General features: G+C 62.1%; 52 protein-coding genes and 2 pseudogenes (2 of these 54 cut by a window edge). 14 read left to right on the top strand and 40 right to left on the bottom strand.

Annotation, left to right across the window (positions count from 1 at the left end; genetic code table 11):
• The 3 genes in view from X773_RS48495 to X773_RS48485 are tightly spaced (at most 54 nt apart) and all read right to left on the bottom strand, a layout consistent with a single transcriptional unit that may run on beyond the window.
• A protein-coding gene (locus X773_RS48495) for an aromatic/alkene monooxygenase hydroxylase subunit beta (RefSeq protein WP_023675588.1) crosses the window boundary here: on the bottom strand, positions 1–16 show its 5' portion. 1,043 nt of this gene lie to the left of the window's left edge; the window shows 16 of its 1,059 coding nt (coding positions 1–16); its start codon is at positions 14–16; its stop codon lies off the left edge, out of view.
• Positions 17–63: 47 nt separating this feature from the next.
• Positions 64–1,125, bottom strand: a complete 1,062-nt coding sequence (locus tag X773_RS48490) for a 2Fe-2S iron-sulfur cluster binding domain-containing protein (RefSeq protein ID WP_023675587.1) — start codon at positions 1,123–1,125, stop codon at positions 64–66.
• Between the two features lie 54 nt (positions 1,126–1,179).
• Complete coding sequence (locus X773_RS48485; protein ID WP_023675586.1) at positions 1,180–2,847, bottom strand: aromatic/alkene/methane monooxygenase hydroxylase/oxygenase subunit alpha; 1,668 nt, start codon at positions 2,845–2,847, stop codon at positions 1,180–1,182.
• 556 nt (positions 2,848–3,403) lie between these two features.
• Between X773_RS48485 and X773_RS48480 the strand changes: the two genes are divergently transcribed.
• The 4 genes from X773_RS48480 to X773_RS77280 are packed head-to-tail and all read left to right on the top strand — an operon-like array spanning position 3,404 to position 5,543.
• The gene (locus X773_RS48480) at positions 3,404–3,877 is read left to right on the top strand and encodes a hypothetical protein (RefSeq protein WP_023675585.1); all 474 of its coding nucleotides are present in this window, start codon (positions 3,404–3,406) and stop codon (positions 3,875–3,877) included.
• The gene (locus X773_RS48475; RefSeq protein ID WP_023675584.1) at positions 3,874–4,197 is read left to right on the top strand and encodes a hypothetical protein; all 324 of its coding nucleotides are present in this window, start codon (positions 3,874–3,876) and stop codon (positions 4,195–4,197) included. The genes X773_RS48480 and X773_RS48475 overlap by 4 nt, the downstream gene beginning before the upstream one ends.
• Positions 4,198–4,209: 12 nt before the next feature.
• Positions 4,210–5,337 carry a hypothetical protein gene (locus X773_RS48470; RefSeq protein ID WP_023675583.1) on the top strand — a complete coding sequence of 376 codons (1,128 nt, stop codon included), beginning with the start codon at positions 4,210–4,212 and terminating at the stop codon, positions 5,335–5,337.
• A 32-nt stretch (positions 5,338–5,369) separates the two neighbouring features.
• Positions 5,370–5,543 (top strand): hypothetical protein, encoded by a 174-nt coding sequence (locus tag X773_RS77280; RefSeq protein ID WP_023675582.1) that lies wholly within the window; start codon positions 5,370–5,372, stop codon positions 5,541–5,543.
• 388 nt (positions 5,544–5,931) lie between these two features.
• Here the strand turns inward: X773_RS77280 and X773_RS48460 are convergent, their stop codons facing one another.
• Positions 5,932–6,585 (bottom strand): hypothetical protein, encoded by a 654-nt coding sequence (locus X773_RS48460; protein ID WP_023675581.1) that lies wholly within the window; start codon positions 6,583–6,585, stop codon positions 5,932–5,934.
• 148 nt (positions 6,586–6,733) lie between these two features.
• Here X773_RS48460 and X773_RS74305 point away from each other — a divergent pair, with 148 nt between their 5' ends.
• Positions 6,734–6,964, top strand: a complete 231-nt coding sequence (locus tag X773_RS74305) for a helix-turn-helix transcriptional regulator (RefSeq protein ID WP_348625921.1) — start codon at positions 6,734–6,736, stop codon at positions 6,962–6,964.
• 259 nt (positions 6,965–7,223) lie between these two features.
• On the opposite strand, the gene X773_RS77970 is transcribed toward X773_RS74305, so the two are convergent.
• Positions 7,224–8,216 carry a DUF3363 domain-containing protein gene (locus X773_RS77970; RefSeq protein ID WP_280952082.1) on the bottom strand — a complete coding sequence of 331 codons (993 nt, stop codon included), beginning with the start codon at positions 8,214–8,216 and terminating at the stop codon, positions 7,224–7,226.
• Positions 8,152–8,436: a DUF3363 domain-containing protein gene (locus tag X773_RS78965; protein ID WP_280952087.1), complete on the bottom strand. Its 285-nt coding sequence runs from the start codon at positions 8,434–8,436 to the stop codon at positions 8,152–8,154. Before X773_RS78965 ends, X773_RS77970 begins: the two co-directional genes overlap by 65 nt.
• 196 nt (positions 8,437–8,632) lie before the next feature.
• Here X773_RS78965 and X773_RS78960 point away from each other — a divergent pair, with 196 nt between their 5' ends.
• Together X773_RS78960 and X773_RS78955 are read left to right on the top strand one after the other, a co-directional pair.
• Positions 8,633–8,851 (top strand): hypothetical protein, encoded by a 219-nt coding sequence (locus tag X773_RS78960; protein WP_280952080.1) that lies wholly within the window; start codon positions 8,633–8,635, stop codon positions 8,849–8,851.
• Between the two features lie 9 nt (positions 8,852–8,860).
• Positions 8,861–9,553: a hypothetical protein gene (locus X773_RS78955; protein ID WP_280952078.1), complete on the top strand. Its 693-nt coding sequence runs from the start codon at positions 8,861–8,863 to the stop codon at positions 9,551–9,553.
• Positions 9,554–10,047: 494 nt separating this feature from the next.
• Here the strand turns inward: X773_RS78955 and X773_RS48450 are convergent, their stop codons facing one another.
• The 5 genes and pseudogenes from X773_RS48450 to X773_RS48430 form a co-directional block, all read right to left on the bottom strand.
• Positions 10,048–11,130, bottom strand: coding sequence for an IS110 family transposase (locus X773_RS48450; RefSeq protein ID WP_023675580.1), 1,083 nt, complete (start codon positions 11,128–11,130; stop codon positions 10,048–10,050).
• A gap of 509 nt (positions 11,131–11,639) precedes the next feature.
• Positions 11,640–12,727, bottom strand: a pseudogene (locus tag X773_RS48445) (IS110 family transposase).
• Positions 12,728–13,193: 466 nt separating this feature from the next.
• Positions 13,194–14,275: pseudogene (locus X773_RS48440) on the bottom strand (IS110 family transposase).
• A gap of 1,221 nt (positions 14,276–15,496) precedes the next feature.
• Positions 15,497–16,702, bottom strand: a complete 1,206-nt coding sequence (locus X773_RS48435) for a PAN/Apple domain-containing protein (RefSeq protein WP_023675575.1) — start codon at positions 16,700–16,702, stop codon at positions 15,497–15,499.
• Positions 16,686–18,260 (bottom strand): hypothetical protein, encoded by a 1,575-nt coding sequence (locus X773_RS48430; RefSeq protein WP_023675574.1) that lies wholly within the window; start codon positions 18,258–18,260, stop codon positions 16,686–16,688. The genes X773_RS48435 and X773_RS48430 overlap by 17 nt, the downstream gene beginning before the upstream one ends.
• Before the next feature lie 507 nt (positions 18,261–18,767).
• Between X773_RS48430 and X773_RS73590 the strand changes: the two genes are divergently transcribed.
• From X773_RS73590 to tcmP, 3 genes are all read left to right on the top strand, one after another.
• Entirely contained in the window at positions 18,768–19,031 is a 264-nt protein-coding gene (locus X773_RS73590) for a hypothetical protein (RefSeq protein ID WP_156937303.1), read from the top strand.
• Between the two features lie 169 nt (positions 19,032–19,200).
• Positions 19,201–19,944, top strand: a complete 744-nt coding sequence (locus X773_RS0137415) for a thermonuclease family protein (RefSeq protein WP_023675572.1) — start codon at positions 19,201–19,203, stop codon at positions 19,942–19,944.
• Between the two features lie 829 nt (positions 19,945–20,773).
• The gene (gene tcmP / locus X773_RS48425; RefSeq protein WP_023675570.1) at positions 20,774–21,697 is read left to right on the top strand and encodes a three-Cys-motif partner protein TcmP; all 924 of its coding nucleotides are present in this window, start codon (positions 20,774–20,776) and stop codon (positions 21,695–21,697) included.
• Here the strand turns inward: tcmP and X773_RS48420 are convergent.
• The 12 genes from X773_RS48420 to X773_RS48365 all read right to left on the bottom strand — a co-directional run bounded on the left by X773_RS48420 (position 21,654) and on the right by X773_RS48365 (position 34,388).
• Complete coding sequence (locus X773_RS48420; protein WP_023675569.1) at positions 21,654–22,406, bottom strand: DUF5131 family protein; 753 nt, start codon at positions 22,404–22,406, stop codon at positions 21,654–21,656. The genes tcmP and X773_RS48420 overlap by 44 nt on opposite strands.
• A gap of 260 nt (positions 22,407–22,666) precedes the next feature.
• Positions 22,667–22,951, bottom strand: coding sequence for a muconolactone Delta-isomerase family protein (locus tag X773_RS48415; RefSeq protein WP_023675568.1), 285 nt, complete (start codon positions 22,949–22,951; stop codon positions 22,667–22,669).
• Between the two features lie 19 nt (positions 22,952–22,970).
• The gene (locus X773_RS48410) at positions 22,971–24,584 is read right to left on the bottom strand and encodes a GMC family oxidoreductase N-terminal domain-containing protein (RefSeq protein WP_023675567.1); all 1,614 of its coding nucleotides are present in this window, start codon (positions 24,582–24,584) and stop codon (positions 22,971–22,973) included.
• A gap of 68 nt (positions 24,585–24,652) precedes the next feature.
• Positions 24,653–25,429, bottom strand: a complete 777-nt coding sequence (locus tag X773_RS48405; protein WP_023675566.1) for an enoyl-CoA hydratase-related protein — start codon at positions 25,427–25,429, stop codon at positions 24,653–24,655.
• Positions 25,430–25,432: 3 nt separating this feature from the next.
• Positions 25,433–26,395, bottom strand: coding sequence for a dihydrodipicolinate synthase family protein (locus X773_RS48400; protein WP_023675565.1), 963 nt, complete (start codon positions 26,393–26,395; stop codon positions 25,433–25,435).
• 71 nt (positions 26,396–26,466) lie between these two features.
• On the bottom strand, positions 26,467–27,414 hold the full coding sequence (locus X773_RS48395; RefSeq protein ID WP_023675564.1) for a substrate-binding domain-containing protein: 948 nt from the start codon (positions 27,412–27,414) through the stop codon (positions 26,467–26,469).
• A gap of 82 nt (positions 27,415–27,496) precedes the next feature.
• Positions 27,497–28,480, bottom strand: a complete 984-nt coding sequence (locus X773_RS48390) for an ABC transporter permease (RefSeq protein WP_245274643.1) — start codon at positions 28,478–28,480, stop codon at positions 27,497–27,499.
• A gap of 1 nt (position 28,481) precedes the next feature.
• Positions 28,482–29,324, bottom strand: a complete 843-nt coding sequence (locus X773_RS48385) for a Cof-type HAD-IIB family hydrolase (protein WP_023675562.1) — start codon at positions 29,322–29,324, stop codon at positions 28,482–28,484.
• A gap of 8 nt (positions 29,325–29,332) precedes the next feature.
• Positions 29,333–30,802, bottom strand: coding sequence for an aldehyde dehydrogenase family protein (locus tag X773_RS48380; RefSeq protein ID WP_023675561.1), 1,470 nt, complete (start codon positions 30,800–30,802; stop codon positions 29,333–29,335).
• An 8-nt stretch (positions 30,803–30,810) separates the two neighbouring features.
• On the bottom strand, positions 30,811–32,307 hold the full coding sequence (locus X773_RS48375) for a sugar ABC transporter ATP-binding protein (RefSeq protein ID WP_245274642.1): 1,497 nt from the start codon (positions 32,305–32,307) through the stop codon (positions 30,811–30,813).
• Positions 32,308–32,349: 42 nt separating this feature from the next.
• Positions 32,350–33,168: a 3-ketoacyl-ACP reductase gene (locus tag X773_RS48370; RefSeq protein WP_023675559.1), complete on the bottom strand. Its 819-nt coding sequence runs from the start codon at positions 33,166–33,168 to the stop codon at positions 32,350–32,352.
• Entirely contained in the window at positions 33,168–34,388 is a 1,221-nt protein-coding gene (locus tag X773_RS48365; RefSeq protein ID WP_023675558.1) for a CaiB/BaiF CoA-transferase family protein, read from the bottom strand. The genes X773_RS48370 and X773_RS48365 overlap by 1 nt, the downstream gene beginning before the upstream one ends.
• A 178-nt stretch (positions 34,389–34,566) precedes the next feature.
• Between X773_RS48365 and X773_RS48360 the strand changes: the two genes are divergently transcribed.
• Complete coding sequence (locus X773_RS48360) at positions 34,567–35,589, top strand: LacI family DNA-binding transcriptional regulator (RefSeq protein ID WP_023675557.1); 1,023 nt, start codon at positions 34,567–34,569, stop codon at positions 35,587–35,589.
• 468 nt (positions 35,590–36,057) lie between these two features.
• Here X773_RS48360 and X773_RS48355 read toward each other — a convergent pair whose 3' ends face one another.
• The 5 genes from X773_RS48355 to X773_RS48335 all read right to left on the bottom strand — a co-directional run bounded on the left by X773_RS48355 (position 36,058) and on the right by X773_RS48335 (position 41,432).
• Positions 36,058–36,741 (bottom strand): SGNH/GDSL hydrolase family protein, encoded by a 684-nt coding sequence (locus X773_RS48355; RefSeq protein ID WP_023675556.1) that lies wholly within the window; start codon positions 36,739–36,741, stop codon positions 36,058–36,060.
• Positions 36,742–36,831: 90 nt separating this feature from the next.
• A complete protein-coding gene (locus X773_RS48350; protein WP_023675555.1) occupies positions 36,832–37,785 on the bottom strand; it encodes an ABC transporter permease in 954 nt (317 codons plus the stop codon).
• 3 nt (positions 37,786–37,788) lie between these two features.
• Positions 37,789–38,751 carry an ABC transporter permease gene (locus X773_RS48345; protein WP_023675554.1) on the bottom strand — a complete coding sequence of 321 codons (963 nt, stop codon included), beginning with the start codon at positions 38,749–38,751 and terminating at the stop codon, positions 37,789–37,791.
• An 8-nt stretch (positions 38,752–38,759) separates the two neighbouring features.
• Positions 38,760–40,271, bottom strand: coding sequence for a sugar ABC transporter ATP-binding protein (locus tag X773_RS48340; protein ID WP_023675553.1), 1,512 nt, complete (start codon positions 40,269–40,271; stop codon positions 38,760–38,762).
• 81 nt (positions 40,272–40,352) lie between these two features.
• A complete protein-coding gene (locus X773_RS48335; protein ID WP_023675552.1) occupies positions 40,353–41,432 on the bottom strand; it encodes a substrate-binding domain-containing protein in 1,080 nt (359 codons plus the stop codon).
• Between the two features lie 322 nt (positions 41,433–41,754).
• Here X773_RS48335 and X773_RS48330 point away from each other — a divergent pair, with 322 nt between their 5' ends.
• On the top strand, positions 41,755–42,405 hold the full coding sequence (locus X773_RS48330; protein WP_023675551.1) for an SGNH/GDSL hydrolase family protein: 651 nt from the start codon (positions 41,755–41,757) through the stop codon (positions 42,403–42,405).
• 57 nt (positions 42,406–42,462) lie between these two features.
• The gene (locus X773_RS48325) at positions 42,463–43,557 is read left to right on the top strand and encodes an ROK family transcriptional regulator (protein ID WP_023675550.1); all 1,095 of its coding nucleotides are present in this window, start codon (positions 42,463–42,465) and stop codon (positions 43,555–43,557) included.
• Positions 43,558–43,713: 156 nt separating this feature from the next.
• Here the strand turns inward: X773_RS48325 and X773_RS48320 are convergent, their stop codons facing one another.
• Complete coding sequence (locus tag X773_RS48320) at positions 43,714–44,274, bottom strand: LysR substrate-binding domain-containing protein (RefSeq protein ID WP_198023537.1); 561 nt, start codon at positions 44,272–44,274, stop codon at positions 43,714–43,716.
• Between X773_RS48320 and X773_RS77275 the strand changes: the two genes are divergently transcribed.
• Positions 44,164–44,946 (top strand): hypothetical protein, encoded by a 783-nt coding sequence (locus X773_RS77275; RefSeq protein WP_198023543.1) that lies wholly within the window; start codon positions 44,164–44,166, stop codon positions 44,944–44,946. The two genes, X773_RS48320 and X773_RS77275, sit on opposite strands and share 111 nt — an antisense overlap.
• On the opposite strand, the gene X773_RS48310 is transcribed toward X773_RS77275, so the two are convergent.
• The 11 genes from X773_RS48310 to X773_RS48260 all read right to left on the bottom strand — a co-directional run.
• A complete protein-coding gene (locus X773_RS48310; RefSeq protein ID WP_023675546.1) occupies positions 44,859–45,740 on the bottom strand; it encodes an SMP-30/gluconolactonase/LRE family protein in 882 nt (293 codons plus the stop codon). The two genes, X773_RS77275 and X773_RS48310, sit on opposite strands and share 88 nt — an antisense overlap.
• A 2-nt stretch (positions 45,741–45,742) precedes the next feature.
• Positions 45,743–46,711: an ABC transporter permease gene (locus tag X773_RS48305; RefSeq protein WP_023675545.1), complete on the bottom strand. Its 969-nt coding sequence runs from the start codon at positions 46,709–46,711 to the stop codon at positions 45,743–45,745.
• Positions 46,708–47,685 carry an ABC transporter permease gene (locus X773_RS48300; protein WP_245274641.1) on the bottom strand — a complete coding sequence of 326 codons (978 nt, stop codon included), beginning with the start codon at positions 47,683–47,685 and terminating at the stop codon, positions 46,708–46,710. Before X773_RS48300 ends, X773_RS48305 begins: the two co-directional genes overlap by 4 nt.
• A 57-nt stretch (positions 47,686–47,742) precedes the next feature.
• Positions 47,743–49,245 (bottom strand): sugar ABC transporter ATP-binding protein, encoded by a 1,503-nt coding sequence (locus X773_RS48295; RefSeq protein ID WP_031211418.1) that lies wholly within the window; start codon positions 49,243–49,245, stop codon positions 47,743–47,745.
• A gap of 67 nt (positions 49,246–49,312) precedes the next feature.
• Positions 49,313–50,380 (bottom strand): substrate-binding domain-containing protein, encoded by a 1,068-nt coding sequence (locus tag X773_RS48290; protein ID WP_023675542.1) that lies wholly within the window; start codon positions 50,378–50,380, stop codon positions 49,313–49,315.
• A gap of 166 nt (positions 50,381–50,546) precedes the next feature.
• Complete coding sequence (locus X773_RS48285; protein ID WP_023675541.1) at positions 50,547–51,611, bottom strand: sugar ABC transporter substrate-binding protein; 1,065 nt, start codon at positions 51,609–51,611, stop codon at positions 50,547–50,549.
• 316 nt (positions 51,612–51,927) lie between these two features.
• Entirely contained in the window at positions 51,928–52,698 is a 771-nt protein-coding gene (locus X773_RS48280; protein ID WP_023675540.1) for a GntR family transcriptional regulator, read from the bottom strand.
• A gap of 139 nt (positions 52,699–52,837) precedes the next feature.
• The gene (locus X773_RS48275) at positions 52,838–53,554 is read right to left on the bottom strand and encodes an E3 binding domain-containing protein (protein ID WP_023675539.1); all 717 of its coding nucleotides are present in this window, start codon (positions 53,552–53,554) and stop codon (positions 52,838–52,840) included.
• Positions 53,551–54,561 carry a C-terminal binding protein gene (locus tag X773_RS48270; RefSeq protein WP_023675538.1) on the bottom strand — a complete coding sequence of 337 codons (1,011 nt, stop codon included), beginning with the start codon at positions 54,559–54,561 and terminating at the stop codon, positions 53,551–53,553. Before X773_RS48270 ends, X773_RS48275 begins: the two co-directional genes overlap by 4 nt.
• 33 nt (positions 54,562–54,594) lie before the next feature.
• Positions 54,595–56,994, bottom strand: coding sequence for a thiamine pyrophosphate-dependent enzyme (locus tag X773_RS48265; protein WP_031211417.1), 2,400 nt, complete (start codon positions 56,992–56,994; stop codon positions 54,595–54,597).
• A gap of 131 nt (positions 56,995–57,125) precedes the next feature.
• Positions 57,126–57,671, bottom strand: the end of a protein-coding gene (locus tag X773_RS48260) for a mandelate racemase/muconate lactonizing enzyme family protein (RefSeq protein ID WP_023675536.1). 675 nt of this gene lie beyond the right edge of the window; only the last 546 of its 1,221 coding nucleotides appear in the window; its start codon lies beyond the right edge, outside the window; its stop codon occupies positions 57,126–57,128.

The following is a 57,671-nucleotide window of genomic DNA, read 5'->3' as shown; positions in this document are numbered from 1 at the left end:
TCGAGGTTGCAGGCATAGTCTCTCTCCCTTGTTGCAGTTGTGGTTGGCTTGGCGCGGCCGCCCTCAATGGGCCGGCGTTGCACCCGCCGATGTGGTGAATTTGTCGAAGAATATCCGCTCGGTTTCGAAGCCGTTCATGAACAGCACCGGCTGCAGCGCATCGATCATCGGCGGCGGGCCACAGGCATGGACATCGCCCTGCCCGTCGACCGCCAGTTGCTTGAGCACGGCGTCGACACTCTGGTGCACGAAGCCACGTTCGCCCTGCCATTCGGCGTCGTCATTCGCGTGCGACAGCACGGGAATGAAGGTGACGTCGGAATGTTTGCCGACCAGCTCGGCGATCCTGTCGAGATAGAACAGGTCATTGCGGGTGCGGGCGCCGTAGAAGAAATAGACCGGACGCTTCTCGCCGCTCTTCAAATGGTCATTGAGGATCGACCAGATCGGCGACATGCCCGAGCCGGCGCCGACCAGGATCAGGGGTCCTTGCCGTTCGTCGCGGCGGAAACAGGTTCCGTAGGGTCCGACGACGGTGACTTCGGCTCCGGCTTCGATGCCTCCGGAATCGAGTTCTCCGGAAAACTTTCCCTCAGGGTATTTTTTGATGATGAAGGAGAGTTTTTCGGTTTGGTCCGGCGTATTTGCCATGGAGAACGAGCGCGTAATCGTCTCCCCTTTTTGCGTGGTAACCGTGATGTCGACATATTGCCCCGCCCAGAACTTCATTGGGGAGCCGAGCTCGATCTCGATGCCGCGAATGTCGTGGGTCAGGTGCTCGATGCGAGCAATCCGGCCCTTGTACGTCTTCACGGCGATCGCTTTCGCCAAAATCTCCTCGTCGTAGTTGAGAAGCTCGACTTCCAGGTCGGAGAAGGCGATGCAGCGGCACAACAGGACGTGCCCGCTCTCCTTCTCCATGTCGTTCAGCGCGAAGGTCGAGTATTTCAGCATGTCGACTTCGCCTTCGAGCAACACGCTTTTGCAGGCCGAACATTGCCCTTCCTTGCAGCCGTGCGGCAGCGCAATGCCCTGGCGGAAGGCGGCGTTGAGCACCGTTTCGCCATGCTCGACGTCGAATTCGACGCCAACCGGGCTGAGCCTGACCGTGTGGGTTTCCGACATACGGACCTCCAGTGAAAGGAAGGGGCGGGACCAACCCGCCCCCCTTTGGCCTGATCAGTTGCAGGGGGTGATGGTGAAGCCCTTGGCGTATTCCGCCAGGTGCTTCTCGCGGTCCGCGGGCGACATGGCACGCAGCGCGTTGAGCGGCGATCCGAGCTTGTTGCCGCGCACATCGTCGAGCGTCCACATCTCCTTGTCGTCGAAGCGCAGATGCGGCTGCGGAACCAGCGTCTTGCCGTCGGAACGGACGAAGTTCAGGTCCTTGATCGCATCGGCCAGATCCCAGCCGTCATAGAGCGTCTCCCACTCGCGCTTGCCGCTGAAGCGGCCCATCGCCGGCGTCGGACGGCCCTGATACTCGTCGGCGAAGGCGACCGTTGCGGTCCACTTGTCGAGCTCATGGGCGAAGGTGTGCAGCTGGCCGTCGATCTCGCCGACCACCATGTCCTCGCGGATCAGGCAAGGGACGAGGCAGGACCAGCAGCGGTGCGGGTAGACGTAGCCGACGTCGCTGTTGAACAGCAGCACCTTCTCGCCCTTGTGGCTGAGCTTGGCGTACCATTTCCAGAAGTCGCCGAACTCGGCGTACCAGCCTGGATACTTATGCTCGAACCACTCGAAGTCCTTGTCGGTCTGGGCTTCGATGCGCCAGAAATTGACCGGCCAGCCGACCGCGAAGAACTGTCCTACCTTGTGAACATAGTTCTTCTTGGTGATGCGTTCCCAGGCCGCCTGGACGTCGTCGTGATGGACCTTGATGCCGTATTTCTCGAGCGGCAGCATGTAGGTGCGATAATAGTCCTCATAGATCCAGCGGTGCCACATTTCCGCGTAGGATTCCTTGTTCTTGTCGCGGTTGGTGGTGCCGTATTCGATGAAGGTGCCGATTGCCGCATCGACGATGGCATGGTTCTGCCAGAAGGCGTAACGCAGGTCGCGCTCCAGCAAGAGGTGGTTTTCCGGCTCCTTGAGTGCTGCCATCAGCAGCGAGTGGCCATTGCCGATATGCCGGCTCTCGTCGGACTGCACCGACAGGAAGACGGTCGGCAGCGCGTAGTCGCCGTTGCGGGCGGCTTCCGAAGGCATGGCGACGAACAGCGTGTTGGTGAAGGCGGTCTCGGCGACCACGGTCAGGTACATGCAAGCGGCGGTCATGGTGTCGCCGGTGATGAAGCCTTCCGCGAATTGCCGGCCGATGGTGGTGGCATAGCATTTTCCGAAGGCCTCTTCGGTGATGTCGAAGCCGGCCGGATCGATGTAGTTCTCCATGTACCATTTCTTCAGATTCATCTGGATGGTCGAGTGGCGGAACTCGTCGATCATCTGCATGGTGAAACCGGTCCGGAGTTCCTCGCCAGGTGCGATGCGGGCGACCATCGCCATCGAGCGGGCAGCCGAAATTTCCGGGAAGGGAATGATGGCCAGGAAGAGCTTCATCCACTCGACCCAGCGCGGCTCGACATTGCGGAACATGTCGCCGCGCAAGGCGGCATCGAGCGCGCCATAGACGCGGTTGTCCTTCTCTTCCTGCATCGGGAAGTAGGACCGCAGGACCTGCTTCATCGGGTCGCGCGGCGTCTTGTTGATCTTGTAGTCGGTCGGAAACGTCATTGCTTCCTGCACGTAGGACGGATTCCAGCCGAGATCGGCAATCTTCTTGGTCGCCTCGCCGACGGAGATTCCGCGTTGCGAGGTAATCTTGTTGAGCGTCAGAGACGTCATGGTCATAAGCCTCCACCAGGTTTGAGCCGCAGGTCCCTTGACCCCGGCATGAAGCGGCAAGCACCGCCAGTGAGAGTGCGAGCGGCATGACAAAGCGTTGCGCGTCGAGGCGCGACCCGAGGTCCGGCCGTTCAAGTGGATCGGGGCAAAGGTTTCGAGGCGTCTGACAGGGAGCCGCAGCGCCAACCGCATCTGCGATGGGCGTATCGAAGCGGTTCTGCTTCCTCCGTTCCTTCGTTCTTTTGGCACCGCGTCAAGCGCGATGGGCTTCTTGTGAGAATGAACAGTGCAAGCGTCGTGCCAGTTTCGAAACAGTCCCATGGCTGGCGCTCAAAGCAAAATTGCCGCTCTTTCGGCGCGCACCCGGCAGCCAACTGTAACGTTCTTTTACAGTTGTAACTTACGCCTGTAATATTTACCGTATATTCGCACGCGCAGCATATTTAGTTAGCAATTGCAGAAAATCCCAACACTCATATTTTCTGTTTAACTCTTCGTCTATCTCTACTATTTGACGGTCATGGCCCACGCACAGGCCTAGCGCTGGAGAAAGACCATGCCGAACGATAGAGACCGAAGGGAACCGCCCGAGCCAATATCCAGCCATGCCGATGGCGTCAGCGGCGATCTCGTGAAGCTGATGCCGCGCGACCTGGTCTTCGTCATGCGCTTCATGGGCGAGAGCCAACACCGCCTGCAGAACCATTTCCAGGACTTCATCAGGGCCGAGCTTGCCGGCGGCGGCGTCACCACAAAGACGCATCCGATGATCCATCTGTTCATCGAAAGCCATGCGATCCTGCTGCGCGACTTCGTGTTTTCCGGGGTTTCGCTGACGCGCCAGTTCCGCATCGAAGAGATCGAGCGCCTGACCGGTGACACGACATCGATGATCCGCGTCGACATCTGGGACCAGCTCAAGAGCCACATCGAAACGGCCGAAAAACAGTTCCAGTCGCAGGCCGGCACATTGCCCAAATTGCTGTCGGCTTTCGAGAAACCGCAGGGGCCTTTGGGGAGCGAAAAATGACCGGAGGATCCCACACAGCCCGGCGTGACGCGCTGCTTGCTCGCCGGCTCCGTCTCGTCGCCAGCGTCTCGGCGCTTACCGCGGAAGCGCTGCGGCTCAACCAGAAACGCGCCGGCATCGAAATGGACGTGCTGCGCCTGGAACTCGAAATCGGCAGAAGCGGCGCCACCGAGCAACTGGTGCGGGACTTGCATGAGGCAGGGCAGAACGCGGCGGTGATCGCGCAGGCGTGCTCGGCTTGCGAGGATCGCATCATAGCTGCGGAGGGCGATGTCGAGGACGTCGACCGTAAGCTTGCCGCAGCGTCGAACGAGGACTGATGGGAGAGAAACATGAACCAGCAGACGATGCAGAACCTGACCTTGTTCGACCTTCTGGCCCGCAGCTGGCAGCGGCCGTCGGCGATCGCCGATCTGCGCTTCAGCGCCGACGGTTCGGCTGTCGCTTTCACCGCAGTCGACGGAACCGTCGCCATCGCCGCGGTCGCGGATCACGAGCCGCCGGAAGCGCGGATCAGGGTGAGCAACGATCTCGGCCAGACGACGATCCGCCCCAGGGAAAAGCCGCCAGTGCCATTGATTGCCACGGCGGCATTCGGTGACGGCGATGTCCCGCTCGCCACCTATGCGCATTCCGGCTTTCTCGTCGGCGCGGCCAGCGGCGAAGTACTGCACATGAGCGCCGGCGGTGACGTCGCAGCCGCACTGCTCAAGATCGACGGACGAGTCGTCGCCATCGACCACAGCGCCAAGGTGGACATGACGGCTGTCAGCAACGGGCATGATGTCTTCCTGTCGCACGGCCAAGGCAATGCCACGCGGCTGGAACGCGGTGTGACATCGTCGACAGATGCCCTTGCCTTGTCGCCGGGCGGGCGGCGACTTGCCTGCGGCCTTGGCGAAGGGCTGTCGATTTGGGCGGTCGAAGGCGACGCAGCCTTGATACGTGACATCCCCCTTTCCGCGCGCCCGGTGTCGATCCGCTGGAGCAGAGACGGGACCTGGCTGGCCTGCGGGCTCGAAACCGGCGGCTTTGCTCTGGTTAGTCTGGCTGATGGAAGAGCAGACGTCGTCGCAGGGTTTCCATCGCCGGTCCGCACCGTGTGCTGGAGCCAGCCGGCGCATGCGCTGTTTGCGTCCGGCGCGTTCAGGATCGCCGGCTGGTCGATGACCGGCCCGCCTGTTGGCGGCGAGACCTCGGGTGCGCTGGAGACAGGTCGCGCCGGGCTGGTTCTTGTCGAGGCGGTGGCGGCGCACCCGCAGAAGAAACTGATTGCGGCGGGCTACGCCAACGGCCGTATCACCATCGCCCAGATCGGCGCGCGCGACGAACTCCTCATCAGGCCTTTGGGCAGCGCCGTCACCGCGCTTGCCTGGGCCGGCGACGGCAGACACCTCGCGGTGGGTTCCGTCGATGGCACCGCCGCGATCGTCACCTTTCCCGCGCAGATGTTCAAATAGCGGACGCAGCCCACATGAAACAGGAGGATCACATGGAGACCGAACCCACCCCCGAGGACGAGAGCAAGGACGAATTTTTCGAACGGCTGGCCAAGCTGTCGGAAGAAATGGTGGCCAAGCATGGCAAGGATTTCAGCATGGGCGCGCTGGTGCTTGCCGCCCGCTGGATCGCGGAAAACCGCGTCGGCCAGTTGAAGACCAACTAGGGTTCGCATCCATACGGATTGAACTCACGCAGGCGCGGCAAACCGTTTGGAGACGCTATTCGCCTGCCCTTCTCGGTGATGCCGGCTGGCGCGCCAGATGAGGTCGGGCTCCTGCGCGGGCTTGCCCGAAGTCGTCTCAATGATCTTTCTTCGGAGGTGTCGGCCGCCGGCCGGCGCTCCTGAACATGCAAATCTGGTCCTTCTTTCGCTAACGACCCCCACTCACGGTCCGCCTCTTATGATTTCTACCTCGATTTGCCAGGGTGCAAGTTGTGATGGATCAGGAACCTGATCAGGTCCTCTGTTGAGTTCCACGCCGCATATTATGCGACTGTACAGCACCAGCCCGCCACTTGCGGAGCTCGGGACACCGCCCGCAGTGAAAGAACTATTCAGGCATCTTCTCTTGCACCATGCGCACCAGATCACTGAGCGCCGAGCGGATTTGCGGCCAGGGGAATTCGGAGGATCCCTCCCAGGCTTCGCCCTCGCGCAATACGGCATCGAGCTTGCCCGCCACACCGGCGAGCGTCGTGGCGGGGGTGGTTGAGAACGCTTCAAGCAGATCCTCCGCCCGGTCGCCAGCCTCGCGCTCGTCCCTGAGCGCTGCGGTGTAGCCGCCCTCCTCGGCAGCCGCGTCCCAGCGGGCCTGATGTGCCGCCAAATCAGCTTCGGCCTTCTCGCGGAGAGCCGCCATGTCGGGCCCTTTGCCGAGTACATCATTGACCGCCCCGATCGAGTGGACGGTCACGTCTTCTCCCTCCGGCAGGCGGACGGTCACACATGGAAAGCCGATGCTCTCAACAAGCCTCGTCTCCAGGTGTTGCTGCATACGGCAGAGCTGCCCGGTCAATTTGTGGACTCTCTCCCATTCGTGCCAGAGCGCCAGCGCTGGGTCGGCGAGAGGCATACTCGTGGCTGCGGGCGATCCGCCAGAAGCGCTTTTCTCAAGCCCCAAAGCAGTGGACGTGATCATCCCTCCCGCAAGCACTTCCCTGCGAGTGACGAACGGCGGAGTCGTGGTATTGTCGGAATCACCCATGATCCGAGCTCCTCAGAAGCTTGGGTTGTGGTCAGGCTGGGCACGGTGCGCCAACACCGCGCCTAGCCGCACCTCGGACCATCGGCCCAAGGGTATCGCTGATACCTTTGGATCATATAGGAATGATCTAAAGGGATCAACAGGCTTGGTGACAGCAGGACAGATGCGGGCAGCCCGCGCGTTGATTGGTATCGCCCAGGCGGAGCTTGCTCGCCGTGCGGGGGTATCTGTTCCGACAATTAAGCGCTGCGAAAGCGATGGTAAGAACGGTTCGATTGTATCCGCCGAAACCCAAGCAAAGATTCGTACCGTTCTTGAAGCCGAAGGCGTGGAGTTTACCAATGGCGATCGCCCGGGCGTCAGATTGCGGCGACCCTAGCCGGTTGCTGATCGGTTGAGCGCAAGATTCAGGATCGTTTTCAGCCACGGCCGACGACCGGCATACACAGCCGGCAGTCGCTGCCAGATCAGTGGCAGTCAGCATGACCTCGGGGCAATGTCTCTATGAACGAAAAAACGTCCCGCCAACTGAGGATGAGTTTCTGTTCGCCGTGCGCGGCTCGCCGGCCAACGGCACGCTGACGATCTCGGCCCCGCGGCACCGTGACCTACCCGCGGGTGTTTAATGCGCGCTACCCTCACATCCCAATCCCCATGCTGCGTCTTCTGCCGAAGCTCCAGTCAATGCCGCCGCTGTTTTGCACGAGTCCAGTGATGTGCTGGCCGATGCGCTTTTCGAGCATCGGCTGCCAGGGCACAAGCCGAAACCCGATGCCATCGTCCAGCATGGCGAAGCGCCCGCTGGCAAGACGGACCGAGCCAAGAAGCGTGCCGCCGACATGGTTGCCGGGCTGTACGGGCGCGAAGGTGAGGCCGCGTGCAGCGGCCATTTCCTTGCCGACGCGCGCGACCTCCTGGCGCTCGAGCGTGGCAACAAGGTCGCGCGAGAAGGTGATCGTCCCGCTGGCCGCATCGCGTTCGGCATGGCCCATCCCGACGAGTTGGGCAGCCCGTCTGTCGAGGGCGTTATCCACGTCGAGACCAAAGCCTGACCGGACCCGCGGCACAGGGGTCCTGGCGGTAAGCTCCCGATCGAGCCAGGTGGCGCCGTCGCTGCCGATCTGCGCGTCGAGATCGAAGGTCGAGAGCACGCGGACGGAGAAGTCCTTTCCGCGGCTGCGGGCATCGTAGGCGATGCCGCGCTCGGACAGGTCTTTTGGAATGCGCCAGTGGTCTTCGTCGATGCGCTCGACATGGCCGGCCCGGCGCAGCGCTTCGAGACGGCGGACATGGAAGCGGACGAAGGCTTCCGGGTCCTTGCCCTGCTGCAAAAATGTCTCGCGGATCGCCTCCAGGTGTCTGCTCGGCCGATAAATGCCCTCCTCGCCCGCTACTGCGCTGATGTTGCGGTCGGCCGCACGCGGCTCCTGCTTCGGCAGGATGGGATCGAGCGCCACGATATGGCCGCGCTGAACGTCATTTAGCTTTGCCGCATCGGCGGTCTCGACATAGTGGGTGCGCCCGTCGACTCCGTCGATGACGAGCGACAGCTTGTCGCTCATCTCATCACCGGCAAGCCCCTTGGCAAGCACACGGCCGACGACCGGCTCGGTGATGGTCTGGCGGTGCATGACATATTGCGCCNCCGGCAAGCCCCTTGGCAAGCACACGGCCGACGACCGGCTCGGTGATGGTCTGGCGGTGCATGACATATTGCGCCGCGCCCCGTTCATCGGCGAGGCCGTGCTCCTCGAGTGCCCGGTGCATGGTCTTGATGATGTCGTTGCGCTCGCCAAGCGCGCGCAACGTGCTTTCGGCTCTGTCGGAGATCAACCAACGGCCGGGCTCCATCTCGTTCGCCAGGCCGAAGTGCTCCAGTCTTTTCGCCCGATCGATCAGCAGATAGCGATTGCTGGAAATGGTGTAGCTGTCGCTGGCGTTGGGACGGAGATCGACAACANTGTTCGGCAATCAGCATGCGGTCGAGCCGGGTCAGCCGTTCGGCCCCGACTTCGTTGGCCAGCTTGCGGGCGACCTCGACCTCGCTTTGCAGGCCGAGTTCCCGTTCGACCAGCTCGCTTGCCCGGTGACGAATGCCATGGGCGATGTAGTCGCCGGCGATGTTCAGGATCTTGCCGTCGTCGGTGACGCCGCGCAGCAGCACATGGGTGTGCGGATGGCCGGTGTTGTGATGGTCAATAGCGATCCAGTCGAGGCGCGTGTTAAGGTCGGCTTCCATCTGCTGCATGAGATCGCGGGTGAATGAGCGCAGGTCTTGCATCTCGGCGGCATCCTCCGGCGCAACGATGAAACGGAACTGATGCCGGTCGCCGCGGCCGCGCTCGACGAAGGCCTTGCTGTCGGCCTCGTCGTCGACGGCCGAGTATACCCTGCCCTTCTCGCCGTCTCTGGTGACGCCGTCGCGCTGGAGATAGCGCAGATGCGCATCGACAGCCTTGCTCGTCGTCACGAACTTTTGGCCGCGCCCGGCGGCCTTCCCTCGCCCCGGCAGCTTGACCACACGTGCCTTCACCACGACGCGGCGCGAGCGAAAGCGGATGCCATTGCCGTCCTGCTTCCAACCGCCACCATCCTTTGGCAACCCTGCCGCCACCTTGCCGCCGCGGCCGCGGGCGTTGAAGCGGCCACTCCCCTTCCCGGCACCGCTGCTTCCGCCGATGCGATAGGGATTGCCGCCTTGCTTGCGGACAGCGATCTCGACCTGGCGCACGAAGGGCAGCGTGCGCGAATTGACCGGCGCGCCGCCATCCCGCGTCCGGCCGGTGCGAACCTGGAATCTGTCGCTGTCACGATCTGCCATAACGACAGCATCGGCAGTCGGATTTCGCGCTTCAAGATGGCTGGATTGCCGAGTGTGCTATGGCGCACAAAGACTTGCTGCGGCGTAAAACGGCGGATCGCACATCGCTGCGACACCGCATCTTTGCTTTTCAGATCAACAGGATAGCGAACCAGCCGGCATCATCCGCACCTCGCGTCATTCAGCCTGGCGTTAGCATACGTCGGAAAAAACAATGTGCAGACAGACACTTACGAGCGAAGCGAGTGCGAGCGCCAGCTCGCTTTATCTTGCCTTACTAATCGGGCCCCTGATGTCAACTACAATAATGACTTTCCGGCTGCATGACATCTCCAATTCTGCTTCACAGTCACCCGTAAACTCGTGGCTTCTTGCAACCACGCTTCCCTCGGCAGGGTCCCTGCGTTACTACGCGCTCGGCTCAAATCAGCCGTCGCATGCTCTCCTTCGGGCCATATCAATGGCCTCATGACGAGACGGTCCTAGCGATCACGGCGCATTCATCCCGGTGACGGGCGGATGCCGGCAAGATAGCGGACTCAGTCTCATCCAACGCCCTGCCTGGACGCCGCCCGTGAGCACGGGAACTCTTTTAATTCAGACCTCAGAACCTCCTCAAAACTGTCGGGACGCGACCATCGTCAAGCCGTTCTCAATGCCTTCAGCGTTGCGCGCATCGCCGGCGTGACAACCGCCCCGGCGCCTGGATCGAACACACTGCCGTCAAGCCACATGCGGTGCAGGATGGCGGCAAGCTTGCGGGCGACTGCTGTGATCGCGCACAGCATCGAGCGCTTCTTGGCTATCTTGAGCCCCCACGCCTTGAGGGTCGAGCCGCGGCGCGAGCGCAGCAACATGGCCGCCGCCTCGCACAGCGACTCGTGTGCAGTCATGTCGCCCTGCTTGGCGATGCGCGCCCAGTGAAGTCGATCGAGCTGCCGGTCTGATGGCGTTCTCGGGGTCAGGCCAAAATGAGCGCCGACGTTTCGAGAACGTGTGAACCGATGCGGATCATCGATCGCTACCTTGAAGGTCAAAGCCGCAACCGGTCCGACGCCACGCACGGTTATGAAGCGCCGGCAGACAGGATCGGCGGCGACAGCTTTGAGCAGCATCGTGTGCAGCCGTTCGTAGCCTTCAATGACCGCGCTACGGACAGCCAGCAGGCTGTCGATCATCCCTTCGAAGGCGAAATCGGCGCCGTCCAGCAGTTCGCGCCCGCGGGCCTCGAACTCGTGCCGGCCGATTGCGCCAACCTTCAAGCCATGCACCCGAAGCGAGCCGCGAATGTGGTTCTCGAGATCCACCAGCTTGCGCTTGAGCAGCTTGCGATTGGCCAGCATCGTGCGAAACCGCTGGTTCTCCACGCCCTTGACGTGGACGGCACGAAACCACCCCATGCGCATCATTTGCGCAATGCCGCGCGCATCGTTCTTGTCGGTCTTGTTGCGCATAGCGCTCAGGCTCGTGCGCATGTGACGGGCCTCGACGACGATCACCGGCAGCTTCCGGAACAGCAGCTCACGCGCCAGCCAGACGCCTATCGAAGACGCCTCGATGCCGATGCGCTGAGCGCGCTCCACGTAACCCTTCAAAGCGCAGTGGAGCGCCTCTGGATGGCTCTCCGCCTTCGTCTCGAACACGATTTTGCCATCGTGGTCGACCACGCAGATGCTCGTCTCATCCAGCGACGCATCAAGGCCAATGTAAACCGGGCTGTTCATGAATCTCTCCTGACCGCAGTGAACAAATACGCTGTCAGGCTCTCAGATTCCTTGCACCTCTACCACTCTCGGCGGTCGATCTCTGTGGCGAGCCCGATTAGGAGAGCCGTCCTAATCGGTTGTGCTTCCGGTACTCTTTTTACCATCGTCGTCTCTCCTCTTTTCTACTCAAAAACACTTTGCGGCTTTCCGCAACATGCTTTCCCGGGAAGCGGCCGAGATCCGGTGCGCCGTGCAGTCCTGCGCACTCGCCGACGGCGTTTTCGGGCTGCATGCTGGCAGCGCTTTTGCCGTCGGGGTGCATCTTTCCATCGGATTCACGGGGCATCGTCACAGGCAGTCCAACGCGGTCCGGCCGTCTTTCGATCGGCTCGGCCGCAAGCAAGATAGCGTGCGTCCCGTCGTTCCTGGTCTGCACCGGTCCTCATCCGCTTCGCAGCGGAGCTCGTGTGTTCAGTTTGCGTCTGTCATGCCGCGCCGGCGTTGCGCGTCAAGCGTGGTTGCGTCGTTCATCGGGCTGCGCCAAGCGTCTCCCAGGCCTTGACCCGGGCGCGCGCAACAAGGTCGGCTTCGTTCGCCGCCGGGTCGCCGACATAGCAGGTCCCGTCCGTCCACATCGCGTGCATGATCACCGCCAGCTTGCGCGCCACCGCGACGGTCGCCTTGCGGTGATTGCCCCGCTTCGCGAGCATCGTTCCCCAGGTCCTGAGCTTGTCCTTGCCGCGGAAGCGCGTCATCAGCGCCGACGCCGCCTCGTAGAGGGCGCGTCGGACGTCCGCGTCGCCGGCCTTCGATATTCGGCCCTGCGAGTCGATCGAGGTGCCCGACTGCCAGCGCCGCGATGTCAGGCCGAAGTAAGCAGCAACATCGCGCGAGCGGCGGAAGCGGGACGGGTCCTCGACCGCCGTCATGAAGCTCAGCGCCGTCACCGGGCCGACGCCGGGGATCGCCATGAAGCGGCGGCACAGCTCGTCGCGGGCGACGAACCTCACGGCCAGCTCGTGCAGCCGGCAGTACTGCTTCCACAGCGCGGCGCGTGCCGTCAGCATGGCGTCCATCAGCTCTGACGTCAGCGTAGCCCCGGTCGTCGCATCGCGCGCAGCCTGGTCGAAAGCCTTCCGGCCGACCTTGCTCAGGCGAATGCCGAAGCTCTTGAGCGAATGGCGGATAGCACTCTCCAGATCGAGGAACTTGCGCTTCAGATTGCGCCGGTGCGTCAGCAGCAACCGCATCCGATAACGGGCTTCCGACTTGATGTGCGCGTGCCGGAACCAGCCGGTGCGCATGATATGGGCAATGCCCAGGGCATCGGCCGCGTCGGTCTTGTTGCGTTGCGTCGACATCGCCGCGCGCACGTGCTGCGTCTCCAGGCACACTGCCGGAAGCTGCAGCTTCAGCAGTTCCGGATGCAGCCAGGGCGACAGCGAACCGGCCTCGTGGCCGACCTTCTCAGCCGCCGCAGGAAAGGCTTCAACACCGCCAACAGCGCGTCGGGATCGGTCAAGGCCGTCGCCTGCAGATGCACCGCGCCGCGATCGTCGACGACGCACACCGCCGTCTCGTCCATCGCAACATCCAGTCCACAAAAGAATTCCATCGTCCCTCTCCTGCGTTGTTTGACAGGAGGTTTCTTAGCAGCCGACACGCCTGCAAGCAGCGTTTTTCCAGACGCCGGCGCCGCTTGCCGATTACGGGCGGCAGTCGTAATTGGTTGTGCGGTTGTGCTTGGCGAGACTCGGTTGCTATCGTCGTTACTCTTCCAGGTTGCGATAATACACGAATCTATTCTCTACGATTCCGCTTTTTGGCGCCGAGTTCTGATGGCGCCGTGCAGTCTTTCGCGCTCTGCGACGGGGTGTTTTGGCTGCGCTCTGGCAGCGCTCGAACCGTCGTGGGGCACTTTTCCATCGGACTGACGGAGCATCGTCACAGGCAATCGAGCGGCGGTCCGGCCGCCTGTCGATCGGCGCGGCCGCAGGCAGGATAACGTGCGTTCCGTCGTTCCTGGTCTGCATCGGTCCTCATCCGCCCAAGGCGGATCTCCTTGTTGCAGAGGGCGTCCGTCAGCGTGCGGGCGCCATGCGTTCAGCTGCCGTCGCACCGCTCATTGATGCGCCCCCCAGAAGCTTGCGGCCTTGATATGCGCTCTGAGCAGCGTCGGCTTGGCTCGCGGTCGCATCGCCGACGTAGAACGTTCCGTCGCTCCACATGGCGTGCATGATCACCGCCAGCTTGCGCGCCACCGCCACGCAGGCCTTGCGGTGGCATGAACGTTTGGCGATCTCCCGGCCCCAGCTCTTGACCTTGTCCTTGCCCTTGAAGCGCGTCATCAGTCCCGACGCCGCCTCGTAGCGCGCGCGCCGCACGTCCGCGTTCGCCGGCCTTCGAGATGCGGCCCTGGACGCGAAGTGCCCGACTGCCAGCGCCGCGACGTCAGCCCGAAGTAGGCCGCGACGTCGCGCGAGCGGCGGAAGCGCGACGGATCGTCGATCGCGGGCATGAACGAGAGCGACGTCACCGGCCGACACCGGGGATCACCATGAACCCAGGCACGGCTCGCTGCGTCCGACAAGCTTCACGACGAGGTCGTGCAGCCGGCAGTACTGCCTCCACAGCGCAGCGCGCGCCGACAGCATGGCGTCCATCAGCTCGGCCGACAGCGGATCGTCTGCCACAGCCTGGCGCACCGCCTGCTCGAAAGCCCCGCGTCCGACCTTGTCAAGCGGATGCCGAACGACTTCAGCGAGTGGCGGATGGCGTTCTCCAGGTCGAGGAACTTGGCCTTCAGATTGCGCCGATGCGTCAGCAGAAGCCGTGGTCGGTAGCAGCTCTCCGACTTGATGTAGGCTTGGCGGAACCAGGCGCATGATGTGGGCGATGCCAAGCGCATCGGCCTTGTCGGTCTTGTTGCGCTGCGCCGACATCGCGGCGCGCACGTGCTGCGTCTCCAAGCAGATCGCAGGCAGGCCGAGTTTCTTGAGCTTCGGGTGCAGCCATGGCGACAGCGATCCCGCCTCGTGACCGACGCGGCGAAGTCGCCCCAGGAAGGGAGGATGTCGGAGATCGCCTCGGGATCGGTCACCACCAGCGCCTCCAGATGCACCGCGCCCTGATCGTCGACGACGCACACCGCCGTCCCATTCATCGACACGACGCGACGGCAGCCGCCTGCCGCGCCGCTTTGCAGGCCGGCACCCTAACCTTTGTTGAGTATGCTGCGTCCACCCGCCGACTGCCCAACGGCGCCGATCGTTTGAATCTGCACCCGTTCCGCGCGGTGCAGCGTAGGAGGGCTGCATAAGGCCGCGAAAACGCGGGCTCGGAAATGTCGATAGAACCGAACTTAGGCGCGGGGCAGCGTCCAGCGCGACGCCGCGACTACCAGGAGAACGCCGGAACTATGTTCCGTCACCTCTTCGTCAGGATTTGATCAATATCGGGAGCCGAAAGTGTACCGACCAAATAGTCGCCTGCACGACCGGGATTTCCTTCTGTACCGGGCAGGCCCGCATTTCCCTGTGCACCCGGCCGCCGTTGCTCTCTGACGTTCTATAATAGGGCAGATTCTTGCCGGCCCCCTGTCCGCCATCGCCTCCTGGGGCAGGATTTCCCGGGTTCCCAGCCTGACCAGGCAGTCCAGGCGATAAATCGACGCGCATTGCTGCTGACGCGGCGGCATAGTTATCTTTGCTGCTAACAAAGGTAAAGGTGCCACCGGAACCTCCGTCTCCACCTGTCCCTCCCGGTCCACCACTTCCACCTGCTCCGCCTGTCCCTGCATAAGGTGCCGATCTCGTTGCTCAATCCCGATGGCGCAGCCAGCCCGCCATCGTGAGAAGGCCGGGAAACTCTACCTTCCGGCGGTCCAAAGAATGGTATCGGAGCAAAACGGCCAAGGCTCTAATCGCCACTGGATGACAGTTCAGTGGCAGGTCACCTCAAAGGCTCCGAACATCGTCCTTCACGCCGATCCCCGAAAGGTGCCGTCGGAACATCGCTTACGGTGCATCAGGCTATCAGGCTCATACAAACTGACAATGCTGTAGCGACTGGGATAACGGTCGCAGGTGTCGCTGCCGCGGCCGATGCCGCAGCGAACAATGGTGGCGGAGGATACTATTCGCCGCAGGTCTACGGTGTCGCGTGGGATCAGCTCTACGGCAAGAACTACAGTGTGATCTGGCGCTGCCGAGACAGGCTACAGGGCGGTTCGTCTACGACTACAACTGCAACGGCGTGCCGATGGTCGACAGCACATGGCCGGGTTGGTCGGCGTAGGATCGACTGTGGACCGATCGCACTACGATCACGGGCCGATCAGTGGCGGAAGCACTGTGAGAAATCTTGCGGCGCGAACGCTTATTCGCTAATTCGCGACGCTTTTGATGCCTGATGCCACGGCAGCGTTGCCAGCGGATTCGGTTATGCGATTAAAGAGAACACACGCGCTTTCCTTTTTGCGGAAGTTGAACCCAACGCAAGAGTTGTCGTTCGCGCACTGCAGAATACAGTCGGGATACCGGAGAGCAGCGCTCCAATATGAATTCCCGAAAATTTCTGTTTTGGTAGCGAACACCAAATTGGAGTACCGCAAATTGCCTTCGACCACCTTCTTGGCGGCCATGATGGACTCATCGCTTTTGACCAGCAGCGAGGCGTCTCCCTTCATAAAGCAAGCCTGGAATTTCGTATTGTAGGTCACCGCCAAACATTTGAAGTCTCTATCGCACACGCTCTGGCACTGTTCGGAACTCACGTTTCTAATCGGCATATCGGGCAAGTCGTTTCCGATCGCGTCCCATCCCGCCATAACCACAAATCCGCTATCTGGATCGACTTCGGGTGCAGGAGTTAGTGCCGGCACCGTACTGCCTTGTTCTCGATTCTGGTCGGGAATGAACTGTGCCGAGATAAATGTGCGACCGTCCAACCACGCACATCTTGTTGCCAGATCAAGAGCCGATGAATCATCGAGACCGACTAGCTGGAGCGTCTGAACGGCAGCACCGGGCCCGACTGGTGGCGAGCTCGGGGCAGATCGAGACGCCAACGAAACGTTCACGTCCACGCCGTTGACATTTCGTCGAGAATAGCACCATGCCCGGTCCCAGGTTTCGTCGTTTTCATCCTTGAAGTAATGGCCCGAGATTAGCTCCCAGGTGCTGCCTTGGAATTCCACATTCTTGGTGGCGAACTTATTGAAGTCGACCGTCACCACGTCAGGCTTGGCAGGCACTTCAGCCCGTGGCGTTTCTTCCGGCGCCGGCTTTGGAGTTGGGATCGGAATAGGCGCAGAATCATAATTGGGGACTGTGCGCGCGCTCGGTTGCTCCACCCTCGGCAACTTTACTGGCTCGGGCAAGTTCTTATCCCAGAGACCAAGCTTAATGCCCAGCCCAATCCCGACCGCCGCCACTGCAATGGCTCCGCCTGTCGCCATCCGACGGAAGGCGGTCGCTCGAGCTGTTTTCTCTTGAGCCGCGGCTTGAGCTTGCAGGGTCGGAATTGCCGACCTCTTGACGGCGAGATCGACGGCTTGTTCAAGCAGCGTGGTGTTATGCCTGACGAGCACTTTTACGGCCCTGCATTGATACCGTCACGAGATCAGCGACCTCAGGCGGCAAATCTTGGTCCAAGGCTTTTCGAAGAACTTCGGGATCGTCGGTGAAGAGCGGAACGTAGAGGATCTCTTTGACGATTTTTTCGACAGGCACCTCTACCCGCTTCTCAACCTCTTTCTCGACCGCAACTTCTACTGGAACCTCAATTGTTCGAACTCGGCGCCAACGCCAGCTCAAAAGCAACCTGCGAAGCAGTTTGGAAAACTTGCTCTCTGAATTATCCTCTTCTCGGGCGGCAATTCGCTGGAGGGCGAGTGCCACCATTGCCGTGATTGGTCCCGCGAGGGCGGCAATGAGCGCGAGGGAGCCAAACCAAATTACAGAGATTTTTCCCGCTTGCGCTTCAGTGACTAACTCCGGTTTGCTCCCGTACCATCGTGAAGCAATGCGCCGGACCTGATCGGTCCGCGCCATGGGGATCCGCTCCTTCTCCAAAACACTGAGTTCTTTGGCAATCTGGTCCTGTCGGACCTGGTTTTGCGCCGAAGTGTTTGCCTTGTTGGCTTCGGCGCTCTGAGCCTCTGTCAGCTGGTTGCCGGCGTCATCCAATCGGCGCTGCCAACCCTCGGCATCACTGTCGCGCGTCTGTTCCAACGTCGAGCGTCTATCGATAAGTTTTTGCCTCTGGTCGGCAGTCATAGGTGGGCTGCTTGCCCGCAAACGATCGAAACCTGCACGCAGGGCGGCGACCTCTTGATCGAGCGGTTCGATTTGAGTGTCGAACTTGGCTATAATTTTAGTGCGTGGATTGGCGAGTTTCGCCACTTCTGATTCTAGCCGGCGTGCCGAGTCGCCATCGCCGGAATCGCGCGCCATTTTGATGCGTTCAACAAAGCTGTCCCGTTGACGCTCGAACTGATCAACGGCTTCCTTTGCTTCGCCGTCTCGCTGCTGAATCAAGGCCAATCGAACCGCACTTTTTTCGTCCACCTGATCACGAACGCGCGAGGCCTCTGGAGTAAGGGCGGTCGTTCCCTCCAACTCAGCATTGACCTCGGCAATTTGCGACTGAAAGGTCGCGCGGGATTTTTCCGCAAGAGACGTAAGCTGCTCAATTTCGGAACGCGCTTGTTCGACCTGATCGGATTTTCGGCCAAGTTCGTCGGCTGAAGCCAGCTTTTTAGCTTCCTGGTCCAGGGCGTCGATTTTGTTTACAAGTTCCTCGTAACGCAGTTGGCGCAGAGCACCCGCTCTTTCCATTCCCATGAAGACAGTTTCAAACGTTATGCCGGCCAATACGAGCAGGAAAATCAAAATTGCCGGCTTCCAGAACCACGATGCGCTAAAGAGCAGCGTGGCTATCGGTATTTTGGTGAGCTCAGCAATTGCCACCATGAGAAAGGGCGCACTAGCGAGCGTCAAATCCATGGCTGTTACGGATTCGCTTGCCGAAAACGCCTGAACGCCAAGAGCTACACCTGTCGTAAGGCCAATCGCTGCAGCTGCAATCTCAAGCGCCCAAGCGCCACGGTAGGTCCACTGGCCATAGCTCGCCAGCTTTTGGCTCATACTTGTTTGCATTGTTTCCGCCCCTAAACCAGCACGGCTGTCCGTCCTGATCTCCCCCAAGCATACACATAAAAGTAACTATCTTTGCAACTTTGACGAGTCTTAGTTAAAGGCAAGTGATTGAGCGAACAAGGCCTCGGCAATCTAGCGCGCCAGCAATTCAGCGGCGTTGACGGCAGCTGCGAGCCTCGCAAACATCACGTCCGCGGCCTGCTTTCCATCGTTCCAGACCACCATTAGAACACCTAATGTACGGCAGCGATCTGCATATGGCCGCCGTCCTACCGGGCCAGTGCAGGAGGCGACGACAGGAACAATGCAAGAACGAAACTAAAGACGAGTGCACCATGCATGTATTCGTCCCCGAACCCAACATTGCTGATCTATCAACTGTAGACGACGTCGCGTGACGACAATGGTGCCTTCACGGACCATCGAACCTCTTCTGGATTCGACAACAAAAAGCAAATAGCGCATGGTCTCATCTGGGGTTGGGGGAATTCATTCATGCGCGTGCGCGAATTTTCGTGCGTCTTGTCCGCAGTGCTTATCTCGGGTTGCGCAGCCGACTACTTGAACCACTACGATACGGGGACGCTCACGGCTGGCGATGCGAACCACTCAAACATGCTTTTGCAGACGGTCGATCCGTTCAATCCGAATAGCCAGAACACGCACATTGAAGGCGACGGACAACGCATTGCGGGCGTCGTGCAGCGCTATCGGGGAACGACCCAGCGCCAGCCACTCCACAGGGCGGCATTGTCATGAATGTTGGCGCCAACGACCAACATCCCTGCGACCTTCGAACCCAGACTGACAGCGCGGGTAGACGTTGCGGCGAGCGTTCCGCTGAAGCCAAAGAAGGCGGCCGAACCGGCCAAGAAAACGACTAGCCATGTTTCGCTTCCCAAGACCATCAGGACGAAAGAAGGTGGCCATGCCTCTGCGGCTGGTCTTCGTGACGGTCGCCGCGTTCGCTGCGTTGATCACACAGTTCTTCATTCAGCACAGCGACCGCCTTCCTGAGACGGACCTGGCAAGCTGGATCGGGCCGACACCGGCGCCTATCGCCGGGGTGGCTTCGGTCATTGACGGCGACACGATCGAGATCCATGGCCAACGCATCCGGTTCACCGGCATAGACGCGCCCGAGAGCCGGCAATATTGCGATGACGCCAAAGGCTTCGAATATCCGTGCGGGCGCCGCTCCGCCGAAGCGCTGGACAGCTTCCTATCGGCCTCCAAGCCCGTCCAGTGTACGTTTGTCTCGTGGGACAGCTATGGTCGCTTCGTTGGCGATTGCAGGCGCGCGGACGGCGGCGGCGTCGCGTCATGGATGGTGGAGCACGGCCAGGCGTTAGACTGGCCCCGCTACAGCCGAGGAGCCTATGCAGAGCAGCAGGCGAAGGCGCAGGCGGCAAAGACCGGCTTGTGGGCCGGAACGTTTCAGGCGCCTTGGGATTGGCGCGCAAATCATGCGGACTATGCACAACCGGCGATCAGCAAACCGCTCGGCATCGTCGGCAGTGGGCAGGTCGCACAAGGCTATTCATGCCAGCCGCGGCGAACTTGCTCGCAAATCAGCTCCTGCGATGAGGCCCAATGGTATCTCAGCAACTGCCCGTGGGGGCGCAAGCTGGACCGCGACGGCGACGGAATGGCGTGCGAGACGCTCTGCTAGTGACTGACAAACGGACGCGGCGTTCGCGGCCCGGATGATTTGGGGTCGGGGAAGTACAATGAGGGCGGGTAGACGAGCCGCAGTTTCGGCTGCGGTAGCCATGGCGCTTGCAAGCGCCTCATGCACGACATCGCAACAGGCGCTCAACAAGAACCCGAGTGGTGTCAGCGCTTCCGCTCTTTGCAGGACGTTCGCGTCAACGAAGGACGCGAAATTTCAGCAGGATCTCTACACCGAACTGGTGCGCCGATCAATGACGGTTGACCACTGCGCTAAAATGATCAGGAAGCAGAACGAGGCAATCGCAGCCGGCGTGGCGATCGCTGCGATAGGCGCGGCTGTTGCGGTGTGCTCGAACAACGACTGCGGCGAGGAGGGTACGTCAGGCCGAACTACTACCAGGGCGCCGATTGGGACGAATTCTACAACCCATATCCCCAGCTCGTTTGGGCATGCCGGGACATCTCCACTGGTCAGTTTGTCGACTACAGCAACTGCTACGGCAAAGCACGGACAGATTGCCGCTGGCCTGCAAAATACGCCTACTAAAACAGACCGGCAGTCACGCATTTGGCAATATGAGGGTGGGATGGATTACTACATCTACGAGAATTGGACCCGCGATCGAGGGCGGATCCACCGAGCCGAATGCGGCTTCTGCAACGGGGGTCAAGGCACGCAGGCCGGAACAGGGGACAGGAACGGCCGCTGGCACGGGCCATTTGATCGGGAGACAGCATTCGCCAAAGCTGCCCAACTCAATCGCGCCGATATGCGCGCATGTTCAATATGTGATCCGTAGACGATCGCGCGGCGAGGAGGACTGGAAATGGCGGGGGATGACCACGAATTCGGCGGACAACACACTGAGATAAAGCTCGCCATTGTTGAGGCGTACCTGAAACGCTATTCTGCCGCTCTGCACAATTGGTGCGATCACGTTTGGTACATCGACGCATTTGCTGGCACAGGTAGACGTACTGTTCGGGTGAAGGCTCGGGCCGGCGACCTCTTGGAAGAGCCCGCGCCCGAGCAAGTCGAGCAGCGACGAGGTTCGGCCCAAAGTGCGATCGACATCACCCCGCCGTTCGACCGCCTGGTTTTCATGGACACGCGCCGTAAACACGTGGCGGCGTTGGAAGGCTTGAAGGCCGCAAACTCTCATCGCGACATTTCAGTTTTGCAGGGTGATGCGAACAGTCTGATACAGAGTGAAATCGAGTGGAACGGCTGGAAGAAAACCAGAGCAGTAATGTTCCTCGATCCCTATGGCATGGAGGTCGAGTGGGAGACGCTGAAGAAGATCGCTGCCACCAAGGCGATCGATGTCTGGTATCTCTTTCCTTTGGCTGGCTTGTATCGACAGGCCGCCAGGGACATGTCGAAGATCGACGCGATCAAAGAAGCGGCCATAACTCGCATGCTGGGGACTGACGAATGGAAAGGCGAACTCTATTCGAAGGTGAAGGCACCGCCGACTGTGGATCTGCTTGGCTATCTTGATGACTCCGAAACGCTCCAACGCGGCGCCGACGTCGGCGGGCTGGAGCAGTATGTGAGGCAGCGGCTGAAGACGATCTTTGCTGAGGTCTTGGACCCTTACCCCCTTCCGGTTCTTGAAAAGCCTCAGCGTTTCTCGCTCTTCTGCGCGATATCGAATCCTTCTGAACGAGCGATCAAGCTCGCCAAGTCTTTCGGGGCTGACATTCTCAAATCGACAGGCTCGGCATCTCGTCATAGGTCCGGCCGTTGAGCGTGCGCCCAGTCGCCTTCTTGTTGCGACCGCCCCATTGCTTAAAGAAAAACGCTGTGCCGGAACGCCGACACATGGCTTCGATCTCATCGACCCAGCGGGGATCCATGTACCGCGAGCCCGGCCCGGATTCACCGCCCACGATCGCCCAATCAATATTGGTTAGATCCGCGCCTGCCACCGATCCGATTAGCGGCTCGAGCGAAACAAACCTGATGGCCGCCGGCACTTTGCGCAACTCGTCCAATCGATCGAGAACGCGGTTGTCCTCGACGCTTGTGCCAAGCCAGACGTTCGACAGCACCGGAAAATCTCCGCGCGTCAGAATTTCCGCCATTCGTTCCGGTCGTTTGGTGAGAATCTGATAGGTATGCCGCGGCGTTCCTGACATCACGGTCCAGACCTGTCGGATAAAATCGGCAGGTACGTCTATATGAAAAAGGTCGGACATCGAGTTGACGAATACCCGGCGGGATTTCTTCCAAGTCGTCGGCGTCGCAAGAGATTTCGGGTTCGTCGTCACCTTGCCCGTCCACTTGGCGCGGCCCCCCGTCTTGCGCGTTAGGCCTTGGTATTTCTCTATGCCCATCGCTTCGAGCCGAGCGGCCAGGCGCATCGCGTAGCAATTAGTGCAGCCAGCGGTCAGGATGGTGCAGCCTGCGACCGGGTTCCACGTCGCGTCAGTCCACTCGATCGAAGTTTCCGCCATAGGACGATCCTCCTAGTTGGCAATCATGGTTAATCTGGGGTTATGAAGTTTCCGTTTCGCTGGACGAAAACGGTCCTCAGCGAGTGCTATGTGGGACCGACGTGTGGGAAGCCGGCAAGCAAACAGCCAAATATCGCATAAGAACTTGGTCTTATTGGCACCGGACAGGATTCGAACCTGTGACCTCTGCCTTCGGAGGAAAGGCGCAGTGGACCGTTGCGGCATTGGGTTGAGAATCGATCATCGGTACCTGGATACTTTCACGACGAGATGAATGCGGCATAGGGCTTCAGCGGAATGATTTCGAAGTCGAGCATCCCCGCCTTTGCTAAAGGCAACGTCGCCAGCTTCTCGTGAACCTCGATCTCGTCCTTCGCCTCGACCATCTGGCAGGCGCCGGGCATGTCGCCGCGATGCCAGATCTGGCGTGTGAAGCCGATGCTGTAGAGATAGCGCGCCTGTGCGCCCTCACTCGGGACCAACAGCTCGAAATCAGCGTCGCTGAACTGTTCCGTGCGACGGCGAGACAAAACAAGAAATTGCACCGGCCTGGTTTCCGAGGGCTTACGCGACTGCTGCGATCGCGTGTCGGGCGCGTGCAGATTGCACCCCCTTGATCAGATCGGCGCCTTTTTCGCCGATCATCATCGTTGGCCCATTCGTGTTGCCGCTGATCAGTACTGGCATGATCGATGAGTCGATCACCCGCAGGCTGTCGATTCCGCGCACCCGCAGCTCGGGATCGACGATCGCGGTCTCGTCGACGCCCATCTTGCAGGTGCCGACCGGGTGATAATCGCAACAGGCATATTGCCTGATATAGGCCATCAGCTCCTCGTCAGTCCTGGCATTCGGTCCAGGCAATCTTTCGACCTTGATGAACTTGGCGATCTCGCTTTGCCCCAGCACATCCCGGATGATCCGTACAGAATTCAGCGCCATGTCGCGATCATAGGGATCGGACAGATAGTTGGGGTCGACCAGCGGCTCGTCGGCGGGGTTCGATGAGCGCAGCTTGACCGACCCGATGCTGCGTGGCCGAAGGAATGTCGAGTTGATGGTGAAGCCATGACCGTCGAGCCGGGTCTGGCCGCCACGCACCACCATGGCGGGCGCGATGTGGATCTGCAGGTCGGGCCGCGACGCACCCTCGCTCTGGAAGAAGCCGCCGCCCTCCACGATAACCGATGCAGCCGGGCCATTGCGATAGAGCAGCCAGCGGAGGCCGTGCAGAAGTGCCTTGGGATAGCGGTCCTGGCCGTCATAGCTGATCGGGTCCCTGAGCGTCAGATGGACGTTGGTGCAGAGATGGTCCTGCAGATTCCGGCCGACACCGCTGAGATCGGCTACCGGCGCGATCCCGAGAGCTTTCAACTCGTCGGCCGGTCCGATACCGGACAGCATCAGCAGGCGCGGCGAGTTGATGGCTCCTGCCGATACGATCACCTCGCTTTCGGCCCGCAGCACCTTCCGCGACTTGCCTTCCGAAAGTTCGACGCCGACGGCGCGGCCGTTCTCGACAACGATCCTTGTGACCCGGGCATGTGTCCTGACCGTCAAGTTGGGGCGCTTGCCGACGGGATGCAGATAGGAGACAGCGGACGACCGGCGGCGGCCATCGCGACAGGTGACCTGGTAGAAGCCGGCGCCATACATGGTGTCGCCGTTGAAGTCGGGATTGTACGGTAGGCCATATTGTTGCACGGCACGGACAAAGGCCCGGGTCAATGTGTGCGGGCCGACCTGATCCGACACTGCGAGCGGGCCCCCCTGCCCGTGATAGCGATTGGCGAGCCGATCATTGTCCTCGGATTTGCGGAAATAGGGCAAGATGTCCTCATACGCCCATCCATCGTTTCCAAGCGCCGCCCAATTGTCATAGTCTTGCTTCTGGCAGCGGATGTAGATCATCGCATTGATCGAACTCGACCCGCCAAGCGTCTTGCCCTGCGGATACCAGATGGCGCGGTTGTCGAGGTTCTTCTGCGGAACCGTGTGGAACCGCCAGTTGACGCCGGGGCCGAACAGCTTGCCGATCCCGCCTGGAATATGGATCATCGGATTCCAGTCGCGGCTGCCGGCCTCGAGCAGGAGCACCTTGACATCGGGGTCCTCGGACAGGCGGTTGGCCAGCACGCAGCCCGCCGAACCCGCGCCAACGATGATATAGTCCCACATGTGCTGCCTCCCTTCGCGCCTGACGGCGCTTTCGTCGCGTCGGCGGCTAGCGCCGACAGCAATGACTGCTATTTGCCCTTGAACGCCGGCGGCCGTTTTTCGGCGAAGGCCCGCAGGCCTTCGACCCGATCCTCCGTGGCGAAGGCTTTGACCGTCAGCCGGTGCTCGATCTGCAGCCCGGTTTGCAGATCGGTCTCGAATGCCGCCAGAACGGCCTTCTTGGCATAGGGCGTGATGGCAACGGATTTGGTGGCGATCGCGGCGGCAATCTCCAGCGCGCGCGGCAACAGCCTGTCGGCGGCAACGACTTCGCTGACCAACCCCTTTCGCTCGGCAAGGGCAGCATCGACCATCTCGCCGGTCAGCACCATCTGCATGGCAAAGGATTTGCCGACGAGGCGCGGCAGGCGCTGCGTGCCGCCATCGCCCGGGAACGAGCCAATCTTGATTTCCGGCGTTGCGAATTGAGCTGTCTGCGAGGCAATGATGATGTCGCACAGCAACGCAAGCTCCAGTCCGCCGCCCAGCGCATAGCCATTCACGGCGGCGATAGTGGGCTTGGAGAAGCACTCTATGGCACGCCAGCATGCCAGGCGCTCCGGATCGGTATAGGAGGCGACGCCGCGTTCCAGCATATCAGAAATGTCGGCGCCAGCCGCGAAGGCGCGACCGGCGCCCGTCAGCACTACGCAGCCGACCTCTGCGTCAGCGTCATAGCCAGCAAGCAGTTGGCTCAATTCGGCTAGCAGCGCTTTGGACAACGCATTCAGCTTTTCCGGCCGGTTTAGGGTCAGCAGCCGGATGCCGGGCGACGGTTCCGCTGCCTGCACGAGGCGGTCCATCATTGATTAGGCGACCTTCCTGTAAAGCGTCTCCGCGCTCAATCCGGCAGCAGCCAGCAGTCCCCGGATCTTCTCGATCTCGGCGGGGCTTGGCTTCATCAATGGGGGCCGGACATGGGCTTCGTCCAGTCGCCCGAGCAGGACCAGCGCCTCTTTCATGCGATTGTGCATATCGAGAAGCGGCGCGTCATAAAAGGCCCGGACCGTCGGATAGATACGGTCATTGATCGCCTTGGCCGTCTTGAGATCGTTTGTCTGCACGGCACGGAACAGCGCAACCTGAAGGCTGGCGATGACGCTGCCGGCGCCTGACAGGAGCCCGTCGCAGCCAAGTGCCAGCGAGCCGAGCAGCCAGGCGCTGTGGGTGGTGAGAATGTTGACCGGACGGTCGAGGGCTTTCAATTCACGGATCTGACGTTCGTGCAAATTGCCGTCGCCGCACTGGTCCTTGATCGCGACGATCGAGGGAAAGCGGCGGCAGAGTTCGAGCAGCGTTGGCAGCGGGTAGGCAAGGTTCGATGCCAGTGGATACTGAAACAGAATGATCGGCAGGTTGGACGCATCGGTGATGCGCTTGAGATGCTCGACGATCATCTCTGGCCGCAGGTGCCCACCGAGCGTCATGAAGTCGGGCGGGAACACAAGCAACGCGTCGGCCCCTTCATTCTGCGCACAGGCGGCGATGCGCGCGGCCTCGAGGCTGGAGTTTGTATAGACGCCGACAATGGTCGGAACCTGGTCCTGCAGCACATCCTTGGTTACCGCGATCGCGCGGTATTGTTCGTCGATGGTGAGCGCATGCACTTCGGCCGCATGGCCATTGATGGTGATGCCAGAAATGCCTTCGACCGAGGAGATGTCAGCGAGGTGCTTGCGGTAGGCGCGCTCATCGACAGCCAGATCGGCGGTGAACGGCATCAGGCACGCGGGAATGACGCCTTGGGCAGCAAACGGTTTCTTGTCACTCATCATCCAATTCCTATTTGAAACTTCGGGACGCCGCGCCAATACCGCGGCGTCCCTTTGTCCACGGAAGAACCTCAGAAGCCCTTGCCGATCATGTCCGCGATATTATCCGGGGTCACCGAAACCGTCGGCAAGGTAATCGTCTCCGGGACCTCTTCGCCCTTGGCCACCTTGTAGGCGGTCTCGATCCCTTCCGGTGCGACGAAAGGATAGACAAAGGTCGCAGCGAGCTTGCCCTGTTTGATCGCCTCGAAGGCAGTCTCCTGGCCGTCGATACCAACCACTGCCACTTCGTTGAGTCGGCCGGCGGCCTCCAGCACCTGGATCGCGCCGAGCGCCATCTCATCATTGTGCGCGTAGACGGCCTGGATCTGGCCCGGCCCAAAGCGCTGAACCATATCCTCCATGAACTTCACCGCCTTGTCGCGGGTGTAGTCGCAGTTTTGCGAGGCAACGACCTTCATGTCGGGGTGCTTTGCGATCGCTTCCGCAAAGCCCTTGTTGCGATCGATGGTAGCGGAAGCACCAGCGGTTCCCTGTAACTCGATGATGTTGCCCTTGCCGTTCAGTTTCTTCGCAAGGAATTCGCCCGCGCCAACGCCGAGCGGCAGGTTCTCGCCGCCGACATGGACGGTGACAGGCGTGTTGACCTTGCGATCGAGGGTCACGACCTTGATCCCGGCGTCCATCGCTTCCTTGACGACGGGCGTCAACGCCTGCTCGGTAAGCGGCGAGATCATCAGCACCTTGATGCCTTGTGCAATCAGGCTTTCGACGTCCGCAACTTGCTTGGTCGCGTCATTGTTGCCGTCGGTCACGATGAGGTCGACATCAGGATAGTGCTCGGCGGCATACTTCTTGTTGCCTTCCACCATGGCTACCCGCCATGGGTGGTTCATGGTGGCCTGGCTGAAGCCGATCTTGATCTTGTCCTGGGCGAAAGCTGCACCCGGCAGCAGGCCACCGATCGCCAAGGTTGCAGCAAGTGCTGTGGTGCGTAGGAAATGTCTGCGACTGGTCATTTTTTCACTCCTCCATTGATTTTCATTCAGGTTCCAATGCGTGACGACCAGTCCGTTTGGTGACTGCCGCCGCGCATGGATGTCAGGACCGCCTTTCGTGACGGTAGACCTCGAACATCACCGCAGCGATGATGATGGCGCCCTTCACGATCTGTTGCGTGAATGGTGATATGCCTAGCAAATTCAATATATTAGCCATGACAGCAATGATCGCGGCGCCGATCACCGTCCCGATGACGCCGCCTTCGCCACCAAACAGGCTGGTGCCGCCGATGACGACGATCGAGATGGCCTCGAGTTCGAGATTGGTGCCGGCGGTGGGCTCACCAACAGTGAGCCGTGAGACAAAAACCAGGGCGGTCAGCCCCGAAAGCACACCGGAGATGGCATAGACCAACATGAGCACGCGCGGCACGTTGATGCCGGCAAGCCGCGCCGCCTCGGTGTTTGAGCCGACCGCGTAGATCTGGCGACCGAATGGCGTGTGTCGCAGGATCACGAAAGCCGCGGCGGCTATGGCAACGAAGATCCAGATCGGCACGGGAATGCCGAACAGAAAACCGCTGCCCAGATAGGAGAAGGCATCCGAAGCATCGCCCAGCGTCTTCGGCTCGCCGTTGGCGATGGTCATGGCAATGCCGCGCCCCATCACCAGCGTGCCGAGGGTCATGATGAAGGGCGGCATCCCGAAGAAAACGACGCCAGCTCCGTTGATGGCGCCGAACACGGCTCCCATCCCCAGCGCCGCGATCATCGCCAACGGGATTGGAACGCCTGATGAGAGCATTAGCGCTGTGGCAACCGAGACGACGCCGACGATGGAACCGACAGAAAGATCGATGCCGCGTGTCAGAATGACGAAGGTCATGCCGACGCTGACGATGCCAAAGAGCGCGACCTGGCGGCCGACATTCAACATGTTGCCGGTCTGGATGAAGCTCGGCGACAGGTACACCGCGAAAGCGCACAACACGATCAGGACCCAGAGCAGGCCAAGGCTCTGCGCCCAGCCTCGCAGGCGTCCCGCCGACCCCGGCCTCGACGCCAATCCTTGTCCAGTTGTCATCTCAACCATTCCTTCCTCCCGTTTCGTCTGCCGTTGCGAGGGTGCATTGCCGCTGCATCAGCCAGGCCACGGCATCGGCCAGTCCCCCATCGTCGCAGGACGGTCCGACGAACTGTGCCAAGAGCTTGACCTCCGGCACCGCGTTAGCGACCGTGACCGCCATGCCGGCCCAGGCCAGCATGTCGAGATCATTTTCGGCGTCGCCGGCGGCGGCGCAGTCTTCCGCTGCAATTCTCAGTTTGGCCGCAACGGTCGCGATGGCGACCTTCTTGGAGACGTCGGCCGGCCCGATTTCGAGCAGGCGCGGATGCGACCCCGATACCGACAGGCGGTTGCCGAGATTCGCGCGCAGCGCTCCAAAAGCAACGCGGCCGGCCGGCTGAGCGGCGACGCACATGATCTTGCCCGGCGCACCCGGCAGGTCTTCCATCGCGTCCGCCAACAGCAAAGGCTCGTTAGTCACGCCGGCTTCGCGGACGATGACCGGGTCTTCGGCAAGCGCGTGAATGGCGGTCCCGGTGAACCACATTGGCCGGACGCCGGCAGCCTGAGCTAGTGCCATGGCGTGCAGCGCATCGGCGCGCCCGATTCGCTGCTCCGACACCGCAATGCCGGTGGAGACATCGCCGATCCAAGCGCCGTTGAAGCAGATGACGAGGCTGGCAACTCCGAGCCGTTCCGCATAGGGCTTCACGCCAAGCGGTGAGCGCGCCGTCGCCAGAACAACAGTGATACCTGCCTCCCGCACCGCGCCCACCGCGTCGGCCACACGCTGTGGCAGCATATGGTTGTGTGTCAGCAAGGTACGGTCGACATCGGTGACGATGAGGCGCGGAATGGTCATGGCCCGTCTCAGACCGGAAAGACCGGGGCGCGCGGCCCGGTCTGAATGAGCAGCGTCTTAAGCTGGGTGAACTCTTCAAAGCCGGCCTGGCCCATCTCGTAGCCGAAACCGGATCCCTTCACCCCGGTGAGCGGAAGCTGCGGGGCGCCGTCGATGATCGTGTTGGCCTGCACCCAGCCGCTTTTCAGGCGCTTGGCGACGGTTAGGACCGTGTCGATATTCTTCGACCAGATGTAGTTCGACAGGCCATAGGCCGTGTCGTTGGCCAACCGCACCGCGTCATCCACCGTATCGAACCGGGTGATGCTAAGCACCGGGCCAAATATCTCTTCGCGGAAGATGGTCATATGCGGCTCGACCCGGTCGAAAATGGTCGCTTCGTGAAAATGACCGACCGCCTCCGTCGCTACGTTCCCGCCGAGTACGAGCTGGGCGCCTTCCTCGATCCCGCTTTTGACGAAGCCGGTCACCTTGGCCAGATGGTCGCGATCGATCAGCGCTCCGACATCCGTGTCGCCGTCGAACGGATCGCCGACCTTCATCTTGCGGGAGCGCGCGATCACTTTGGCGATAAAATCGTCTGCGATGGACGACTGCACGAATAGCCGCGAACCCGAAACGCAGCACTCGCCATTGTTGAAGAACACGCCCATCAGCGCGCCATCCGCCGCGGCTTCCAGATCCGCATCGGCAAAGACGATATTGGCCGACTTGCCGCCCAGTTCGACCGAGGATTTGACTAGGTGACGGGACGTGTTGCCGACGACACGGCTGCCGGTGCGAGTCGAACCGGTGAAGGAAACGAAGTCGATGCCCGGGTGCCCGGTGAGATGGTCGCCAACGGTTGCGCCATAGCCGCTGACGACATTGAAGGCGCCGGCCGGCACGCCGGCCTCGTCCGCAAGCGCGGCGATCTCGAACGCGGAACCTGACGTGAACTCCGACGGCTTCAGCACCACGGTGCAGCCGGCGGCGAGCGCAAACGGGACTTTCTGCGACAGGATCAGCGCCGGGAAATTCCATGGCGTGACCAGCGCCACAACGCCTACCGCTTCACGGCTGATCAGCGCCGTCTTGCCATCACCAATGTTCGTGTAGGTCAGGCCCGCCATCTGCATGGCCAGCGAAGCTGCATAGCGCGTCAGGCCGGTTGCACCGTCAATATCGCCGCGCGCGAAGCGGATCGGCTTACCGACCTCCTCGACTTCGATCCTGACGAGCCGGTCGCGGTTGATGCGGATCAAATCGGCGAGACGGTTCAGGACCTCCGCGCGCTCCATGCCGCTCATACGCGACCACGGCCCTTCCTCGAAGGCGATACGCGCCGCCTCGACGGCAAGATCGACATCCTCGGGCGCGCCATCAGAATAGCGGGCGACCAGTTCACCAGTGGCCGGCGACTGGCGCTCGATCGAACCGGAGCCTGAACCCTCGACAAATCGCCCGCCGATGAATTGTTGATAGCTGCGGGTACTCATGTCGTTCCTCACTGCCAAACCGCATGGGCCATGATTGTTTCCTCGGTCGCGCCCTCGCCCTCAAAAACCGCCGAAATGGCGCCCTCGCGCATGACGATGATGCGATTGCAGAGGCCGAGGATTTCCGGCAATTCGGACGACACCATCACGACGCTTGCGCCGCGCTTCGAAGTCAGTTCGGCGAGCAGGTCGTAGATTTCGCGCTTGGCTGCCACATCGACGCCACGCGTCGGCTCGTCGACCAGCAGGATCTCCGTTCCGGCATGCAGTTGACGGGCGATGCCGCATTTCTGCTGATTGCCACCCGACAGGGTGCGGACCTTGGTGCTGGGGTTCGGCGTTTTGATGCGCATCTGCTGGATGAACCGGGAGACAGCCTCGTGCTCGCGACGGCCATTGATCAGGCCGCCGCGGGTCAGCGGCGCCAGCTCTGAAACGGTGACGTTGAAGGCGACCGACTGCTCGAGGAAAAGACCCTCGGTCTTGCGATCCTCGGGCAGCAGGCCGACGCCGTGCGCAAGTGCCCGACGCGGCCCGTCGATGGCGACCAATTGGCCGTCGATCCTGATCTCACCGCCGTCGATCGGATCGGCGCCGGCGATGGCGCGCAGCACCTCGGTCCGGCCCGCACCGGCAAGGCCGCAGATGCCGACGATCTCACCGCGCCTGACATTGAAGGAGATATCCTTCAGCACGCCGGCCCGCGACAGATTGCGCACATCTAGGCGGATTTGATCGCCTGGTTGCGGGCGTGCTGGAAAGACATCCCTGAGTTCGCGCCCGACCATGTGGCGGATGAGATCGGGCGTGGTCGTCTGGCCAAGTGGCATCGAGGCGACGACCTGGCCGTCCCGCAGCACGGTGACCTCATCGCAGATTTCATAAAGTTCCTTCAGGCGATGGGTGATGTAGATGAACGAAACGCCATGTTCGCTGCTCAGCTGCCGGATCGTCTTGAAAAGATGTTCAAGCTCGGCGTCGCCTAGTACAGCGGACGGCTCATCGAGCACCACGATGCGAGCATCGCGGGCAGTCGCCTTTGCGATCTCGACCATCTGGCGCTGCGCGACACTGATCGTATCGATGCGCGCAGCCGGATCGACACGGAAGCCAAGCCTGTCGAGCACATCCCGAGCCGCGGCTTCCGCTCGGCGCCAGTCGATCATGCCCAGACGCGTCTTCGGCAGGCGGCCGAGAAAGATGTTTTCAGCCACCGTGAGATGCGGAGCCTGGGCGAGCTCCTGATAGATAACCGCGATTCCGAGCTCAAGCATCCGCTCCGGCGTCGGCGCCGCCACCACATTCCCGTCAATGGCCACTTCACCCTCATTGGCCAAGAACGCGCCGGACAGGACACGCATCAGTGTCGACTTGCCGGCGCCGTTTTCACCGATGACGCCGTGCACGCTGCCCTTGCGGACGGCGAAGCTGACATTGTTCAGCGCATAGACGCCGGGAAAGCGCTTGTGGATGCCACGCATCTCGAGAACCGCGTCCTTCATCATGTCCACTCCAAGAAATCGTTTTCTTGAACTCGTCAAAAAAGATCACAAGCGATGCATCTGCATGCCGCCGCCGATGTGGTAGATATCCCCGGTGCTGAATGGCATGCCCCCGACGGCCAGCGTCGCCACCCCGCGGGCGATGTCTTCTGGCTGCCCCCACCGCCTGATCGCCGAAAGCTCCCCCGCCTCGACTTGCGCCGAGTACTTATCGTAGACATCGGCGGTCATATCGGTCTGGATGAGGCCGGGGCGAATCTCGTGCACCCGGATGCCCGCATCCGCCAGACGAATGGCGAACTGCTGGGAAGCCATCGACAGTCCGGCCTTGGATATGCAGTACGGACCCTTTTCCGGCGAGATCAAGCCGGCGTTCGCAGAGGTGATCGTCACCACCGACCGTTCGAGCCGGGCTTGCGGCCGGGAAAGCATTGCGCGAGCCACGGCCTGGGTGAAGAAGAACGTGCCGCGCAGATTGATACCGACCAGCCGGTCGAAGCTCTCCTCGGTAACATCGAGAAGATCGCCGCGCACGGAAACCTGCACGCCGGCGTTGTTGACTAGGCAAGTGGTTCCCCCCAGATCGGCTTCGATGCGCTCGATGAACGCCGCATTGTCCGAGGTTTTGGATATGTCCTTGCGGAAGAAAGCAGCATTTCGCCCGTACTTGCGGACAAGATCGACAGTCTCGCTGGCATTCTCATCGTCGACGATGTCAATGACAGCGATGTTGAAACCCGCCTGAGCGAGTTCACAACAGATGGCCCGCCCGATGCCGCGACGGCCGCCCGTCACAATGGCAAGTCCGCGATTGACTGACGCCGCATGCTCGGGCATCGCAGCCTGGGAGGCCTGGTCCAGCATCACGAAGCCTTCCGTGCCATCATGCTATCGTCCTTTTCACGGGAAGCGACCACGGCCTTCGATGCCAGCAAGCGCTGGACCTCACCATCGGCATAGCCAAGCTCATCCAGAATCTCGCGCGTGTGCTCGCCGATCTCCAGTGCCAGAAACCGTAATGCAGGCACTTCGCCATCGTATCTGTTTGGATGATTGACGAGGTGGATCGTGCGGCCGCGCACGCTCACCTGCCGAAACACTTGGGAGTGGGTGAGCTGAGGGTCGGCCAGCAGGTCGTCATAGTAGCTGATGGGTGCCCACCATATTCCATGGTGGTCGAAGCGCTCGGCGAGCTCGGCGGTACTAAAGCGGGCCGTAGCGAGGGCTAGCCGGCGCGCATACTCATCGCGTTCGACATAGCGGTCGACGCCGACCACCTCGAGCAGCCTGTCGCTGTCGAGCGCCTCGGCCAGCACGGCCGATTCGCACAGCGACACCACCACATGGCCATCACTCGTCGGATACACGCCGTAGGGCGCCGCATGAAACCAGGTGGCCAGGTTCTTCTCGCGATTCAGCACCTCACGGTTCATGCCACCAGCAAAGTAGTTGACCAGAGGCTCGCCCTGCAGATCGATTGCGGAGTTGATCAGGCTTGCTTCGACGCGCGTGCCCTTGCCGTCCCGCAAACGGCGTACCAACGCACCCAGGATGCCCATCGCAAGCAATGCACCGCCATGTTGGTCGACGATCGCCGCGCCGACCGGCGTGGGGCCGTGCTCTGGAGTTCCAGTGACGCTCATCAGCCCGGACCGTGCCTGAGCGAGAAGATCCTGACCGGGCTTCATCGCCATCGGGCCTGTGGTGCCAAAACCGCTCGCCGAAGCGAAAATCAGATTTGGGTTGATGTCGCGGAGCGTTTCCTCGTCAAAGCCAAGCTTGGCGAACACGCCCGGTCGGAAATTCTCCATCACCACATCGGCACCGGCGATCAGGCGGCGGGCGACCTGCTTGCCTTCGGTGCTCTTCAGATCGATGCCGATGGAGCGCTTGTTGCGGTTGGCGCAGAGATAGAAGCCGCTGACCCCTTCCACATAGACGTCGGCACCCGACCAGCGGCGTTCATGGGCGCCGTCGATAGGTTCGACCTTGACGACATCCGCACCCATGTCCGCGAGATACTGGGCACCCGCAGGACCCTGCAGAAAATGGCAGAAGCTGACGACTTTGATGCCGTTGAGCATTTCTCTTCCCTTGGTTCTGCGCTATGGCTTGCGCATTTGTGAAATCGTTTTCACGCCTTTTCACAGAGCTGTCAAGCCCTAGTCTAAAGGCTTTCTCAAAGAAAGATGGTGTAGCGTTGAGAAAAAAAGTGTGTCATCTGGAAAACGGTTTCTCGGAACCGTCGGATTCGAGGACTCAATGGATATCGAGGATGGCGGCGCAAAGCTGATTGACGTAGCCCGGCTTGCGAACTGTTCGCCGGCCACCGTCTCGCGCGTGCTCAATGGCAACCCCACCGTGAACGAGGTGGTACGGGATCGTGTTGCGCGGGCGGCACGGGATCTAGGCTATGTGCCCAATGGTTCCGCGAGGGCGCTGCGGTCGACCCGGACAAGGTTGGTCGGCGCGATCATTCCGACATTGGACCACGCGATCTACGCCACGATGGTCGACGGGCTCCAGGCACGGCTTGCCGAAAAGAACGTTTCGCTGATCATCAACACCTCGACCTACGACATCGATCTTGAATACGAGCAGGCGCGACTCCTAGTCGAGCGCGGGGTCGAATCGGTGGTCCTCGTGGGCTCAACACACCGGCCAGCCACTCTGGCCATGCTTGAGCAGAAGCGTATCGGCTATGTCTATACCTACACGTCGCAAGCGACCGATATCGGTGCCGCCGTGGGTTTCGACAATGAAAAGGCAGGCCGCACCGCGGCACGTTATCTGCTCGACCTCGGACACACCAGACTCGGTATGATCGCCGGCATCACCCAGGACAATGATCGTGCGGCTGGTCGCCGCGACGGCTTCCTGAAAGAACTCGAACGTTCCGGCATCCACCGCGGCACGGTGCCGGTGGTCGAAGGGGCCTACAGACTAGACGACGGCAGGACTTGCATGACGCGCCTGATGGAAGACGCCAGGAGGCCAACGGCCGTTTTTTGCGGCAGCGATATCCTTGCTGCCGGCGCCATCAAGTACTGTCACGCCGAAGGCATCGCTGTACCGCAGGAGGTCTCGGTCGTCGGATTCGACAATCTGGAGATTGCGGAACTTACCTCGCCCGAACTGACCACACTGGAAGTGCCGGCCAGAGACATGGGCCGTATTGCGGCCGATTATATCCTCGCCTCGCCTTCGCAGCGGCTCCACTTGAGGCAACGCGAACTTGCCATAAGGTTGATTGTCAGGGAAAGCACGGCTGTTGTGCGGCGGTAGCAACATTGCGACTGGCGCGAGCGTCTCGAACGTTGATGGGCATCACGGTGTTTGATCCATCTGAATGACGAATTGCAGATGCGGCAATGCCAGCAACTACTTAGATCACGAAGTGGCTTACGTCAACGTTGGCTCCCAAAAGTGGATGGTTGTCCTGCTCGGAGCGAATGATCGCTCACGGTCAAAAGTTCCGGCTCAAAATGAACCCCTATTCGAGACAACGAAGCAGGAACCGCCCACCTGACGGGTGTGGGGAAAGGCGGTAGCGCTCTCCCGCCCCCGTTCCCCGATCGTACTTAGCCGTTCGATTGCGGCGGCCAGCTGATCAGGGCCAGGCTAAGACAACCATCCAAGCAACAAAAAATACGGGGTCGAACTCATCGTCCGGCCCCGTATTTTGTGCATCGCGGGAGGAAGGTGCGACACACTCCGTCGGCCTGTGTGCCGCAAGCCGGCGGGGTTGCAGCTTCAGGCGGCGGTGCTGACGCGGCTTGGCCCAAGAATCGATCTGACCTTGTCGGCGACCGCGCGCCCGAGATCGGCGTTGTTTTCGGCGGTGAAGTGAATGCCGTCGACACCGTCCGTGGTGACGAAATCGCCGGCGTTGAGGAAGTCGATCTTCATGAAATCGGCCATCGCCTTGTACTGCCTGGCCAGATCCCTCGACTTTTCGTGACCGCCGCCGAACATGCCCTCGAACCATGGGTCGGGCATCGGGGTGAGCGGCGGCGGCGCAATGACCAGCGCCTTCGGAGCCGGATAGGGCGTGCCGACACCGCCGGCACTTGTCAGGATCTGCCCGACCAGTTTCGCCATTCCATTGGCGATCTCGTAAGGCGTCCGGCGGAAATAAGACTTGGTGTCGTTGGTGCCGAGCATCACGATGACCAGGTCCAGCGGCAGATGGCTGGCGATGGCCGAGGGCAGGTAGCTGGCCCCGTTCAGGCGCGGGTCATTGGGGTCGTCGAGGCAGGTCGTGCGCGCGCTCAAGCCTTCTTCGACAATGTGATAGCCTTCGCCGAGCGCCGCCGCCATTACGCCCGTCCAGCGCTGGTCATAGGGGTAGCGGTAGGTCGGTGACCCCTCCTTGACCGGAACCCAGCCCCAGGTCAGCGAGTCGCCATAGCACATGATGTTTTTTGGCGGTGACATCCATGTCTCTCCATCTGTTTACAATTGTCTGAACGCGCGGTTTGTCGGTCTCGGCCAGCGCCGGGCGGTCTTGCCTTTCGCTGTCTCAAGTCATGGGGTTCGCACGCGCACTCCGTAGAAGATCGCCGCGCCGAGGATGATGACGCCCTGGGCGATGAGCTTGCCGGGCTCGTCGATGCCGAGCACCGTCATCACCACGAACAGCAGCGCAAAACACAGCGCACCGAAGAATGGCCCCCAGACGCCGCCGTCGCCGCGGCCGAAGACGACGCCGCCAAGGATCGTTGCCGCGACGGCCAGGATCGGCAGATCGAGGCCCACGCGGACGCTCCCAACGGCAATCGAACCGGTCTGCACCAGGGCCGCGATCGCCGCGATCAGGCCGGCGAGCGCATGCGCCAAGATGACGGTGCGCTGAACCGGCACGCCGGAAAAATGGGCGGCTTCGGCATTCTCCCCGACCGAGGCCACATAGCGGCCAAACACCGTCTGCGACAGCAGCAGCGACACTGCGGCGGTCAGCAGGATCCAGAACAGAACCGGCGTCGGAACCGACAGGAATTTCGTGTTGTAGAGGTCGTTGAACAGCTTCGGCACGTCGCCGGGTGGATTGCCGCTCGACAGGAACTGCACCAGCCCGACCAGGATGATGCTGACCGCCAGCGTGACGATCACCGCTGACACCCGCCGGTTGCCGATCATGAAGCCGTTGAACAGGCCGATGACGAGGCCGGTGGCGAGCGCCAACACGACGAAGAAGGGCATCGACGCGCCGGGGAAGCTGCCCGACGAGATGAAATAGTTGATCAAGAGGATGATGCCGCCGCCGGAGAGGTCGATCGACTTCACCCGCATGACGACGAGTTGCCCCAGCACCAGGATGCCAAGCGGAACGATCTGCCGGATGAAGATGCCCATGATGTTGAGGTTGAGCATGTTCGGCCGCGCGATCCACAGTGTGGCCAAAAGCACGATGAAAACAAAATAGGACGGCGGGATGCGCAGCAGGCCCCGGGCGATCGGACTTGCAAGAACGGCAGCCATCGCTCAGAGCCCCATTTTCTTGCGGGATTGCAGCCCGACCACCGCCAGCAGGATGCCGCCCTTGATCGCGGTCTGGACAAAGGGCGAGACGTTGGCAAGGTTCATGCCGTTGGCCAGCAGCGCCATCACCAGCGCGCCGATCACCGTGCCGTGCAGGCTGCCGATGCCGCCGGAAAGCTGGGTGCCTCCGAGGGCTACGGCGGTGACGGTGTCGAGCTCGAAAAGCAGCCCGACATTCGGATCGCCCGACACGATGCGCCCGGCCAGGAAGACACCGGCAACGGCCGCGAAACAGGAGCAGACCACATAGGCGAGGATGATGTTGCGACGGTCGGAGACGCCGAAGTTGCGGGCCGCACTCTCGGCACCGGACGCGATGCCGCCGCCGATCGCAAACAGGTGCAGCCCGTACCGCGATCCGTAGAGCAGTTTCCAGCCCACCAGGATCACGACGATCCCCCAGAAAACCGGATAGGGAATGCCGAGGAAACTGCCGGAAACGGCAGCGATGACGATCTCCGGCACGCTGCCGCCGGAGACAGGACGCAAGATGCGCGTTATGCCGAGCACGATATACTGCGTCGACAGCGTCGCGATGATCGGATGGACGTTGAAGCTGGTGATCGCCAGGCCGTTGATCAACCCGATGAACGCGGCCAGCAGAAAGACCGCCGGGATCAGCACGATCGCCGGCTGGTCCAGCGCCAGCACCGCCGTCGTGAAGCTGATGACCGAGCCGACCGACAGGTCGAGCCCGCCGATCAGCACGACGATGAGCTGTCCGAGCGCCGCGATGATCAGCGGCATCGCCTGGGCAACCAGGTTGAAAAGGTTTTCGGCCGTGGCGAACTGTGTCGTCTCGACGGTCAGCCACAGCGAAATGAGCAAGGCGACCAGCAGCGGCAGGCCCCACAGGCCCTGTCGTGTGTTCCGGCCACTCAGGATGTTGAACAGCGAATGATACATGGAAGCCCCTAATGCTGGCGCGTGGAGCCGCCCATCAGGGCCGCGTCGAGGATCTTGTGTTCCGTCGCCTGCGCCGCCGGCATTTCGGCAACGATGGTGTCGTGGTGGACGACGTAGATGCGGTCGCAGAGCCCAATCAACTCGATCGTCTCGCGCGACAACACCAGCACCGCGCCGCCCTTGCGGGTGAAGTCGCGCAGCAGGTGGTAGATCTCCGACTTGGCGCCGATGTCGACGCCGCGGGTCGGCTCCTCCACCAGCAGAAGATCGAGATCCGCGGCGAGGTAGCGGCCGAGCAGAACCTTTTGCTGGTTGCCGCCCGATAGGGAGGCGAGCGGAGCGGATGGACCTACCGCCTTGATGTTCATGACCTCCATCAAGCGGGCGATAACGCTTCGATAGGATCGCGCCGACGCAAGTTCGGATCGCCTCGAATGCAATCCGATGGCAATGTTGTGGGCGATCGGCAGGGCGAGAAAGAGCCCCTCTTCCTTGCGGTCCTCGGGAACGAAGCCGACCTTCAGTTGCTGCAAATGGCGAACGCCTGATGATGTCGAGAGCGGCATCTTGAGCGCTTTGCCGTTGATGGAAATCGTCCCGGCAAAGGGATGGTAGCGGCCGATTAGCGATCTCAGGAAGCGCTGCTGGCCCTGCCCCTCCAGCCCTGCCAAAGCGACGATCTCACCCTTGTGCAAAGTCAGCGACAGCGGCTGCGATGTCTCGGTGATCCTGAGGTTTTCGGCGCGCAGGATCTCGTCGCCCTTGTCGCCCGTGCGATCGGGAAAAAGGTCCTGGAGTTCGCGTCCGACCATCATGGCGATGAGTTCGTCGGTGGTGATCTCGGATACCACCCTGGTGCCGACCAGCGCGCCGTCCTTCAGCACCGTGACCGTGTCGCACAGCTCGAAGATCTCCTCCATGCGATGCGAGATGTAGACAACAGCCTTTCCCTTATCGCGCAGCCGGCGGATGTTGCGGTTGAGCACATCGACGTCGGCCGCGTTCAGCGCCGCCGTCGGCTCGTCCAGGATGAGCACGCTGGCGTCCGCCTGGATGCAATGCGCGATCTCGACGAATTGCCGCTCGGCGATCGTCAGGTTGGAGACGAGTTGTGATGGGTCGAGGGTGAGGCCGAGTTCGCCAAGCGCCTTGGCGGTCTGGCTGCTCATCTCGGGATAGTCGATCGAGCCGAACCGGGTCGTCGGCTCCCGGCCGAGAAACATGTTCTCTGCGATCGACAGATTGGGCAGCAGCGAGTGCTCCTGGAAAACGGTCGAAATGCCGGCATCCAGCGCGTCGCGCGGCGACTTCAGATCGAGCTTTTCCCCGTTCATGAAGATTTCGCCGGAATCGGGCTGATGCACGCCCGCCAGGATCTTCATGAGCGTCGATTTCCCGGCGCCGTTCTCCCCCATCAGGGCGTGGACGCTGCCCGCCTTCAGATCGAGGGAAACGGAGTGGAGCGCCTTGCTCCCTCCGAACGCCTTCGAAATGTGGGACATCTCGATAAGATTGGTCACGAAACCCTCGAACGAACCGGATTCGACAGATGGAACGGCCTGCGGGGAATGCTTGTCCACTCCCCGCCAGCCACGGCGCCGTCACTTCTTGCCGTAATATTCCTTGAGCTTGTCCTCCGGCAGTTCGCTCGGCCACCAGACATTGGCCGTCAAATCGTCGCGATAGTATTTGGCAGCCTTGTCCTTGTCCCAGCCGTCGGGGTTGTAGACATAGCGCTTGTAGAGCTGCTGACCCTCAAGCAGCGCAGCAGCGGCGCGCACGCCGGCGGCGCCCTGGGCGGGGCTGTATTCGGGAGAGATCGACTTGAATCCGTCCGTGATCCACTGGCCGAAATAGCCATTGTTGCCCTCGCCCGAAATCGGTGGAATGGGCGTGCCGAACTGCTTGAAGACGTCGACGCAGGCGCGTGTCATGTCGGCGCCGGACGACCAGATGCCGTCGACCTGCGGATTGTTCAGATAGAGTGTCTCGCACAGCTTCTTGGCCTTGTCGTACTGCCAGTCGCCATGCTCCTCGGCGGTGATCTGCACATGCGTGCCCTTGAGCGATTCCAAGAGGCCGTTGTAGCGGTTAGTGTCTTCCGGATGGCCGGCCAGGCCACGCAGGACCCAGATCTTGCCGTTGTCGCCGACGGTCTTCACCAGCCAGTCGCCCATCACCTTGCCGAAATGTTCGGCGCCGCCCTGGATTTCCGTGGTGTAGGCATCGGAATCGATGCGGCCGGTATGAAGAATGACGGGGATGCCGGCGGCGACCGCCTTGGCGATGCTGGCGTTGGCCGATGTGCTGGTCACCGGCTGAACGATGATCGCGTCGACATGTTGCGCGATCAGATCCTCGATATCGGCCACCTGCTTCTTCTGGTCGAAGCCGGCATCGAGCAGGATGAACTTCGAGATGCGCTTGTCCTTTGCTGCGGCATTTTCCGCCTCGTGCGCCACCTGCACGGTCCAGGTGTTTGCGTTGACGCCGAAGTCGCTCATTCCGATGACCCAGGGCGGGTCCTTCTTGAACGCACCGGCCGCGGTCATGCGCGTGTCGTCGGGGCGCGGCGCGACGCCGTCCATCAGCTTGACATCTTCCGCATGCGCCAGGGATGTTACGGCAAGCGCTGATACAACGAGCACTCCCAGACTGACGGTTTTCAGCAATCCTAACATTGAATTCTCCTCCTTGTGGTTGCCCCGGCCGTACGAATGCGTACGGCCGCGAGACGCTCTCCCAATGCACGCTCGTCGTCGCAAACCGACCGATGCACGCAATTCTCCCGCCCCCGAACACATGCGTGTCGAGGTCCAACCTGGGCTGGACGATGATGACGGTTGAGAACTCCTCCGGGCACTTTAGAAGCACAGCGGATTCGGCCTGTCAATAGTTAGTCATGTTGAATGACTATTCCATTGCTTGCCTTTCACCGCTCCTCTATCCATCATGAATGGCGCTCGCCGGCTTCGGCGCGCTGTCAGTCCCGGCGGGAAAAACATGCGATCAGTATTGTGCTACGGCGACTCCAACACGCACGGCCAGATCCCCGGCAGGGGGCCGCTCGAGCGCTATGGTCCCGATGAGCGTTGGCCGGGGATACTGCGTGCACAGCTGGGGGCCGATTGGTATGTCATCGAGGAAGGATTGAGCGGTCGCACCACCGTCCATGACGATCCGATCGAGGGAGCACACAAGAACGGCCGAACCTATCTTCGCCCTTGCCTGCAGAGCCATGCGACGCTCGACCTCGTCATCATCATGCTCGGCACTAACGACCTGAAGATCCGCTTCAACAAGCCGCCGTCGGAAGTGGCGATGGGGATCGGCTGCCTCGTTTACGACATCAAGGAGCTGGCGCCAGGTCCGGGCGGCACCACGCCCGAAATCATGATCGTGGCGCCGCCGCCGATGCAGGACGACGTCAAGGAATGGAAGTCCATCTTCGCCGGCGCGCCGGAGAAATCGCGCCTGCTGGCGCTCGAGTTCGAGGTTCTGGCGGACTCGCTCGAACTGCACTTTTTCGATGCCGGCTCGGTGGTATCCTGCAGCGAAGCGGACGGGTTTCACATCGATGCCGAAGCCCACAGATTGCTGGGCACGGAGCTGGCCCGCGCGGTCGACGCCATCGGCTGGAGCCGCTCGACATGAGCAACCAAACCGCTGCCAGGCAACGCGCTCTTACCGACGGGGCGACCCTTGCCTGACATGAGATTCGCACCACCCAATCCCTTGCGCATCGCGGATCGTGCGAGCGGGCTGAATGCGTTGAGCGTCCGCAGCTACAATGAGCGGCTGGTGCTATCGTTGCTGCTTCAGAACGAAGGCATTTCGCGGATGGAAATCGGCGAGAAGACCGGCCTGTCGGCGCAGACGGCCTCGGTCATCGTCCGCTCGCTCGAGCAGGAAGGCCTGGTCTCGCAGGGCGAGGCGCAGCGCGGCCGCGTCGGGCCGCCCACCATCCCGCTTTCGCTCAATCCGGAGGGCGCCTATGCGGTCGGCGTCGGCTTCAGCCGGCGCAGGATCGACATCGCGCTCATCGACTTCATCGGCACCGTGCGCTTCCACAAGCAGCTGCCGGCGGATGAAGCCAATCCCTTTCCGCAAAGCAGCGATTTGCTGGGAGCGATCGGGCAGGCCATGACGAGCCTGCCGATCGAGGCGCGCGGCCGGGTCGCCGGCATCGGGCTGGCTGTTCCCGACGAAGTCGACGCCATGGCTGCAATCCGCAACGGATCGAGCACCTCCTTGAAGGCTCTGCAAGGCGAGATCGAAGAGCAGAGCAAGCTGCCGGTTTTCGTGCAGAACGACATCACCGCGGCAGCCGGCGGCGAGAGCATGTTCGGCGTCGCAAAGCCGCTGAACGACTATTTGTTCTTCTATCTCGGCGCGAGACTACAAAGCAGGCTTATCCTCAATCACCAGATCTACAAGGGAAACTCCAGCGCAAGCTTCGATCATGGCCTTGTGCGCCTGGAGAGCGAACTGACCAGGCGCGGGCGCCCGTCCCAAATCATCTGGAGCAGCAACCCGGAGTGGCCTGATCTCGGAGAGGCCTACAGCGAATGGCTGGGGGAATGCTCCAATCGCCTGAAAGCGTCGATTTCGGCGCTGACCCAGTTTGTTGAGTTCAGGACGGTCGTCCTGTCCAGCTATGCGCCGCGGAAAATCGCCAAGGCGTTGTGCGCCGACATCAACCGCGAATTCGTCACCATCGAAGCGTTGCCGGCGCGGGTCACCATCAGCCCGAAGGCCGTGGGAGCGGCGAGCCTGCCGTTCAGCTCGCGCTTCATGATCCAGTGATTGTGCCGAACCCGCTCTGTCGCTAGCCGACCCAGGCGTCGCCTCGCTTCTGCTAAAGCAGCCTCACATTACCACTTAGGTTGTCCTCAAGGGCGGTTCGGAATTCCCGCTCGAATACCTGCTGCAGCATCGTCGACACCTGCGTGCGGTTGCGTGTCATGTAGATGTGACAGGGAAGTCGAGCAGCGAAAGGTGGATGGCAAGTTGGCCTTCCCACCGGGCTGCAGAAAACGGATCGACGATCGAAACTCCCAGGCCTTGTGCGACGAGCGCGCAAGCTGTGTCGGCGAAAGGGGTTTCAAAACGGCAGTCGATGGAAATGCCCGCATCGACGAGCGCGCGGTCAATATCCTGCCTGGTACGATCGTCTCGTCCCAAGGCGATGAATGCCTGCTCTGCGAGGTGGGGTGGGTCGATGACAGCTTCGTTGGCAAAGGCATGGTCGAGCGGCGCCACACAGACGCATTCGGCTTCGAAGATCAGATCGCAGCTGATCGCGGTGTCGACCACCGGCGCCTGGATGAGGCCAACGTCAATCTGCCGTCCAGCGGTCAATTCGGCAATCCTCGGTGAGGCGTTGGGCAAAATGCCCATCCGAGCCTTCGGATGGCGGCCGGCAAAATCCCTGAGAAAACGCGGCAGGACGATACTTGCAAGAGCTGGATAGACGCCGATGGCGAGGCCGCCGGCCTCGAGCTGCGTAATGTCGTCCGCCAAGCGGCGAATCCGAGGCATACCCTTGACGATCTGGCCAACCTCCTCGTTGAGCAGCATCGCTTCTGCGGTTGGGACCAGGCGACCCGCACGCCGTATGAACAGCTGAATCTTCAACGCGTGTTCAAGGTTGGAGATGTGCGCGCTGACCGATGGCTAGGCGATATGCAAATGCTCACTTGCGCCGGTCACGGTTCCCGCCTCCATCACAGCCCGGAACGCCTCAAGCTGCTTGTAGTTCTTCGGCGAAATCTTCCGCCCAAAGCCCAGTGGGAAGCAGCCACGGCGCTCGGTTTTCGCTTCACGCGCACGTTGCGGCTGGTGATCGTCCCGCAAGCGGTGCGGCTGATGCTGCCACCGACCGTCGGCTTCATGGTGCAGATCGTCAAGACGAGAGCTGATCGGGCTGACCGAGCTTGCCGGCGCCGCCACACAGGTCAACACCGTGACTTTCAGCCGGTCGTGGCGTTCGGCACGGTGTCGATCATCTACTTCGCGCTGTGCTGGCCGCTATCGCTCTATGCAGGCTATCTGGATACGCAAAGTCGAGACACCGCTGGTCATGCCGGCTGTTTAGCCAAAGCGGGTCAGCCGTTGAACGCTGGCAAGGTCAGGCCCTTGACGCCGACGTCGAGCGCGAACAGTCCGCCCGGATTCTTCTGGCGGACGAAGTGACTGGCCGGACGCCGGAGCACGGCCGAGGTGACGTAGAGGATGTCGAGGTCCTTGCCACCGAACTCGCAGCAGGTCGGCAGGTCGGTCGGCAGCAGCACGGTCTGCATCAGCTCGCCGTCCGGATCGTAGCGACAGACCTTGCCGGTCACCGGGATCGTCACCCAGTAGCAGCCTTCCGCATCGACGGTGGCGCCATCGGCGACGCCGCCGGTCACCGTCATGTCGATGAAGGTACGCCGGTTCTCGATCTCGCCGGTGGCGGCATCGAAATCATAGGCCCACACCGCGCCGGCATGGCTGTCGGAGAAATACATGGTCTTTGAATCCGGGCTCCAGGCCAGCCCGTTGGAGCAGCCGATGCCGTCGATCATCTTGTGGACCGAAAGGTCTGGATCGAGCCGGTAGAGCGCGCCGATGAATTCGATCGGCTGGCCCGGTACCTCGAACATCGAACCCGACCAGAAACGGCCCTGGCGGTCCGGCTTGCCGTCGTTGAAGCGGGTCTTCGGCATATGTGCTTCCGGGTCGACGATCGCCTCGAACTTGCCGGTTGCCGGGTCGAAGAAATGGAAGCCGTTTGTCATGGTCAGCACCAGGCCGCCCTTCTCGCGCAGGCCAAGGCAGCCGAGATATTCCGGCGTCTCGAAGACCTCGTCCTTGCCGTTCGATGGATCGTAGCGATGGATCAGCTTCTTCCAGATGTCGATCCACCACAGCACGCCGGCCTTCGGGTCCCAGAGCGTGCCTTCGCCGAGCTCGGCCCTAGCATCGACGACACAGATGATTTCGACCATGGTCAGCTCTCCTTTCTGCGCATCTTGCCGCCGAGACCGGCGAAGGTCTCGCTGCCGATCGATACGGTGAGCAGGATCACCGCGCCATAGACGATGAGCAGCGCACCGCTCGACAGGTTCAGCGCCGGCAACAGGCCGGTGAGGATGGTGAGCACCATGGCGCCGGCGACGGTGCCGAGATAGTGGCCGCTGCCGCCGAGGATCGAGGCGCCGCCGATGGCGACCGCCGCGATCGAGGTGAACAGATAGGCGTCGCCCATGCCGAGATAGGCCTGGCCGGAATAGCCGGTGAGCAACATACCGGCGAAGGCGGCGGTGAGGCCGGAAATCACATAGGTCAGGATGGTGGTGCGCGCCGTTGGCACACCGGAGAATTCTGCGACGGTGGCGCTGGTGCCGAGCGCATAGAGATGGCGGCCGAACGCTGCCTTGGAGAGCAGCAGCGTCGCCACCAGCGTCAGCGCAAGCCAGATCAGCGCGATGACCGGGAAGGCGCCGATGCGACCTACCGAAAGGTATTGGATCAAGGCCGGCGCCGAAGGCGTCGGCGAACCGCCGGTCAGCACCAGGATCAAGCCTTGCAGGATGACGTTGGTGGCCAGTGTCATGATGATTGGCGGCACGCCGAACTGGGCGACGCCGACGCCGTTGATCAGCCCGATGAAGGCGCCGCCGGCGAGCAGCAGCGGCATGACCCAGACCAGCGGCAGGTCCTGGCCGCCGCACAGCAACGCCATGACAATTGCCGCCGAATTGAGCACCCATGGCACCGACAGGTCGATGCCGCCGCCGATGATGACGAAGGTCTGGCCGAGCGCGACGATGCCGACGAAGGCGGCCAGCACGACGGTGGAGCGCATGTTGGAGACCGACAGGAAGCCCGGCGAGAACAGCGCCGTGACCAGGAGCAGCACGACCATGCCGGCATAGGCAAGCACGATGAGCCGGTTGCGGGCGAGGAAGGCGCTCATTGGACACGGCCCCTTGCGGCTTTCTCGGCGACGGAACTGGCCAGCACCGAGAGCAGCAGGATGACGCCGGAAGCCACCGGCTGCCAGTAGCTCGACACATGCAGGACGAAGACCAGATTGCCGATCAGGGTGAGCACGAAGGCGCCGATCAGCGTGCCGGCGAGATGGCCGCGGCCGCCGAACAGGCTGACGCCGCCGATGACCGCCGCCGCCACCGAAGGCAGGATGTAGTCCTTACCGATGGTTGGCGACCCGGCACCGGTCTGCGTCGTCAGAAACAGTGCCGCCCCCGCCGCGAACAGGCCGGAGAGGCCATAGGTGATGACGTTGACGCGGGTGATCGATACGCCCGACAGGAAGGCCGACTTTTCGTTGGAGCCTGTCGCCTGGATGGTGATGCCGACGAGGGTAGCGCGGAACCACCACCAGAACAGCAGCAGTGCCAGCAGCATCCAGACCGGGCTGGTCAGGCCAAACAGTTGCGCGTAGCCGAAGCTGACCCACCAGCCTGGCACACTGCCGCCATCGGTCGGCAGGATAATCATGGCGACGCCGTTGAGGATCGACCATGTGGCGAGCGTCACCAGGAAGGGCTGTAGCTTGAGCAGCGAGATCAGCAAACCATTGAGCGCGCCGATCAGGAAGCCGAGCGCGAGGATGGCCAACGCCCAAAGGGCGGTGGTCGAGGGGTCGTCGGTGAAGCGCGTTGCCGCGATCACCGTACCGAGGCTGATCATGCCGCCGATCGACAGATCAATGCCGCCGCGCACCAGCACGATGGTCTGGCCGGTCGCCGCCAGCATCAGCGTCAATGCCGCCGCCGTGTCCAGGTTCAGCTCATCCAGCGAAAAGACGCCGGATTGCAGGCTGCCATAGATGGCGACGATCAAGGCCAGCATCAGGCATGCGACGAGGAACGGCGCGCGATCGAGCAGGCGGCCGCGCCAGTCGATACCCGGCTTGGCGGATTTCATTTCTGCGGGCCTTTGCGCCATTTCCACAGGTTGCTCCGCGATCGCCATCACCATGCCTCAGGCCGCCTCGCTTTCAAGCATCGCGGCGCGCAAAATGCCCGCCTCCGAAATGCGGTCGCCCTCCAACGTCGCGGCAACACCGCCGTTGCGCATCACCAGCACGCGGTCGGCGACATGAACGAGCTCCGGCATGTCGCTCGAATGGAACAGGATTGCATAGCCCTTGGCCGCGAGGTCGCGCATCAGCTGGAAGATCTCGCCCTTGGTGCCGACATCGACGCCGCGCGTCGGATCGTAGAGCAGCAGCACGCGCGCTTGCGTGAGCAGCATCTTGCCGAAGATCACCTTCTGCTGGTTGCCGCCGGACAAAGTGCCGGCAAGCTGTTCCGGCGTGCCGGCCTTGATGCGCAGGAAGTCGACCATTTCCTTGACCAGAGCCGCTTCCTTTTGCCGGCTGAGCAAGCCATTTTCGGTGAAACGCCTGATAACGGACAGGGTCAGGTTCTCGCGCACACTCTTGGTCAGAAGCAGCCCCTGCCCGCGCCGATCCTCCGGCACCAATGCGATACCATCCTTGCCGATCAGGGCCTGGCGCGGATTGGCGATCGAAACCGGCTTGCCCCAGAGCTCGATGGTACCGCTCGCCTTGCTGGCGCCGAACAGCGCCTGGAACAGCTCGCGCTGGCCATGGCCCTGCAGGCCGCCGACGCCGAGCACCTCGCCCTCGCGCAGCGCAAAGTCGACGCCGGAGAGCCGGCTGCCGCTCGAAAAATTCTTGACGCTCAGCGCGATGCGATCGGTCGCGGTGGCAATACGCTCGGGGTAGAGCCGGTCGAGGTGCCGGCCGATCATCTGGGTGACGATCTCGTTGTCGGAGACGGCGTTGGCTTCATGCACGGCAATGGTGCTGCCATTGCGGAAGATGGTCAGCCGGTCGGCGATGGCGCGCACCTCGGCCATGCGGTGCGAGATGAAGATGACCAGCCTGCCCTCGGCGGCGAGCTGCCGAGTAAGCTTGAGCAACCACTCCGCCTCCCGCGCGGGCAGCGCCGAGGTCGCCTCGTCGAGGATCAGGATGCGCGGGTCCTTGGCCAGTCCCTTGGCGATCTCGACGATCTGCCGTTCGGCCAGTGTCAGCCGCCGCAATTCCTGGTCCGGGCGCAATACTGGAAAATTGTATTTTTCGAGCAGCGCCAGCGTCTTGCGGCGCATCTCTGCGCGATTGACGGTGCGCAGCAGCGTACGCGGTTCGTGGCGGAACCAGATGTTCTGCTCGACGCTGAGATCGGGGATCAGCGACAGTTCCTGGAACACAGCGGCAATGCCGCGCACCTGCGCGGCATCCGGATTGGCCGGGCGATAGTCCTGGCCATCGACCAGGATCGAGCCGCCGTCGTGCTGCACGGCGCCCGACAGGATCTGAATGAAGGTGCTTTTGCCCGCGCCGTTCTCACCGAGCAGCGCGTGCACTTCGCCGGCACGGGCGCTGAATGTCGCCTCACTCAGCGCGACGATGCCGCCATAGCGTTTGGACAGGCCGTTGACGGTGACAAGGTCCATGCTTGCGCCTTCGAGAAGCTCTCCCGACATCTTGCGATGCCGGGAGACGGGTCGTGGTCAGAAGATGTTACTTGGTACCGGCCGCTTCCGCAGCGGTGATCTCGACCCAGTCCGGCGTGATCGGCAGCGTCAGGCCGGGCGCCTGGTCCGGGAAGGCATTTTCGCCAATCGCGATCTTGATCATCTTGGTGCCAGGATACAGCTTGGACTCGAAGGGATCGGTGGTGACGAAATCACCCTTGACCGAAACCGAGCGCTCGGCCGGCTTCTTGCCGGTGTCGAGAATGTCGACCGCGAGCTTGATCGCTTCCGAGGAAAGATAGGCCGGGTTGGAACCAAGGATGCACTTGGCGCCTTGCGTCTGCGCGCAAGTGACGGCCGCGACATTGTAGGAGAAGCCGACGACCGGGACGATCGGGCGGCCGGCATCCTTCAGCGCCTGGATAGCGCCGGAGCCATAGCCTTGCGTCATGATGCCGTCGATCTTCGGATTGGCGGCAAGCAGGGCCGCGACACCCGACTGTTCCGGACCGAGTGCATAGTTGCCGTTGTAGTAACCGACGACCTTGATGTCGGGATATTTGGCCAACACCTTCTCATAGCCTTGCTGCAACTGTGCCGAGATCGGCGCGCCGGCGAGGCCACGGTCGAGGATGATGTTGCCCTTGCCGCCAAGCTGCGTAGCCATCCACTCGGCCATCACCGAGGGAATGCGATCCCAGTCGGACGCGACGGCAAATGCGCACGGTTCGGTCACCACCTGGTCGAAGCTGATGACGACGATACCGGCGTCGCAGGCCTTCTTGATGGTCGGATTCAAGGCCGAGTCCGAACCGGCATCGACAAGGATGGCGTCCGGCTTCTGGCGGATGATGTTGTTCAGCGAATTGATCTGCGCCTGGACGGTGTTCTCGACATTCTCGATCTTGAGGTCGACGCGGCCCTTCAGCGGCCCCTTGTTCACCGAAACGGTGGCGACACGCTCCATCTGCTGGCGCCAGTCATTGCCGACGAAATTATTCGAGAGATAGATGGTGTAGGGCTTCTTGTTCTCGGCGTGGCTCGGCGCTGTGTTCACCGAGATTGCGGCCATGGCAAGAGCTGCCAATCCCCCGCAAAATGTCTTCAGTTTCATGATCTCTCCTCCTTCGTGTTTCCTGCATCAGCCGGTGACGGACTTCGCCATCTTGGTGGGTGCTGCGTGTAAATTGATACCGGTACCAATGCGCCTTGTCAATTTAAGCGAAGGCGCATTGGAGAGGCCTGGAGGCGACCATTTCGTCACCGATCGGCAGGCATCGTCATTTCGAGCCGGCGGCCTCGGCCGGGGTGATTTCAACCCAGTCCGGGCTGACGGGAAGAAACAGGCCCGGCGCCATGTCCGGAAAGGCATTCTTGCCGACGTCTATCTTCTGCATGGTCGCGTCGGGATACAATCCCGACGGGACCGGATCGGTGGTGAGGAAGGCGTTGCGCAGCAGGATCTTTTTCTCCGCCGGCTTATTGCCGTCCAGTATCTCCACCGCGAGCTTCAAGGCCTCGGCCGACAGATAGGCAGGGTTGGGTGCAAGGATGCACTGGGCGCCCTGGGTCTGCGCACAGGTCGTCGTCGTCAGGTTGAACGGACTGCCGGTGATGGGAACGATCGGACGACCGGCATCCTGCAGCGCCTTGATCGCTCCGGCGCCGTAGCCCTGGACGAAGATGGCGTCGACTTGCGGGTGCGCCGCCAGCAGGCTGGCGACGCCGGCCTGCTCCGGTCCCAGTGCATAGTCGCCGTTGAAATAGCCGACCACTTCAATGCCGGGATATTTCTTGATGACTTCCTCGAAACCACCCTGCAGCTGGGCCGAGATCGGAGCACTGGCAAGCCCGCGATCAACGAGGATCTTGCCCTTGCCGCCGAGTTTCTTGACCAGCCATTCGGCCTCCACGCGCGGTGCGCGGCCCCAGTCGGACTCCATCGTGTAAGCGCAGGGCGCGCTGACGATCTGGTCGAAGGCGATGACCACGATGCCGGCCTTGCAGGCCTTCTCGATCGTCGGGTTGAGCGCTTCGCCGGAGCCCGCGTCGATCACGATGGCGTCGGGCTTGTTGCGAATGATGTTGTTGAGGGAATTGATCTGCGCCTGGACCGTGGTCTCGACCACCTCGACCTTGAGGTCGACGCGACCGGCGAGCGGCGGCTTCTTGACCGCGATGTCGGCGCTGCGCAGCATCTGCTGGCGCCAGTCGTTGCCGACGAAATTGTTGGACAGATATATGGTGTAGGGCTTCTTGTCCTGTGCGTTGGCCGGCACGGTATCGATCGACAGCAAAGTCGTCGCGATCACCGCAAGGCCGGCGAAGAATGCGCCTGCTTTCATGATTTTCCTCCTCCCGTGTTTGGTGTCAGCCGCGCGAACGCCGCCGCCTTTCATGTGCCTTCCAGGCACACCCCCTTATGGACAGACTTTGTTTTGTGCATGCCGTTATCCCGGAACCGCTGCGCACGTTCGGACATGCACCAGGCGAGTGCTCGACATCGGACGGGGTCGCGCACCCACGTTCGATCGTGGTTTTCGGCGCGGCCTTCATCCTAGCTATGATGCTATTATAATTTTATAAAACTGTCCATGGGCGCGATAGGGAAATCCGCACGACGGTGGCGCCGATCGGGGTTCAGGCCAGATCGTTCGGGGTTCAGGCCAGATCGTTCGGCGCGTCGTAGCTGATGCTGAAGAGATCGGCCGGATGCCGCGCGATGGTGAACTCGATGCTCTGCTGGTCAGCCGACTGGTAGAGCATCTCCACACTCAGCACCGCACTGCCCAGCGCGATGCCGAGGTCGTCCGCGATGACCTCATCGGCGATCTCGGCGCGGACCGTGACATGCGCGACGTCCAGCCGAAGGCCGAGATGCCGTTGCACCGAACGAAAGATCAGCACGTCGGAAAAATCGTCCCGCTTCAGCTTCGCTCCGACAGTTGGCGGGAAATAGCTGGTGATCTGAGCCTTCTTCTGCTCACCCACCGACAGGATGCCGCGCAGGCAGTAGCCCGCCTCGTCCTTGCCCATGCCGAAATGGCGCTGGAGCACGGGCGAAACCTCCTTGCGATAGGATTTCACCGTCAACTGCGCGTCCTTGGTGAAGGCCGCCATGTCGGCAAAATTTTTGAATTTCCAGCTCAGATTGACGGACGGGTTGCGCGCCATGACCACCGCCGGTTTCGCCGACCGCTTCCGGATCAGCCCGTCGGCCTCGAGATCGCGCAAGGCTTGACGCACGGTGATCAGGCTGACGCCGAAATGCTCGGCAATGGTCGCCTCCTTCGGCAGTTCGCCGCCGACGGGGAAGGTGCCGTTGCCGATCGGCTCGCGCAATATGTCGGCTAGCTGGCGATAGAGCGGCCCGTTCGAGCGGCCGAGCGTGCGCCGGGGAAGACTGTCGATGGTGGGAACGGAGTTGTCCATGAGCCTCGTCGCGCCTGTGCCGAAGCTTTTATAATAGCTTCTTTCGCCCGAGGCTATGCATGTCGCCCAAAAGTGGCTCCGGTTTTGGGATAACGATATACATAAAGCCAAACACCAACGCCGATGACCATCAACCGCCTCAGACGAAGAGCCTGAGCGGGTGTTCGATCGCCGATTTGAAGGCGGCGAGCCACGCGGCGGCGGTGATCTCGTCAACGCTTGCCGCGTCTGTGACAAGCAGGCATTCGGCATGGTCACCTGCGGCGCTGACCGAGACAGCCAGACGCATGGCGCGGCCCGGCAACAGCGGCAGCATCAGCGGCCGGATGTCGCTCGCGAGCAGCAGGCGGATCGAAAGCAGCGCCGGCATTTCCGCGTCGTCGCGGTTGTCGGCCAGGGCTGCAAGCCGCGTTGCATACAGCGACGTCAGGGGCATCTCAGGGACGGTTGCAAACACCGCCTGACGGTCTGCCAGTTCAAGCGCCACCGGCGCGTCGGCGGCCTTGGCGACATCCGGGACCTCACCGCATACACGACCCGCCGCGCGCAACAGCACGTCGTCGAGGTCGAACGCTCTCCCCGTGCTCTCCAGCGCGGCCAGCAGGTCTCGGAGCGCGGTCAGCGCGACCGACGCCGCAAAAGCGGCAATGCGGGGAACGGCAACAGAAGGGGCGACGATGTCAGGCAGATTTACGGGCGCGGCGACCGGAACGAAGCCCAGCACGTCGGCTGCCAGGATGCGCCCGCCGGGACCGCTGCCGCGAAGGGCTTCGAGCGGAAGAGCGCGCTCGCGCGCCAGGCGGCGTGCATAGGGTGAAACAGCCAGCCGCGGGGACTGCGCCACCGCCATGTTCATTTGAGATACTCCGCATTGACGCAGTTGGTGAGCCGGCCCTCGGCGATATAGGCGTGCACGACCTCGATCGATTTCAGCCTGAGGTCGCGCATCGACGCCGGGCTGTAGAAGGCCGCGTGCGGGGTGACGGCCAGCCGGTTGGCGATCCACGGCTCGCGGCGGCGCCACGCCGCCAGCAGCGGATGGTCGAGGTCACCGGGCTCGTTCGGCAGCACGTCCAGTCCGGCGCCGGCGACGGTGCCCTCGCGCATTGCCGCTTCCAGCGCGTCGAGATCGACGATCGGGCCGCGCGCCGTGTTGATGAGGACAAGCCCAGGCTTGGCGGCGGCGAAGGCGGCCGCGCCAAGCAGCTTGCGGGTTTCCTCGCTCAACGGGGTGTGGACGCTGACCACATCCGCTCGCCCCATCAGTTCGGCCGGCGAATGAACCCGCTCGTAACCGGTCGACAGATCGACGCCGGACAGAAGATGCGGATCGTAGAACACCACCTTCATGTCGAAGGCTGCGGCGCGGCGGGCGGTGGCCAGCCCAATGCGACCAAGACCGACAACGCCGAAGGTGGCGCCCTTGTGCCGACGCACAAGCGGCGCCTTGGAGAAATGCCAGCCCTCGGCGCCATTGCCGGAAAGCTCTGCGCCATAGGCTGATGTACCGCGCGTCAGCGCCAGCATCAGGCCGATGGCGTGGTCGGCGACTTCGGTGGTTCCGTAGTCCGGCACATTGCAGGCCGGAATCCTGCGTGCGCCCCAGCCTGACGTATCGATGTTGTCGAAGCCGACGCCGGAGCGCACGGCGATTCGTGCTTTGGGAAACGCTGACGGGGCGGCGGCGACATTGTGGGTCGGCGAATAGTTGATGACGGCATCGACCGTCTCGCAGACAGCCGGATCGAGACTGGCGGCCTTGTCGTTGGTCGATCTGGCGAGGATGTGCTCGATGTCAGGATAGTGCTCACGCTCGAGTTCGGCTTCGTCGGCGGCTTGCCAGTTGGCGCACAGGATCTTCATGCTTGCCCTTCGGATTTCATTGGGAACAAATGATTATTTCTTGATGCCACCGATGCGGCCGCCCATCGGCACGACCGCGCCGACCGGCTGGTCGATCGCGGCAAGCGTGCCGCTGATCGGCGCCTCGATCTCGACCACCGCCTTGTCGGTCTCGATCTCGGCGATCAGTTCGCCCTCCTTGATCGCATCGCCGACCGCCTTCAGCCATTTGACGACCGTGCCTTCGCTGACGGTGAGATCGCCGAACGGCATGGTTATCGGCTCGTCGTCGCTGACGGCAGGTGCAGTCGTTGGCGCCGGCGTGGCGGGTTGCGGCTTGGCCGGAACAGGCACGGGATTAGCCGACGCAGCACTTTTCAGGCCGACCGTGTACCAGTGATCCGGTACCGGCGGCTTGCCCGCGATGACGTCGCGCACGCCCTGGACGATGCGCGCCGTGTCGACCAACATGGCGCGCTCCAGCACGGGTGCGAAGGGATGCGAGGTCGGCGCGGTGTGCAACCTCCCGGGCGGGGCGTCGAGTTCGTCGAAGGCGAGTTCGTTGATCGCTTGCGCGATCTCGCCGCCAAGGCCGCACATCGCCCAGGCTTCATCGACGATGAGCAGCCGATGAGTCTTACGCACGCTGGCGACGATTGTCTCGATGTCGAGCGGCATGATGGTGCGCGGATCGATCACTTCGGCTTCGATGCCCTCAGTGGCCAGCGCCTGCGCCGCCTCCAGCGCGCGTTGCACCATCTGGCCGGCGGCTACAATGGTGATGTCGGTGCCGGCCCGCGCGATGCGCGCGACGCCGAAGGGCACATAATGCTCGCCGACCGGCACCTCGCCCTTGGAGGCGAACAGCGCCTTGGGCTCGAGCATGATGACCGGATCGCCGGCCCGCAGCGCGGTCTTCATCAGCCCCTTGGCATCGGCCGGGGTCGAGGGCACGCAAACGATGAGGCCCGGCATGTGGGCGAAGATGGGGTGATAGATGCCGCTGTGATGCGGACCGGAACTGCGCAAAGCGCCGGCGCCGACGCGCACCACCATCGGCGCGCTCATCAGGCCGCTCGTCATGTAGCGCAGCTTCGCTGCCTGCAGGAAAATCTGCCCGGCGGTCTCGAAGGCGAAGTCGGCAAACATCAGGTCCGAGACGGTTCGCGCACCGGTGGCCGAGGCGCCGACGGCGGCGGCGGTAAAGCCCTGTTCGGAAATCGGCGTGTCGACCATCCGCTCGGCGCCGAACTCCTGCCAGAGGTTCCTGGTGTGCGCGAAGCTGCCGCCGCGTTCGCCGGTGCCTTCGCCGAAATAGAGGATCGCCGGATTGGCACGCATTTCCTCGGCAATGCCGTCGCGCACCGCCTCGAGCCAGCCTTGCGTGCGCGTCTCGCCGACGGCGCGCGGCTGCAAGGCGGCCGGCGGGTTGATTGGGTCGGCAAAGACATGCAGGCGCACGGTCGCCGGATCGGGCTCGGGCGAGTTGCGGGCCAAGGCCAGCGCCTCCTCGACCACCTTCTCGATCCGGCTTTCGATCGTCGCCAATGCCTCAGCATCGGCGATGCCATAGTCCTCGATCAGCCGCTTGCGAAACATGTCGATCGGATCGCGCTTGATCCAGGCGTCGAGTTCTTCCTGCGTCCGGTAGGTGCCGATAACCGGATCACCCTCATGATGACCGACGGTGCGATAGGTCTTGGCCTCGATCAGCGTCGGACCCTTGCCGGCGCGGGCGCGCTCGGTGGCTTCCTTCATCGCCAGCCAGACGGCGAAGACGTCGTTGCCGTCCACCGCGACGCCGGGCATGCCGTAGGAGGCGGCCTTGGTGGCGATTTCGGGATTGAGCGTGACGGAGTTGAGCGGCGTCGCCGTGGCGTAGAGGTTGTTCTCGCAGACGAAGACCGCGGGCGCCCGCTGCACGGCGGCGAAGTTGAGTGCCTCGTGGAAGCCGCCATGATTGGCGGCGCCGTCACCGAAGAAGGCGACGCCAATGTCGTCGCGCCCTTGCTGGCGCGCGCTCATGCCGATGCCGACGGCATGACCGATGCCGGCGGCGACGATGCCATTGGTGCCGAACAGGCCTACAGAGCGGTCGTAGAGATGCATGGTGCCGCCGCGGCCGCCGCAAATGCCATCGGCCTTGCCGAACAGCTCGGCCATCACCCGGCCGGGGTTGGCGCCCTTGGCCAGCGCATGGCCGTGGCCACGATGGGTTGAGGTGACCCAGTCGGTCGGGCGCAGATGCGCGCAGACGCCGACACCGGTCGCCTCCTCGCCGATATAGAGATGCAGGAAGCCGGGGGTCTCGCCCTTGCGGCAAGCGATCTGGGCAATGCTTTCGAAGCGGCGCAACAGCACCATGCGTTCGAACAGGTCGAGCAGGATTTTCCGGTCGGGGAGGTTTGGCGCACCCCTGGGATCCTCGCGTGCGCGCGCCGCAGAAATTGCCACCAAAGCCTCCCTGAATCCGTCCGGTGCCGGGCGGCAAAGCGCCGGCGGCGAGCTTGTCGGTCACTCGCTTCGGTCCATCATAGATTATAATAGCATAATGTCTACTGGCTCCGAAAAGAGCCTGATGACGGCTAGCTTTTGGTGACGCGCACCGTCGCGTCAGGCCGCTGGAACAGCTCCGGCCGCAGGCTGGGGCCAAGCCCCGGCCCTTCGAGCGGCGCGACATGGCCATTGCTGACCTGCGGAATGTCGGCGACAATCTCGGTGTACCAGCCGGTGAAATAGGCGCGCACCGCTTCCTGGTAGTTGACGTTCGGCAAAGTCGCCGAGAGCGCGCAACTGGCGGCATAGACGATCGGCCCGGTGCAGTCGTGCAGTGTCACCGGCAGTTCGCTGGCCTCGGCCAAGTTGGCGATCTTGCGCGCTTCCGAGAGCCCGCCGCACCAGGCAAGATCGATCATGATGACCGAAGCGGCGCGCTTGTCGATCAATTGCTTGAACATCTGCCGCGAGGCCAGCCGCTCGCTGGCGGCGATCGGAATGGAGGTGTGGCGGACAAGCTCGGCCATGGCGTCAAGCTCGTTGTAACGGATGGGCTCCTCCAGCCAGGCGACGTCATAGGGCGTCAACGCCTCGGCGATGCGCAGCACTGGCGGCAAGGTCCACAACCCGTGCAG

This window comes from Mesorhizobium sp. LSJC280B00 (assembly GCF_000502835.1).
Taxonomy (GTDB): Bacteria; Pseudomonadota; Alphaproteobacteria; order Rhizobiales; family Rhizobiaceae; genus Mesorhizobium.
Note: the sequence above shows the minus strand (reverse complement) of the source record. Positions and strands in the feature narration are given on the sequence as shown.

Excerpts from the sequence above, each read along its gene's own strand:
- X773_RS48420 (WP_023675569.1), bottom strand. The coding sequence starts at position 22,406 with ATGGCGGAAACTTCGATCGAGTGGACTGACGCGACGTGGAACCCGGTC.
- X773_RS48485 (WP_023675586.1), bottom strand. The coding sequence starts at position 2,847 with ATGACGTCTCTGACGCTCAACAAGATTACCTCGCAACGCGGAATCTCC.
- X773_RS48375 (WP_245274642.1), bottom strand. The coding sequence starts at position 32,307 with ATGATGAAGGACGCGGTTCTCGAGATGCGTGGCATCCACAAGCGCTTT.
- X773_RS77280 (WP_023675582.1), top strand. The coding sequence starts at position 5,370 with ATGGAGACCGAACCCACCCCCGAGGACGAGAGCAAGGACGAATTTTTC.
- X773_RS48490 (WP_023675587.1), bottom strand. The coding sequence starts at position 1,125 with ATGTCGGAAACCCACACGGTCAGGCTCAGCCCGGTTGGCGTCGAATTC.
- X773_RS48285 (WP_023675541.1), bottom strand. The coding sequence starts at position 51,611 with ATGAAAGCAGGCGCATTCTTCGCCGGCCTTGCGGTGATCGCGACGACT.
- X773_RS48400 (WP_023675565.1), bottom strand. The coding sequence starts at position 26,395 with ATGAGTGACAAGAAACCGTTTGCTGCCCAAGGCGTCATTCCCGCGTGC.
- X773_RS48275 (WP_023675539.1), bottom strand. The coding sequence starts at position 53,554 with ATGAACATGGCGGTGGCGCAGTCCCCGCGGCTGGCTGTTTCACCCTAT.
- X773_RS48345 (WP_023675554.1), bottom strand. The coding sequence starts at position 38,751 with ATGTATCATTCGCTGTTCAACATCCTGAGTGGCCGGAACACACGACAG.
- X773_RS48390 (WP_245274643.1), bottom strand. The coding sequence starts at position 28,480 with ATGACAACTGGACAAGGATTGGCGTCGAGGCCGGGGTCGGCGGGACGC.
- X773_RS48460 (WP_023675581.1), bottom strand. The coding sequence starts at position 6,585 with ATGGGTGATTCCGACAATACCACGACTCCGCCGTTCGTCACTCGCAGG.
- X773_RS48380 (WP_023675561.1), bottom strand. The coding sequence starts at position 30,802 with ATGAGTACCCGCAGCTATCAACAATTCATCGGCGGGCGATTTGTCGAG.
- X773_RS48470 (WP_023675583.1), top strand. The coding sequence starts at position 4,210 with ATGAACCAGCAGACGATGCAGAACCTGACCTTGTTCGACCTTCTGGCC.
- X773_RS48290 (WP_023675542.1), bottom strand. The coding sequence starts at position 50,380 with ATGAAACTGAAGACATTTTGCGGGGGATTGGCAGCTCTTGCCATGGCC.
- X773_RS48430 (WP_023675574.1), bottom strand. The coding sequence starts at position 18,260 with ATGAGCCAAAAGCTGGCGAGCTATGGCCAGTGGACCTACCGTGGCGCT.
- X773_RS48300 (WP_245274641.1), bottom strand. The coding sequence starts at position 47,685 with ATGAAATCCGCCAAGCCGGGTATCGACTGGCGCGGCCGCCTGCTCGAT.
- X773_RS48305 (WP_023675545.1), bottom strand. The coding sequence starts at position 46,711 with ATGAGCGCCTTCCTCGCCCGCAACCGGCTCATCGTGCTTGCCTATGCC.
- X773_RS48365 (WP_023675558.1), bottom strand. The coding sequence starts at position 34,388 with ATGCTCAACGGCATCAAAGTCGTCAGCTTCTGCCATTTTCTGCAGGGT.
- X773_RS48335 (WP_023675552.1), bottom strand. The coding sequence starts at position 41,432 with ATGTTAGGATTGCTGAAAACCGTCAGTCTGGGAGTGCTCGTTGTATCA.
- tcmP (WP_023675570.1), top strand. The coding sequence starts at position 20,774 with ATGGCGGGGGATGACCACGAATTCGGCGGACAACACACTGAGATAAAG.
- X773_RS48330 (WP_023675551.1), top strand. The coding sequence starts at position 41,755 with ATGCGATCAGTATTGTGCTACGGCGACTCCAACACGCACGGCCAGATC.
- X773_RS48295 (WP_031211418.1), bottom strand. The coding sequence starts at position 49,245 with ATGGACCTTGTCACCGTCAACGGCCTGTCCAAACGCTATGGCGGCATC.
- X773_RS48355 (WP_023675556.1), bottom strand. The coding sequence starts at position 36,741 with ATGTCACCGCCAAAAAACATCATGTGCTATGGCGACTCGCTGACCTGG.
- X773_RS48350 (WP_023675555.1), bottom strand. The coding sequence starts at position 37,785 with ATGGCTGCCGTTCTTGCAAGTCCGATCGCCCGGGGCCTGCTGCGCATC.
- X773_RS48410 (WP_023675567.1), bottom strand. The coding sequence starts at position 24,584 with ATGTGGGACTATATCATCGTTGGCGCGGGTTCGGCGGGCTGCGTGCTG.
- X773_RS48360 (WP_023675557.1), top strand. The coding sequence starts at position 34,567 with ATGGATATCGAGGATGGCGGCGCAAAGCTGATTGACGTAGCCCGGCTT.
- X773_RS77970 (WP_280952082.1), bottom strand. The coding sequence starts at position 8,216 with ATGCACCGCCAGACCATCACCGAGCCGGTCGTCGGCCGTGTGCTTGCC.
- X773_RS48395 (WP_023675564.1), bottom strand. The coding sequence starts at position 27,414 with ATGACCAGTCGCAGACATTTCCTACGCACCACAGCACTTGCTGCAACC.
- X773_RS48385 (WP_023675562.1), bottom strand. The coding sequence starts at position 29,324 with ATGACCATTCCGCGCCTCATCGTCACCGATGTCGACCGTACCTTGCTG.
- X773_RS0137415 (WP_023675572.1), top strand. The coding sequence starts at position 19,201 with ATGCCTCTGCGGCTGGTCTTCGTGACGGTCGCCGCGTTCGCTGCGTTG.
- X773_RS48270 (WP_023675538.1), bottom strand. The coding sequence starts at position 54,561 with ATGAAGATCCTGTGCGCCAACTGGCAAGCCGCCGACGAAGCCGAACTC.
- X773_RS73590 (WP_156937303.1), top strand. The coding sequence starts at position 18,768 with ATGCGCGTGCGCGAATTTTCGTGCGTCTTGTCCGCAGTGCTTATCTCG.
- X773_RS48310 (WP_023675546.1), bottom strand. The coding sequence starts at position 45,740 with ATGGTCGAAATCATCTGTGTCGTCGATGCTAGGGCCGAGCTCGGCGAA.
- X773_RS48370 (WP_023675559.1), bottom strand. The coding sequence starts at position 33,168 with ATGCTGGACCAGGCCTCCCAGGCTGCGATGCCCGAGCATGCGGCGTCA.
- X773_RS48480 (WP_023675585.1), top strand. The coding sequence starts at position 3,404 with ATGCCGAACGATAGAGACCGAAGGGAACCGCCCGAGCCAATATCCAGC.
- X773_RS48450 (WP_023675580.1), bottom strand. The coding sequence starts at position 11,130 with ATGAACAGCCCGGTTTACATTGGCCTTGATGCGTCGCTGGATGAGACG.
- X773_RS48280 (WP_023675540.1), bottom strand. The coding sequence starts at position 52,698 with ATGGACAACTCCGTTCCCACCATCGACAGTCTTCCCCGGCGCACGCTC.
- X773_RS48405 (WP_023675566.1), bottom strand. The coding sequence starts at position 25,429 with ATGATGGACCGCCTCGTGCAGGCAGCGGAACCGTCGCCCGGCATCCGG.
- X773_RS48475 (WP_023675584.1), top strand. The coding sequence starts at position 3,874 with ATGACCGGAGGATCCCACACAGCCCGGCGTGACGCGCTGCTTGCTCGC.
- X773_RS77275 (WP_198023543.1), top strand. The coding sequence starts at position 44,164 with ATGGCGGCCGGCAAAATCCCTGAGAAAACGCGGCAGGACGATACTTGC.
- X773_RS48325 (WP_023675550.1), top strand. The coding sequence starts at position 42,463 with ATGAGATTCGCACCACCCAATCCCTTGCGCATCGCGGATCGTGCGAGC.